Origin of the sequence: Tranquillimonas alkanivorans, from assembly GCF_900115595.1 — a bacterium.
In the GTDB taxonomy this organism is placed as follows: domain Bacteria; phylum Pseudomonadota; class Alphaproteobacteria; order Rhodobacterales; family Rhodobacteraceae; genus Tranquillimonas; species Tranquillimonas alkanivorans.
In genome coordinates this window covers 1-54,863 of the sequence record NZ_FOXA01000015.1, presented here as the reverse complement: position 1 = coordinate 54,863, position 54,863 = coordinate 1, and the positions used below count along the sequence as shown (strand labels likewise).

General features: G+C 65.0%; 62 protein-coding genes (1 of these 62 running past the window's edge). 13 read left to right on the top strand and 49 right to left on the bottom strand.

The window, feature by feature from the left end:
- The 5 genes in view from BM162_RS16200 to BM162_RS16185 are tightly spaced (each overlapping or abutting the next) and all read left to right on the top strand, a layout consistent with a single transcriptional unit that may run on beyond the window.
- On the top strand, positions 1-1,041 hold the end of the coding sequence (locus tag BM162_RS16200) for a DEAD/DEAH box helicase (RefSeq protein ID WP_093424265.1). 4,038 nt of this gene lie to the left of the window's left edge; the window shows 1,041 of its 5,079 coding nt (coding positions 4,039-5,079); its start codon lies off the left edge, out of view; the stop codon is at positions 1,039-1,041.
- Positions 1,038-3,803 carry a DEAD/DEAH box helicase gene (locus BM162_RS16195; RefSeq protein WP_093424262.1) on the top strand — a complete coding sequence of 922 codons (2,766 nt, stop codon included), beginning with the start codon at positions 1,038-1,040 and terminating at the stop codon, positions 3,801-3,803. Before BM162_RS16200 ends, BM162_RS16195 begins: the two co-directional genes overlap by 4 nt.
- Positions 3,803-5,959: a DNA methyltransferase gene (locus BM162_RS23135; protein ID WP_218153109.1), complete on the top strand. Its 2,157-nt coding sequence runs from the start codon at positions 3,803-3,805 to the stop codon at positions 5,957-5,959. The genes BM162_RS16195 and BM162_RS23135 overlap by 1 nt, the downstream gene beginning before the upstream one ends.
- Positions 5,952-7,787: a DNA methyltransferase family protein gene (locus BM162_RS23130; RefSeq protein WP_218153108.1), complete on the top strand. Its 1,836-nt coding sequence runs from the start codon at positions 5,952-5,954 to the stop codon at positions 7,785-7,787. The genes BM162_RS23135 and BM162_RS23130 overlap by 8 nt, the downstream gene beginning before the upstream one ends.
- Positions 7,784-8,602 (top strand): HNH endonuclease, encoded by an 819-nt coding sequence (locus tag BM162_RS16185; RefSeq protein ID WP_245759300.1) that lies wholly within the window; start codon positions 7,784-7,786, stop codon positions 8,600-8,602. Before BM162_RS23130 ends, BM162_RS16185 begins: the two co-directional genes overlap by 4 nt.
- Before the next feature lie 28 nt (positions 8,603-8,630).
- On the opposite strand, the gene BM162_RS16180 is transcribed toward BM162_RS16185, so the two are convergent.
- From BM162_RS16180 to BM162_RS16145, 9 genes are all read right to left on the bottom strand, one after another.
- On the bottom strand, positions 8,631-8,819 hold the full coding sequence (locus BM162_RS16180; RefSeq protein ID WP_093424260.1) for a hypothetical protein: 189 nt from the start codon (positions 8,817-8,819) through the stop codon (positions 8,631-8,633).
- Positions 8,800-9,099: a hypothetical protein gene (locus tag BM162_RS22445; RefSeq protein WP_143096179.1), complete on the bottom strand. Its 300-nt coding sequence runs from the start codon at positions 9,097-9,099 to the stop codon at positions 8,800-8,802. Before BM162_RS22445 ends, BM162_RS16180 begins: the two co-directional genes overlap by 20 nt.
- Before the next feature lie 372 nt (positions 9,100-9,471).
- Positions 9,472-10,317: a hypothetical protein gene (locus BM162_RS16175; RefSeq protein ID WP_143096178.1), complete on the bottom strand. Its 846-nt coding sequence runs from the start codon at positions 10,315-10,317 to the stop codon at positions 9,472-9,474.
- A 164-nt stretch (positions 10,318-10,481) separates the two neighbouring features.
- A complete protein-coding gene (locus tag BM162_RS16170) occupies positions 10,482-11,348 on the bottom strand; it encodes a hypothetical protein (protein WP_143096177.1) in 867 nt (288 codons plus the stop codon).
- Between the two features lie 340 nt (positions 11,349-11,688).
- Positions 11,689-13,035, bottom strand: a complete 1,347-nt coding sequence (locus tag BM162_RS16165; RefSeq protein WP_093424252.1) for a dihydrolipoyl dehydrogenase family protein — start codon at positions 13,033-13,035, stop codon at positions 11,689-11,691.
- Positions 13,036-13,046: 11 nt separating this feature from the next.
- Positions 13,047-14,462 carry a mercury(II) reductase gene (gene merA / locus BM162_RS16160; protein WP_093424250.1) on the bottom strand — a complete coding sequence of 472 codons (1,416 nt, stop codon included), beginning with the start codon at positions 14,460-14,462 and terminating at the stop codon, positions 13,047-13,049.
- Positions 14,463-14,474: 12 nt separating this feature from the next.
- The gene (gene merF, locus BM162_RS16155; protein WP_093424247.1) at positions 14,475-14,705 is read right to left on the bottom strand and encodes a mercury resistance system transport protein MerF; all 231 of its coding nucleotides are present in this window, start codon (positions 14,703-14,705) and stop codon (positions 14,475-14,477) included.
- Complete coding sequence (locus BM162_RS16150) at positions 14,702-14,998, bottom strand: heavy-metal-associated domain-containing protein (protein ID WP_093424244.1); 297 nt, start codon at positions 14,996-14,998, stop codon at positions 14,702-14,704. Before BM162_RS16150 ends, merF begins: the two co-directional genes overlap by 4 nt.
- 13 nt (positions 14,999-15,011) lie before the next feature.
- Positions 15,012-15,410, bottom strand: a complete 399-nt coding sequence (locus BM162_RS16145) for a mercuric transporter MerT family protein (RefSeq protein ID WP_093424242.1) — start codon at positions 15,408-15,410, stop codon at positions 15,012-15,014.
- 74 nt (positions 15,411-15,484) lie between these two features.
- Between BM162_RS16145 and BM162_RS16140 the strand changes: the two genes are divergently transcribed.
- A complete protein-coding gene (locus BM162_RS16140) occupies positions 15,485-15,916 on the top strand; it encodes a MerR family transcriptional regulator (protein ID WP_093424239.1) in 432 nt (143 codons plus the stop codon).
- A 38-nt stretch (positions 15,917-15,954) separates the two neighbouring features.
- On the opposite strand, the gene BM162_RS16135 is transcribed toward BM162_RS16140, so the two are convergent.
- Positions 15,955-18,321, bottom strand: coding sequence for a hypothetical protein (locus tag BM162_RS16135; RefSeq protein ID WP_093424237.1), 2,367 nt, complete (start codon positions 18,319-18,321; stop codon positions 15,955-15,957).
- Positions 18,322-18,618: 297 nt separating this feature from the next.
- Positions 18,619-19,728 (bottom strand): hypothetical protein, encoded by a 1,110-nt coding sequence (locus tag BM162_RS16130; protein ID WP_093424234.1) that lies wholly within the window; start codon positions 19,726-19,728, stop codon positions 18,619-18,621.
- 208 nt (positions 19,729-19,936) lie between these two features.
- Between BM162_RS16130 and BM162_RS16125 the strand changes: the two genes are divergently transcribed.
- Positions 19,937-20,881, top strand: coding sequence for a DnaB-like helicase C-terminal domain-containing protein (locus BM162_RS16125; protein ID WP_177215203.1), 945 nt, complete (start codon positions 19,937-19,939; stop codon positions 20,879-20,881).
- 56 nt (positions 20,882-20,937) lie between these two features.
- On the opposite strand, the gene BM162_RS16120 is transcribed toward BM162_RS16125, so the two are convergent.
- The 4 genes from BM162_RS16120 to BM162_RS22890 form a co-directional block, all read right to left on the bottom strand.
- The gene (locus tag BM162_RS16120) at positions 20,938-21,207 is read right to left on the bottom strand and encodes a hypothetical protein (RefSeq protein ID WP_093424229.1); all 270 of its coding nucleotides are present in this window, start codon (positions 21,205-21,207) and stop codon (positions 20,938-20,940) included.
- Positions 21,208-21,310: 103 nt separating this feature from the next.
- Positions 21,311-21,655 (bottom strand): hypothetical protein, encoded by a 345-nt coding sequence (locus BM162_RS16115; RefSeq protein ID WP_093424226.1) that lies wholly within the window; start codon positions 21,653-21,655, stop codon positions 21,311-21,313.
- A 168-nt stretch (positions 21,656-21,823) separates the two neighbouring features.
- The gene (locus BM162_RS16110) at positions 21,824-22,717 is read right to left on the bottom strand and encodes a DUF723 domain-containing protein (RefSeq protein ID WP_093424224.1); all 894 of its coding nucleotides are present in this window, start codon (positions 22,715-22,717) and stop codon (positions 21,824-21,826) included.
- 118 nt (positions 22,718-22,835) lie between these two features.
- Positions 22,836-22,997, bottom strand: a complete 162-nt coding sequence (locus BM162_RS22890) for a hypothetical protein (protein WP_177215202.1) — start codon at positions 22,995-22,997, stop codon at positions 22,836-22,838.
- A 76-nt stretch (positions 22,998-23,073) separates the two neighbouring features.
- On the opposite strand from BM162_RS22890, the gene BM162_RS16105 reads away from it, so the two are divergent.
- On the top strand, positions 23,074-23,502 hold the full coding sequence (locus tag BM162_RS16105) for a hypothetical protein (RefSeq protein WP_143096175.1): 429 nt from the start codon (positions 23,074-23,076) through the stop codon (positions 23,500-23,502).
- A 2-nt stretch (positions 23,503-23,504) separates the two neighbouring features.
- Here BM162_RS16105 and BM162_RS16100 read toward each other — a convergent pair whose 3' ends face one another.
- The 10 genes from BM162_RS16100 to BM162_RS16060 all read right to left on the bottom strand — a co-directional run bounded on the left by BM162_RS16100 (position 23,505) and on the right by BM162_RS16060 (position 30,539).
- A complete protein-coding gene (locus BM162_RS16100; protein WP_093424218.1) occupies positions 23,505-23,972 on the bottom strand; it encodes a PDDEXK family nuclease in 468 nt (155 codons plus the stop codon).
- A gap of 818 nt (positions 23,973-24,790) precedes the next feature.
- The gene (locus BM162_RS16095) at positions 24,791-25,381 is read right to left on the bottom strand and encodes a hypothetical protein (protein WP_093424216.1); all 591 of its coding nucleotides are present in this window, start codon (positions 25,379-25,381) and stop codon (positions 24,791-24,793) included.
- A 110-nt stretch (positions 25,382-25,491) separates the two neighbouring features.
- Positions 25,492-25,842, bottom strand: coding sequence for a hypothetical protein (locus BM162_RS16090; protein ID WP_093424213.1), 351 nt, complete (start codon positions 25,840-25,842; stop codon positions 25,492-25,494).
- A 108-nt stretch (positions 25,843-25,950) separates the two neighbouring features.
- Positions 25,951-27,015: a transposase gene (locus BM162_RS16085; protein ID WP_093424210.1), complete on the bottom strand. Its 1,065-nt coding sequence runs from the start codon at positions 27,013-27,015 to the stop codon at positions 25,951-25,953.
- Positions 27,016-27,141: 126 nt separating this feature from the next.
- Positions 27,142-27,534, bottom strand: a complete 393-nt coding sequence (locus tag BM162_RS16080) for a hypothetical protein (protein ID WP_093424207.1) — start codon at positions 27,532-27,534, stop codon at positions 27,142-27,144.
- An 82-nt stretch (positions 27,535-27,616) separates the two neighbouring features.
- On the bottom strand, positions 27,617-27,793 hold the full coding sequence (locus BM162_RS22885) for a hypothetical protein (protein ID WP_177215201.1): 177 nt from the start codon (positions 27,791-27,793) through the stop codon (positions 27,617-27,619).
- A 62-nt stretch (positions 27,794-27,855) separates the two neighbouring features.
- Positions 27,856-28,248, bottom strand: coding sequence for a hypothetical protein (locus BM162_RS22880; RefSeq protein WP_093424204.1), 393 nt, complete (start codon positions 28,246-28,248; stop codon positions 27,856-27,858).
- A 67-nt stretch (positions 28,249-28,315) separates the two neighbouring features.
- Positions 28,316-28,894: a hypothetical protein gene (locus BM162_RS16070; RefSeq protein ID WP_093424202.1), complete on the bottom strand. Its 579-nt coding sequence runs from the start codon at positions 28,892-28,894 to the stop codon at positions 28,316-28,318.
- 400 nt (positions 28,895-29,294) lie between these two features.
- Positions 29,295-29,525: a hypothetical protein gene (locus BM162_RS16065; RefSeq protein ID WP_093424199.1), complete on the bottom strand. Its 231-nt coding sequence runs from the start codon at positions 29,523-29,525 to the stop codon at positions 29,295-29,297.
- Between the two features lie 69 nt (positions 29,526-29,594).
- Positions 29,595-30,539 (bottom strand): ArdC family protein, encoded by a 945-nt coding sequence (locus tag BM162_RS16060; protein WP_177215200.1) that lies wholly within the window; start codon positions 30,537-30,539, stop codon positions 29,595-29,597.
- Between the two features lie 409 nt (positions 30,540-30,948).
- On the opposite strand from BM162_RS16060, the gene BM162_RS16055 reads away from it, so the two are divergent.
- Positions 30,949-32,664, top strand: a complete 1,716-nt coding sequence (locus BM162_RS16055) for a competence protein CoiA family protein (protein WP_093424193.1) — start codon at positions 30,949-30,951, stop codon at positions 32,662-32,664.
- Positions 32,665-33,586: 922 nt separating this feature from the next.
- Here the strand turns inward: BM162_RS16055 and BM162_RS16045 are convergent.
- The 10 genes from BM162_RS16045 to BM162_RS16005 form a co-directional block, all read right to left on the bottom strand.
- Entirely contained in the window at positions 33,587-34,063 is a 477-nt protein-coding gene (locus BM162_RS16045; protein ID WP_093424188.1) for a hypothetical protein, read from the bottom strand.
- Between the two features lie 114 nt (positions 34,064-34,177).
- Complete coding sequence (locus BM162_RS16040) at positions 34,178-34,456, bottom strand: hypothetical protein (RefSeq protein WP_093424185.1); 279 nt, start codon at positions 34,454-34,456, stop codon at positions 34,178-34,180.
- Between the two features lie 136 nt (positions 34,457-34,592).
- Positions 34,593-34,751 carry a hypothetical protein gene (locus tag BM162_RS22875; protein ID WP_177215198.1) on the bottom strand — a complete coding sequence of 53 codons (159 nt, stop codon included), beginning with the start codon at positions 34,749-34,751 and terminating at the stop codon, positions 34,593-34,595.
- A 109-nt stretch (positions 34,752-34,860) separates the two neighbouring features.
- Positions 34,861-35,205, bottom strand: coding sequence for a hypothetical protein (locus BM162_RS16035; protein WP_093424183.1), 345 nt, complete (start codon positions 35,203-35,205; stop codon positions 34,861-34,863).
- 70 nt (positions 35,206-35,275) lie between these two features.
- Entirely contained in the window at positions 35,276-35,467 is a 192-nt protein-coding gene (locus BM162_RS16030) for a hypothetical protein (RefSeq protein WP_093424180.1), read from the bottom strand.
- A 73-nt stretch (positions 35,468-35,540) separates the two neighbouring features.
- Complete coding sequence (locus tag BM162_RS16025) at positions 35,541-35,723, bottom strand: hypothetical protein (RefSeq protein ID WP_093424177.1); 183 nt, start codon at positions 35,721-35,723, stop codon at positions 35,541-35,543.
- 131 nt (positions 35,724-35,854) lie between these two features.
- Positions 35,855-36,886 (bottom strand): hypothetical protein, encoded by a 1,032-nt coding sequence (locus tag BM162_RS16020; protein ID WP_093424174.1) that lies wholly within the window; start codon positions 36,884-36,886, stop codon positions 35,855-35,857.
- 192 nt (positions 36,887-37,078) lie between these two features.
- Positions 37,079-37,930: a hypothetical protein gene (locus BM162_RS16015; RefSeq protein ID WP_218153107.1), complete on the bottom strand. Its 852-nt coding sequence runs from the start codon at positions 37,928-37,930 to the stop codon at positions 37,079-37,081.
- A 265-nt stretch (positions 37,931-38,195) separates the two neighbouring features.
- Positions 38,196-38,777, bottom strand: a complete 582-nt coding sequence (locus BM162_RS16010) for a hypothetical protein (RefSeq protein WP_093424169.1) — start codon at positions 38,775-38,777, stop codon at positions 38,196-38,198.
- 80 nt (positions 38,778-38,857) lie between these two features.
- On the bottom strand, positions 38,858-39,544 hold the full coding sequence (locus BM162_RS16005; RefSeq protein ID WP_143096173.1) for a hypothetical protein: 687 nt from the start codon (positions 39,542-39,544) through the stop codon (positions 38,858-38,860).
- Here BM162_RS16005 and BM162_RS16000 point away from each other — a divergent pair.
- Positions 39,543-40,175: a prepilin peptidase gene (locus tag BM162_RS16000; RefSeq protein WP_177215197.1), complete on the top strand. Its 633-nt coding sequence runs from the start codon at positions 39,543-39,545 to the stop codon at positions 40,173-40,175. The genes BM162_RS16005 and BM162_RS16000 overlap by 2 nt on opposite strands.
- Before the next feature lie 24 nt (positions 40,176-40,199).
- On the opposite strand, the gene BM162_RS15995 is transcribed toward BM162_RS16000, so the two are convergent.
- The 13 genes from BM162_RS15995 to BM162_RS15935 all read right to left on the bottom strand — a co-directional run bounded on the left by BM162_RS15995 (position 40,200) and on the right by BM162_RS15935 (position 49,491).
- A complete protein-coding gene (locus BM162_RS15995) occupies positions 40,200-40,469 on the bottom strand; it encodes a hypothetical protein (protein ID WP_093424162.1) in 270 nt (89 codons plus the stop codon).
- Between the two features lie 131 nt (positions 40,470-40,600).
- Positions 40,601-41,044: a hypothetical protein gene (locus tag BM162_RS15990; RefSeq protein WP_093424160.1), complete on the bottom strand. Its 444-nt coding sequence runs from the start codon at positions 41,042-41,044 to the stop codon at positions 40,601-40,603.
- Between the two features lie 187 nt (positions 41,045-41,231).
- Positions 41,232-41,747 carry a hypothetical protein gene (locus tag BM162_RS15985; protein ID WP_093424157.1) on the bottom strand — a complete coding sequence of 172 codons (516 nt, stop codon included), beginning with the start codon at positions 41,745-41,747 and terminating at the stop codon, positions 41,232-41,234.
- 130 nt (positions 41,748-41,877) lie between these two features.
- Positions 41,878-42,210, bottom strand: coding sequence for a hypothetical protein (locus BM162_RS15980; protein ID WP_093424154.1), 333 nt, complete (start codon positions 42,208-42,210; stop codon positions 41,878-41,880).
- Between the two features lie 130 nt (positions 42,211-42,340).
- Positions 42,341-44,581 (bottom strand): S8 family peptidase, encoded by a 2,241-nt coding sequence (locus BM162_RS15975; protein ID WP_177215196.1) that lies wholly within the window; start codon positions 44,579-44,581, stop codon positions 42,341-42,343.
- A gap of 26 nt (positions 44,582-44,607) precedes the next feature.
- On the bottom strand, positions 44,608-45,123 hold the full coding sequence (locus BM162_RS15970; protein WP_177215195.1) for a thermonuclease family protein: 516 nt from the start codon (positions 45,121-45,123) through the stop codon (positions 44,608-44,610).
- 108 nt (positions 45,124-45,231) lie between these two features.
- Positions 45,232-45,456: a hypothetical protein gene (locus BM162_RS15965; RefSeq protein WP_093424145.1), complete on the bottom strand. Its 225-nt coding sequence runs from the start codon at positions 45,454-45,456 to the stop codon at positions 45,232-45,234.
- A gap of 168 nt (positions 45,457-45,624) precedes the next feature.
- On the bottom strand, positions 45,625-46,044 hold the full coding sequence (locus tag BM162_RS15960) for a hypothetical protein (RefSeq protein ID WP_093424143.1): 420 nt from the start codon (positions 46,042-46,044) through the stop codon (positions 45,625-45,627).
- Positions 46,045-46,059: 15 nt separating this feature from the next.
- Positions 46,060-46,377, bottom strand: a complete 318-nt coding sequence (locus BM162_RS15955; RefSeq protein ID WP_093424140.1) for a hypothetical protein — start codon at positions 46,375-46,377, stop codon at positions 46,060-46,062.
- A gap of 93 nt (positions 46,378-46,470) precedes the next feature.
- Complete coding sequence (locus tag BM162_RS15950) at positions 46,471-47,196, bottom strand: hypothetical protein (RefSeq protein ID WP_093424136.1); 726 nt, start codon at positions 47,194-47,196, stop codon at positions 46,471-46,473.
- A gap of 110 nt (positions 47,197-47,306) precedes the next feature.
- Positions 47,307-47,861: a YcbK family protein gene (locus BM162_RS15945; RefSeq protein WP_177215194.1), complete on the bottom strand. Its 555-nt coding sequence runs from the start codon at positions 47,859-47,861 to the stop codon at positions 47,307-47,309.
- Between the two features lie 157 nt (positions 47,862-48,018).
- A complete protein-coding gene (locus BM162_RS15940) occupies positions 48,019-48,534 on the bottom strand; it encodes a cell wall hydrolase (RefSeq protein ID WP_093424134.1) in 516 nt (171 codons plus the stop codon).
- 132 nt (positions 48,535-48,666) lie between these two features.
- Positions 48,667-49,491, bottom strand: coding sequence for a sigma-70 family RNA polymerase sigma factor (locus BM162_RS15935; RefSeq protein ID WP_093424131.1), 825 nt, complete (start codon positions 49,489-49,491; stop codon positions 48,667-48,669).
- Positions 49,492-49,637: 146 nt separating this feature from the next.
- Here BM162_RS15935 and BM162_RS15930 point away from each other — a divergent pair, with 146 nt between their 5' ends.
- Complete coding sequence (locus tag BM162_RS15930; protein ID WP_093424129.1) at positions 49,638-50,174, top strand: hypothetical protein; 537 nt, start codon at positions 49,638-49,640, stop codon at positions 50,172-50,174.
- Between the two features lie 29 nt (positions 50,175-50,203).
- On the opposite strand, the gene BM162_RS15925 is transcribed toward BM162_RS15930, so the two are convergent.
- Positions 50,204-50,635: a hypothetical protein gene (locus BM162_RS15925; protein WP_093424126.1), complete on the bottom strand. Its 432-nt coding sequence runs from the start codon at positions 50,633-50,635 to the stop codon at positions 50,204-50,206.
- A gap of 212 nt (positions 50,636-50,847) precedes the next feature.
- Here BM162_RS15925 and BM162_RS15920 point away from each other — a divergent pair, with 212 nt between their 5' ends.
- Positions 50,848-53,625, top strand: coding sequence for a DEAD/DEAH box helicase (locus tag BM162_RS15920; protein WP_093424124.1), 2,778 nt, complete (start codon positions 50,848-50,850; stop codon positions 53,623-53,625).
- 692 nt (positions 53,626-54,317) lie between these two features.
- Positions 54,318-54,632, top strand: coding sequence for a hypothetical protein (locus BM162_RS15915; protein WP_177215193.1), 315 nt, complete (start codon positions 54,318-54,320; stop codon positions 54,630-54,632).
- Positions 54,633-54,863: the final 231 nt, after the last annotated feature.

Here is a 54,863-nt window from a genome sequence, read left to right as displayed (position 1 = left end):
GCGGAACGGATTTCCGCCAATGACGAGGAACGCCAGCGCCAGGGCTTCGATATTCAGACGGCTTTCTCGTTCCAGGGCGAACCACACAGGGTTCGGTTGCGCGATGGTGAAGGGAAAGACCTGGCAGCGATCTCCTACGGACCGCGCACCCGTATTGCCAGGGTCAACAAGGGACTGCGGCGACGTCGAGACAAGGACCTCTATGGTTTCAAGATCGGAACCCATAGTGGCCGCTGGCGCGGTTCGGCAGGCGGTGATGATACCGACCCGGATTCACGCCCAAGCGCCGAGCCCGAGCAGACGGTCCTGCCGATGGTGGAGGACCGCAAGAATGCCATGCTTCTGGTTCCCTCGCGTCACCTGGAAGTCGAGGACGTCGCCACCTTGCAGAGCGCCCTTGCCCGCGGCCTCGAGCGGGTGTTCCGTCTTGAGGAAGGTGAAATTGCCGTCGATCCCGTTCCGGATCGGGATGCGCGCAACGGGCTTCTATTCTACGAGGCGTCCGAAGGTGGCGCGGGTGTGCTGTCGCGGATCTCGCGCCAGGAGGACCTGCAAGCGGTGGTCCGCGCCGCTCTCGAGATCATGCACCTGGAAGAGACTGAAGGCGCATGGCGTGACCGCGACGACGCCCCCTGCGTCGAGGGCTGCTATCGCTGCATCCTCACCTATTTCAACCAGCCTGATCATGAGTTGATCGACCGCAGGCGAAGCGAGGTCCGGCGTTTCTTGGCTGACCTTCTATCGGCCAAGGTCGAGGTGGTCGCGCGTATTGGCAAGACGAGTCCAGTTCGCACACCGGCCTCGGAAGGGCCGTGGGCAGACGCGGCGCGCAGGTGGGGAATCGTACCGCCGGACGTGGACCCCATTGCGCGGAGCGGCAAGGTCGCGCAGGCCTCGTGGAGCAAGTTCTACACCGCTGTGACCGAGGACGCAGGCCTTTCCACCGAGCTGTCGAACGAAGGTTACATTATCCTCGAAGCGACAGCGCCGCCCGATGAGATGCCGGAAGAACTCTCGCATGTCGACAAGGTGACTTCATGACTTCGGCTACCCGCGCCCTGACAAGCCCAGGCAGCCTGATCCGTGCACGTGGCAGGGAATGGGTCGTCCTGCCCGGATCGGGACCCGACCGCCTGCGCCTGCGACCGCTATCGGGCATGGAGAGCGATACCACGGTAGTTCTACCGGCACTCGAGCCGGTTCCGCCCGAGCCGGCAATCTTCAAGGCGCCGGACGCATCGCGTATGGGCACTTCCTCGGAAGCGCGCCTGCTGTCGGACGCGTTGCGCCTCAGCCTTCGCCGCGGCGCGGGCCCGTTCCGCTCCTCCGGCCGGATCGCGTTCGAGCCGCGATCCTATCAGCTGGTCCCGTTGATCATGGCGCTGCGCCTCGACCCGATCCGGCTGCTGATCGCCGACGATGTGGGCATCGGTAAGACCATCGAGGCCGGCCTAATCCTCCGGGAGATGTGGGACCGAGGCGAGGCAACGCGAGCCTGCGTGCTGTGTCCGCCGCACCTGGTCGAGCAATGGGTCGATGAACTGCGTGAAAAATTCGACCTGCATGCGACCGCCGTGACCGCCACCACCGCGCCACGTCTCGAACGCGGGCTCGCATTGGACGAGAGTCCTTTCGACGCCCATCCGGTGACCGTTGTCAGTTTGGACTACATCAAGGCTGACCGCCGCCGGGCTGACTTCGCGAGATCCTGCCCGAACTTCGTCATCGTGGACGAGGCGCATGCCTGTGTCGGCGGCGGACGCGGCACAACCCAGAGGCAGGTCCTGTTGAACGGCCTGGCAAAGGACCCGGACCGTCACATGGTTCTCCTCACCGCGACGCCGCATTCCGGTGACGCGGAAGCCTTCGACGACATTCTGGCGTTGCTTCGCCCGGATTTCTCCCACGGCGCCTTGTCCCGAGCTCGGGAAGAGCTCGCACAGCATTTCGTCCAGAGGCGACGCATCGATGTCCGGGAAGAAGGCTGGGAAGTTCCCGGCGCGAAGCGGACCTTTCCCAAGCATGATGTCGGAGAGAGGGCGTTTCAGTTGACGCCCTCACACCTGGCGTTCCACGAGGCCGTCTTGGCGTGGTGCACCGAGCGCGCCGCGAAATCCGGACATGATGCGCGCCGGCGGCGGCTGGCGATCTGGGCTACTCTGGCCCTGATGCGATGTGTCGGTTCCTCGCCAGCCGCTGCGATTGCCACGCTGGAAGCCAGACGCGGCCCGACCGACGATTCCGATCTGGAAGCCGCGATCTTTGACGAGGACGAGGGCCAGCTGACGGATGACGATCTCGAACCGGGGACAGCGGCAGAGGACATGTCTGGCCTCGACGACCTTCTGCGGATGGCCCGAGACCTCGAAGCCAGACCCCAAGAGGATGCCAAGCTGTCACTCCTCAAGCGCGAACTGGCGGAGCTCTGTTCTCAGGGCCATCAGCCTGTCGTGTTCTGCCGCTACATTGCCACCGCCGAGGCAGTGGCCGCCGCGCTCAGGAACGATAAGCCCTTCAAGGACCGGACGATCGAGGTCGTCACCGGCCGGCTTCCAGGCACTGAGCGGAGGGTCCGCGTCGAAGGCATGGCGGACGCGGAGCGTCGAATTCTCGTAGCAACCGATTGCCTGTCAGAGGGTATCAACCTCCAGACCCTATTCGACGCTGTCGTGCACTACGATCTGTCCTGGAATCCGACGCGGCACCAACAGCGCGAAGGACGGGTCGATCGGTTCGGGCAGCCGGCCGATCAGGTGCGCTCCTTGACGATCTATGGCAGCAACTCGGCCATCGACGGGGCCGTTCTCGACGTCATCCTGAGAAAGGCGGCGGCCATCCGGAAAGCCACGAATGTCTCGGTCAGCATGCTGGACGATCGAGGGACGGTGTCCGAGGCGCTGATGCATGCACTGGTATTGAAGTCCGGCGCAGCCTCGGGTCGTCAGGGCGACCTGTTTCGCGACCTCGATCCAGCGGCCGATCTCGAACGACTCTGGCGCGATGCGGAGGCGAACGAAAAGGCATCCCGGGCACGCTTTGCGCAAAGACGCCTGAAACCTGAAGAAGTGATACCGGAATGGCAGCGCGTGCGCGACCTGTTGGGCGATACCGAGGATGTTCGGCGGTTCGTACGCCGTGCCTTGGACCGGGTCGGCATCACGTTCGACGGAAAATCCGTCCCGGTCGATGCGCTACCCGACATGGTGCGCGAAGCTCTCTCCTCGCGGGGCATCCAGGGGCGAACCCGAGTTTCGTTCGACCCGGTCGCCCAGCCAGGAGTCGAGGTGTTGCATCGCACGCATCCCATAGTCGCAACGCTGTCCGACGCCCTTTCCGAAGGAGCCCTGGAGGACGCCCCGGACGCTCTATCGCGATCCGGCGCCTGGATTAGCCGAGCTGCCACCGTGATGCGAACGCTGGCACTTCTCAGGGTCCGCCACCGCATCCGACGCGCTTCGGCCGCATCAGATGATTTCCTACTGGCCGAAGAGATTGTGCCGGTTCTGTGGAAAGGTACGGCCACGAGCCACGCCGCCATCGGCCTCGATGCGCTGAGGGTGCTCGACGAGGAGGTCGGCGCGACCTTGCCCGAGCCGGTGCGGAGGACCCAGGTGCTGCGCGCCCGTGCCCGTATCGAAGACTCTGACGCCCTCACCGCAATCGCCCAGTCTCGCGCCGAGACGCTGACGGCGGATCACGACCGTCTGCGTGTTGCCTCGTCCACGCGGGGTCGCACGATTGTCGAGCCGGTGCTGCCGCCGGACCTCATAGCCCTCCACGTAATCCTGCCGGAGGCCAGCTGATGCGCCATGAGACGATGCACCGCCCCGTCGAGATTGGCGTCGGCCTGATCCTGGAAGGAGGGCTGATCCCGTCAGATATGATCGCGAAGATCGCCCGCGGACAGGCCACCGAACAGGCGGCGACGGACTATGGCGTGCCGAAGGGACTTACCCTCAACGACGAAATCGAGCGGGCTTTTCGCATGGCCCGCGCGGCCAATGATGAGCCGCCGGCCGACGCCACCGCCCAGGTCCGTGCGATACTTCGGGCATTCGGATTCGACGACTTGAAGACCGGGCCCCTGATGGTCGGCGAACGCCACTTTCCGGTCGACCTGTTGACAGCGGATGGCCGTGTCCCGGTGGTCATCGCGCCGGAAGGGGGGCTCGACCGCGCGCGGCATGAAGGCGGCCCGGCCGGGCGGTTCCGCTCGCCCGCGCTGCTCCTGCAGGATGCGCTCAACGCCTCTGATGACGCACTCTGGGGGCTCGTCACCGACGGCAAGCGTATTCGTCTGATGCGCGACTCCGTACGCCTCGGCCGTCCGGCGCTCCTCGAGGCAGACCTTGGCGCGATCCTCGATACCGACGACCTCGGCGCCTTTGCCGGTCTCTGGCGGCTGATCCACCGAACCCGCTTCGGCCGCGGCGAGGCCGTGGAAGGCCCCCTGGAACGCTGGAGCAAAGCAGCCGCCGAGCAGGGTGTTGCCGCCCGTGAACGGCTGCGTGACGGAGTTGAAGCGGCGCTGCGAGCCCTCGGTGCTGGTGCGCTGGCGGACCCCGCCACACGTGCCCGGATTGAGACCGAGGAAAACCCGGCGGAGGCGCTCCATGCCGAAGCCCTACGCGTCGTCTACCGGCTGATCTTCGTCCTCACCACCGAAGATCGCGACCTCCTGCACGCTCCCGAAGCCACAGACGAGGCGCGAGAGACCTACGCCGAGGGCTACGCCATCTCACGCCTCGCCCTGCGCGCCCGTAGGCGGGCCAGTCGCGATAGGCACCACGACGCGTGGGAAGGCGTGAAGGTGCTCTTTCGCGCGCTCCAGAAAGGTGAGCCGCTCCTGGGCCTGCCCGCCCTCGGCGGCCTGTTCCGCGACGGACTGACTCCGATCCTCGACGCGGCCACGCTGCCCAACCGCCATTTCCTCGACGCGCTCTACCACTTGGCCTGGATACGCGACGGCCATGTACTGGCGCGGATCAACTGGCGCGACATGCAGACCGAGGAACTTGGCTCAGTCTATGAGTCCCTCCTCGAACTCGTGCCCCGCCTGGCCGAAAACCACACGCTCCTCGACTATGCGGGCGGCGCGGAGACTCGCGGCAACCAGCGCAAGACTACCGGCTCCTACTACACGCCCGACAGCCTGGTGCAGGCGCTGCTCGACAGCGCACTCGATCCGGTGATCGCCGACCGCCGGCGCGGCATCGGCACTCCGAACGGCGAGACCGGGGCCGAGGGCATCCTGACCATGACAATTTGCGACCCGGCCTGCGGATCGGGGCACTTCCTGCTCGCCGCCGCCCGCCGCATGGCCGATGCGGTGGCGCGGACGCGCGCCGAGGCTGAGGGCGAGACATTCGACCCCGCTGCCTTCCGCCATGCGCTGCGCGAGGTCGTGGCGCGCTGCATCTTCGGGGTGGACCGCAACGATTTCGCCGTCGAACTCGCCCGTGTTGCGCTCTGGATCGAAAGCGTGGAGCCCGGGCGGCCCCTGGGCTTTCTCGACGCCAACATCCGCCATGGCGATGCTCTGCTGGGTCTGTCGGACCTAACCATGCTGACCGAGGGAATCCCCGATGCGGCCTACAAGGCACTGACCGGGGACGACAAGGGCATCGGCTCGGACCTGCGCAAGCGCAACAAGGCAGAACGCGAGGGGCAGGGCGATCTGGGTCTCGACGGTCCAGGTGGGCTCCCGCCCGCGCTGGTGGCCTTCGACGAGCGGCTCCATGGCGCAAGCCAGGACACGCTGGAGGAGGTCGAGCGCCTGCGGGCGAGCTTCGAGGCACGCGGTGCCGACGCCGAGCGGCTACGGCTGCGGCGGGCGGCAGACGCCTGGGTGGCGGCGTTCCTGCTGCCGAAGAAGCCGAATGTGCAAGTGCCAACCACGGCGAATATCGGTCGCATCCTGGCCCGCGAAGGCGACCCGGTGCTGGTGCAGGGTGACTGACACCGCGGCCGAGGCGCATGTGCTGCACTGGCCGATCGCCTTCCCGGCGATCTGGGCGCGCGGCGGCTTCGACGTTATGCTGGGCAATCCGCCATGGGAGCGGATCAAGCTACAGGAACAGGAATTCTTCGCATTCCGTGCGCCCGATATCGCCGAGGCCCCGAACGCCGCGGCGCGGGGCCGGATGATCAAGGCGCTGGCAGAGGCGGAGCCGGGCACACCCGAGCAGCAGCTTCACGCCGCATTCTGGCAGGCCAAGCGGACGGCCGAGGCGGCGAGCGAATTCGCCCGCGCCGAAGGCGGGCGCTATCCTCTGACCGGGCGGGGCGACGTGAACACCTATGCGCTCTTCGCCGAGCATTTTGCGCGGTCGGTGAACCCGTACGGCCGGGCCGGGGTGATCGTGCCGACAGGTATTGCCACTGACGCGACCACGGCACCGTTCTTCGGATGGCTGGTCGAGGAGCGGCGGCTGGTGCGGCTCTTAGATTTCGAGAATTCGGCGCCAATCTTTCCTGGCGTTCACCGCAGCTTCAAGTTCGCCCTCCTGACCCTCGGGAGTAATGTCGACGAGACGCGCTTTGCCTTCTACCTCACCGACCCGTCGCAACTGGCGCACCGCGAACGTTCATTCGTCCTGACGCCAGAGCAGATCGCTCGCATCAACCCGAATACAAAGACCGCACCGGTCTTCCGCTCACGCCGAGACGCCGAGTTGACGGCAAAGATCTACGACGCCGCGCCGGTGCTGATTAACGAAACTCGGGCAGACGGAAACCCGTGGGACATGAGCTTCTATACGAGAATTTGGCACATGGCAGAGGACTCGGAATGGTTCCGAACCGCCGCTCAGCTGGAGGAGGAGGGCTGGCGACGCGACGGCACCGACTGGACCCGCCCGCGCACCCACAGCCCTCGGCCGGACTCAGCGAGGCCAGCGCAGTCTGCGATGGATCTCGACGGCAGCGACGCCCGCTCCCTGCCGCTCGCCCATGCCGAGGAGCGGATGGTGCCGCTCTACGAGGCGAAGATGATCCACCAGATGGATCACCGCTGGGCAACCTACGAGGCGGACGGTTCCAGGTCCCGTGACGTTTCAGGCGATGAAAAAGCAGACCCCAGCTTTGAACCGACGGCACGATACTGGGTGCCGGATGCAGAGGTCGAGCAGAGACTTCGGTCGAAGGGATGGAATAGATCATGGCTCCTTGGGTGGCGAAAGATCACCCGAGCTACTGACGAACGGACACTCATCTCAACGATTTTTCCCAAAGGGGCGGCCGGAGACTCGCTTCCGTTGGCGCTTTCACAATCGGAGCCTTCACTCGTGGCGGGCCTTGTAGGAAGCATGAGCAGCATCCCTCTTGACTACATTGAGAGGCAAAAAATTGGCGGAACGAACCTGACCTTCCAGTTCCTGTTCCAACTCCCCGTCCTTCCTCCTACCTTTTACTCCCCCGTGCGCCTTGCCTTTGTCACCCCTCGCGTTCTCGAACTAACCTACACCTCCCACGCGCTGGCGCCCTTCGCTCGCGATCTGGGCCATGACGGCCCGCCCTTCGCCTGGGATGAGAACCGCCGCGCGCTGCTCCGCGCTGAGCTCGACGCCTTCTACGCCCGCGCCTACGGTCTGTCCCGGGACGAGCTGCGCTATATCCTTGACCCGGCGAGCGTCATGGGCGCCGACTACCCCTCGGAAACCTTCCGAGTGCTGAAGCAGAAGGAAGAGCGGCTCCACGGCGAATACCGCACCGAGCGGCTGGTACTGGAGGCCTGGGATCGGCTCTCGGCCGACTGGAGGGCCATAGGCCTGGGCGAGGACGCGTGAGCTTCGACCTCGCCCCCTCCGGCCCGGCACGGCTGATCCTGCAAAAGGCAGGCTACGACGGCGGCTGGACGCTCCAACCCGAGGGCACGATCCCCGCCGCGCTCGACGATCCGCCCTGGATGACCCTCCGCTCGCAGAACGCTCCCGGACAGATCGCCCTCGCCATCGCGCCGCCCGGCTATGCCCTGCGCACCATCCCCCGCGTCCTGCGCCGTCTGGCCGAGGAGGGACTGGGCGCCCCCGAGGCCGACCATCTGCGGTTCGAGACCCTTGCCGAGCTGCGCACAGCCTGCCTGCGCGCCTGGCACCTCTTCCGCGCCCTGCCGGACGCTCCCGAGGCCACCTTCAAGGCCGAGCTGAAACGGGAAGGCCAGTCTTGGTCCGGCCCCGCCTCGCAGGACCTCGATCCGACCCGCGCCACCACCCGCGAGGCCCAGGTTCGCCTCCGCGTCGGCCAGAACACCTTCCGCGCCGCCCTCAACGACTATTGGGGTGGCCGCTGCCCACTGACCGGCATCACGGACCGCGCCCTGCTGCGCGCCAGCCACATCGTCCCCTGGGCCGAGTGCAAGAGCGACGGCCAGCGCCTCGACGTCTTCAACGGCCTGCTGCTGGCCGCCCACTGGGACGCCGCCTTCGACGCCTTCCTCGTCGGCTTCGATGCCGAAGGCCGGGCCGTCGCATCCCCCAATTTGTCGAAGGCCGGCGCGAGGGCCCTCGCCCTGACCACCGCACCGATCCTCGCCCTTGCCCAGGATCATGCCGCGCCGCTGGCCTGGCACCGCGAACGAGTCCTCGCGGGGCATCAGAGTTGACCGGAACCCCATCCGAAGGGCGGAGTGGCTACTCGGCCGCCGGCGGCTTTTGCTCAAGCGTCTCTTTCATCAGTGCGAGCATCTGGGAACGGAAATTCTGTTCCTTCTCAAGGTCAGCGACCCGTGCCTTCCACGCGTCTTTCTCGGCATTGGCCTGCGCCAGTTGCTCCTCGCCTTCGAGCTTGGCATTGCCGAGGTCAGCGATCTCCGCTGCCATGTGATCGATCTTCGACAGCAGGTCGCGGATCTGCGCGCTGATGGCCGAGATCGATGTCCTGAGCCGCAACCTTCTGTCCGGCCTTCTTCCGAAGGCCTTCAAGCTCCTCGCCGAGGTAGAGTAGCACCGCGGTCTCGACCATTGCGCCGATCTCCTTCACCGCAGCCCGACTTTCGCCAGGCAGTGCCGCGATCAACCGCTGTTGACGTTGCCGTTTCCGGTCCTCGACGAGCCGCTGCACCTCCCTGTCGAGGCATTGCGCGTTGATGCTGTCGGGCATGCCGAGCCAAGCGCACTATATGCGCCGTAAGGGCGCCCCTCGGGGTAGCCGATGATCCTCATCTGGCGGCCGTAGTCGGAGGCTTGCCTGATGGTTACCTCGACCGTGCGCAAGGCGCCTTCGTCACGGTTTTCTTTCAGTTGCACGGAGACTTCGCCCCGGGCGAGGTCGGCCTGCATCGTCGTGCTATGTTCTCTCTGCCAGGTATCTGAGTTGCCTGGTGCCTGCAGTGTCATGTCGCTCATCCGAACACCCTTTCTATGCGAAAAGCCTCCGGGCCGGGGGATGGGCCGGCCCGCATCGCTGCGGGGCCGGTCCGTTCCTCGGTGCGAAAGACAGACAGACAGCCTGCCTGTCTGATGTGAGGCGGCCTCAGGCCAACTCGAGGAAGCGGTCCTCGAGGCCCTTGTTCACCTGGGAGAGGTGAAGGCGCTTGTGGGCACTCAAGTGCTTGAGTTCGGCGGCACTCGCCTCCGTCAGGAGTTGGAACGCGTCCCGGGCGTAGATGTCCAGGTCATCACTCCCTCCGGCCAGGCAGCTCCGGGGGTTCAAGTCCTCGGGGTAATGCATCGTGCGCTTGGTGCGACTGCCGCGCTCCGCGGAGATGACACCGATGATGGCAGCATCTTCCCGTGCGATGCGGGTCGTCGAGAACAGGACGGCCCCGGCGGGCAGAGCGTCGAACAGCTTCTTGCGCTTCCGATTGGCCGCGTCCCGTATGCGCTTCCTCTCCTCGTCCTTGCGGCAATGGAGGGCCCGGGAGGCCAAGTTCGCGAAGGCGAACGCCGTGAGGCCCTGGAGCCTGTCGTCGAGTTCGAAGAAGTACGGGACCTCGCTGACCATCTGCGCCTTCAGTCCCGTGCCGACATCGATTGCTGTCGTATCGGGGAGTTCGCCCCAAGGGATCACGCTGTCGATCTCGGCGAGCGTCCGCACGAAGAGCTGGGCGTCGGAGAGCATCTGCTCGCTGGCGGATCCGCCCGGCCTGTAGTCCCGGTAGGCTCCTTTGATGGAGCCCTCGACCTGTGGGTGGATCGTCACCCAGAGGGCTCCGGACCAGTTGCCCATCCCGCCGATCGAGAGCGAGAGCACTTGCAGCTCCCCGTCCGTCCGGTCCGTCTCCAGCGTGACTACCGCTTCGCCCGAGTAGAGCGTGGTCTTCGAGACCACGGAGTCAAGGAATTGCCAGCCGACCATCTTGCCGTCGGTCCGTGTCATCGTGTCATTCATCGGAAGAGCCCTTTCTGTCCGGATTGCCATCCGGGCCGGGGGATGGATCGGCCCGCATTTCTGCGGGGCCGGTCCCTCCACCGGTGCGAAAGACAGACAGGGAGAGCCGGCGGCTCGGAGGGCGGATGCCGCCCGAGCCGCACGGTGCCTCGTCAGGCAAGCTCTGCGAACGCCTCCGCCAACCCCTCGTTGCTCTTGAGGAGCGACAGGCGCTTGTGGGCGCTCAGGTGCTCCAGCTCGCCCGCATTGCCCTCCAGCAGCAGGCGGAACGCGTTCCGGGCGTGGATATCGAGATCCTGAACTTCGCCCGCCCGATAATGACGCGGGTTCAGGTCCTGCGGAAATCGGAGCGTGCGCTTGGTTCGGCCGCCGCGCTCCTCACTGATCACGCCGATGAGGGGCTCGGAGTGAAGGTGGTACTGGGTCGAGAACAGCACGGTTCCCGTGGGGAGCGCGTCGAAGAGCTTCTTGCGGGCCTTGTTGATCACGCCCTCCGCGTCGGCCTTCCTCTCCATGCGCTTTTTCCAGTCAAGCTTGTAGGCGAACTGGGCGAAGGCGATCGCGAAGAAGTCGAACACCCGGGGGTCCAGCTCCGCCGTCTCCGGGATCACCTCCTCGACAAGCGCCATCCGGTCGGGAAGCGTTGCCTGGACGCCGCCGAGCGGCACCTCGTGCCAGGGGATGAGGTGAACCGTGCTCTGCAGGATCGCGATGGCGCGGAGCGCGTCCTTGGCCTGATCCGCGGTGCGCGAGCGCGGGTGACCGATCACCGACCATTCGCCCCGGCGGTCGTGGCCCGCGATCGGCTTGCACCAGCAGGAGGCCGTCAGTTCGCCGGTGGGCAGGTCGACCTTGACCTCGATCTTCTTGAGGATGCCGTCGCTGCGGCGCTCGGTGATCTCGAGCGTCCCGCGGATCTCGTGGGTCTCGTAGGTGCGCGTGATGACGCTGTCGGTGCTCTCGACCCACTGCTTGGGGGAGACGGCGTCGGTGACTCGGGGAGTGGTCGTGTCGGTCATGATGTACCTCGTGAACCTGGCGTGAATGAATGCGCCGAAGGGTGGATCGGCCCGCATCAAGGCGGGGCCGATCTGCTCTTCGGGGCAGGGGGCCGACCGGGCTGAATGAGGATCGGGAATCTTCCGGCTGCGGGCTTCTCCCAACCGGGCGCGCCCATATCTCCCGGGTATCAGGCGCTCAGGCACGCTCGACCTGACCACCTCGCAAAAGGCCCCGGAGTTGGCGCTTGGCTCATTCCGGGTTTTGGGACACGGCGCCGGGAAACGGTTAGTTTCCCGGCTCTGAACATTCTTATCGCGCCTTTCTGCGCCGATCTCTACGGGCGAAGACGGGCAGGGCTCAGAAAAGCGATCCGATGTCGGATGCCCCCGTCGGGTAGGCTGCCGGCATAGTCTTCACCTGTGCTGCCGTCAGCCCGAGCTTGATCGCCAGTGAGAAGATATTGATCAGCTCGGCGTAATCGGGTCCGAACATGTGCGCGCCCAGGATCTTGCCGTCCTTGGCGGTGATTACTTTCACGCCTGCATGGCTTTCGCCAAGACGCTTTTGCGAGAACCAGCCAGAGGTATCGGTGAAACGCACCTCGACGTCACCCCTCGCGCGCGCTTCCTCTTCAAGCATGCCGACCCGCGCCAGTTCTGGGATGGTGAAGACCACACTCGGCACGCCAGTGTAATCGGGCTCTGTCCGCTTTTCCGTGAGCATGTTCGACACGGCGATCTTGCCTTCGAACACCGCCACCGGGGTCAGCGGCTTGCCGGGCGAGGCGGCGGCGTCGCCGGCCGCGAAGATGCGCGGACTTGACGGCGATTGAAGCCAGGGCGTGACCTTCACGCCGCCTTGCTCGGTCTCAATGCCCGCGGCACCGAGCTCGAGATGGTCGATCGAGGGCACCCGCCCCGCGCCGTGCACAACGAGATCGGCCTCGACGGTGTGGCTCTTGTCCGCCGTCCGATAGACCACGCGGTGCGCCCCATCCGCATCCTCGACCCGCTCGATCGCGGCCTCGTCGATGATCTCGATCCCGGCGGCGCGGCTACGGTCCAGCAGCATGTCGACAAGGTCCGGATCGAACATCTTCAGCTGCCGTGTGCGGCGGTCGAGGATCGTCACCTGTGCCCCGGCGCGTGCCGCGATATGCGCGAACTCGAAGGAGATGTAGCCGCCGCCGACGAAGGTGATCCGTTGGGGCAGCTCGGCGAGGTTCAGGAAGTCGGTGCTGTCGATCAGCTTCTCGGCGCCGGGGAACTCCAGAAGCCGCGGCTTCGCCCCAGTGGCGATCAGCGCATGGCGGAAGGCAATCTCGCCCTGACCCTCGATTTCGATCCGGTCCTCGGCGGTGAAGCGGGCCCGGCCGTGCAACGGTCGCACCCCGGCCTCTTTCAGCCCAGCCTCCATGCTCTCGGGCACGGGGTCGGTGAAGCTCTCCTTGTGCTTCATGAGCTCCGGCCAGTTGATCCGGGGCTCCCCTGTGATGCCTTTGCCGGACAGTCGCCTTGCGGCCTCGATCGCCTCGGCTCCGGCGCGAAGCATCTTCTTGGGATCGCACCCCCTAAGCGCGCAGGTGCCGCCATAAGGGAGTTCGTCGACTATGGCGACGGACCAGCCGGCCTTGCTGCATTTCTTCGCGGCGGTGATCCCGGCCATGCCGGCACCGATGACGATCAGGTCGAGCGTGGCGGTCATGAGGTCTCCTTTCAACCGGCGCAGCAGCTGAGAGCAGCCACGTCTTTCTCGAAGGTTTGCGCGGCGAGCTTCAGCCCTTCGACGGTGGTGAGGTAGGGCATGATGGTGTCGCCCAGCTCCTCGTAGGTGAGCCCCGCCTTGAGCGCCATCGCCGCGGTCTGGATGCTGTCGGCGCCCTCGGGGGCGAGGTTCTGAGCGCCCAGCAGTCGCTTGCTGCCTGCCTCGGCCACCAGCTTGATCAGCCCACGCGTATCGCGGGCCGCCAGCGCGCGCGGCACGGCGTCGAGCGGCAGGACCGAGGTGACGACCTCGTGCCCCGCAGCGCGGGCCTGCGCCTCGCTCAGGCCCACGCCCGCCACCTGCGGGTCGGAGAATACCACCCAAGGCATCGTCCCGTTGTCATAGGTGCGCGTCTCACCGGCCACCGCGTTCCGGGCGGCGATCTTGGCGCCATAGGCCGCCATGTAAACGAACTGGTCGCGCCCGGTCACATCGCCCGCGGCCCAGACCTTTGGGTTGGCGGTGCGCATCTGCGCGTTGACGACGATCCCGCCTCGCGCGTCAGTTTCGATCCCGGCGGCACCGAGGTTCAGCCCGTCGCTGTTCGGCACTCGGCCGGTGGCGAGCAGCAGCCGCTCGGCGCCGAAATCTTCTCCGTCCAAGGCGGTCAGGCGCACGGAATCAACATTGCGTGCCACGCTCTCGTAGCCTGAGACGCGCGCAAGGCGGATGCCCTCCTCAGCAAGGTAGCTCTCCAGCGCCTCGGAGATCTCCGGCTCGGCCTCCGGAAGCACGCCCCTGCGGCTGACCAGCGTCACCGCGACGCCGGCACGGGCGAAGAGCTGGGCCAACTCCACGCCGATGTAGCCCGCGCCGAGGACCAGCAGAGAGGCAGGCAGCGCGGTCATCTCCAGCGCCGAAGTGCTGTCGAGGGCGTCGACCGCCTCGATACCGGGGATTGCCGGCACATGCGGCCGGGAGCCGGTCGCGATGATGAACTTCATCGCCGGAAAGGCTGAGCCGTTCACGGTCAGCCGGCCCTCGTCGTCGAACCGGGCGCAGCCCTCGATGTAGTCAACGTTGTCGTGCCGTGGCAGCACATCGGCGTATTTTGCCGCGCGCAGCTCATCCACCAGCGCCTGCTTCTGTGCCACCGTCCCGGCCCAGTCGGTAACGCGGGCCTCGCCCTCGATCCCGTCGAACCGGTTGGCCGTGCGCGCATGGTGCAGGCCTTCCACCGCGCGGATCAGCGCCTTGGAGGGAACGCAGCCCACGTTGACGCAGGTGCCACCAATGGTTCCGTCACCGATCAGGGCGACCCGGGCCCCGGCCTCGGCAGCGGTGATGGCGGCCGAGAATCCGGCTGAGCCGGCGCCGATCACGGCAAGGTCGTAGGCGCCACCCTTGGGAGTGCAGCAATCTCTCATGTCAGTCTCTCTTCAGCTGGTGCGTTGGCGCCGCCAGAGCGCATAGAGGGTGATGCCGATGAACACCGCGAGCGCTGGCAGCAGCACGATGTCCAGCCAGCCCAGCAGGGCGGAGAGCCCGACGGCGGCCAGCAGGATCACCAAGATTGGGGTGAAACAGCACAGCGCCACGACGACGGTGCCGATCAGCCCGTATTTCAAGAGGCGGTCATTCTTTCTGGAGCGGGTTTCGCGTTCGCTCACGACCCGCTCCCGTCGGCCAGTGTCGCACCGTATCCGACGCCGGTGACGGTCGCGATCAGCGCTTCGGGATCGGTGACGGAATCGTCGTAGTGCAGAACATAGGTGCCATCTTCGGCGTCGCCTTCGACGAACTCGGCGATCTCAACCGTGTCCACCCGCTTGAGCGCGGTCGCGACGATGTAGCTGCACGAGGGGCAGGTCAGCCCCGTGACGTGAAGCCGGGTCTGCGCGTCCCCGGCGAGGACTGTGGCGGGAGCGAGAAGCAGGATCGCAGCAAGCAGGATGCGTTTCATAGGGAACTCCGTGTCAGAACGTCAGGACCAGAGGAGCGGCATAGGGAAAGGCCAAAGCCAGGAGCACCACAACCAGCGCCCCCCAGAGCAGCCCTCGCATCAGCCCGCGATCCACCGGACGAGCGCAGGTGCCGTCTCCGCAATCTTCAGAGGACGCCGGACGGTAAGCTTTCCAGAAGCCGAAGCCGAGCGCGGCGGCCGCGAGGGAGAAGGTCACCCACTTGTAGGCGTAGAGCGCGGTGAGCTGCCCGATGAAGACGCCGGTGACGCCAAGGCTCACCAGAACAAGAGGCAGGATGCAGCAGGAAGTCATTGCCAGCGCGCCGAGCACTCCGGCGCCGGTCGCGGCCCATCCCGTCCTGTCGGGCCTTTCATCAGTCTGTCGCTCGGTCTCGATCGTCTCCGACGTCATCGCCTCATTTCCGTTGTCACTCATCGAGCGGCAACGTAGGGTCTGTAGTAGCTACAGGATCAAGGAGAAATCCGTTGCCAGACGATCACGCCAACGCGAGCGACCTGAAGCGCTCCGATCTCGCCCGCCTGACCGGCTGCAATCTCGAGACGGTCCGCTACTACGAGAGCGTCGGCCTGATGCCCAATCCGCCGCGCACCTCTTCGGGCCATCGCCGCTACGGTGCGGGGCACGTGGAGCGGCTCAGCTTCGTGATGCGGGCCCGGGATCTCGGCTTCACCATGGAAGAAACCCGCGGTCTCCTGGACCTGGTTGATCGCGGAAGCCACACCTGCGCCAACGTCGAGCGGATGGGGCGCCATCATCTTGATGTGGTTCGCGCCAAGATCCGCGACCTTCAGGCGATCGAGGCCGTCCTCGACAAGACCATTGCGTGCTGCACCGGCTCCGATACGTCTGAGTGCCCGCTGATCGACATCCTTCAGCAAGGGCATGCGGCGTCGTAAACGGGCTGGAGTCCGCGCCGCATCGGGCAATCTCGCAGCTATCGGGTCTCGAACTTCTTCCAAAGCGGCGTGCCGTGATACAGCCAGGGCCGGTAAAGGACGCGCCTCGGATCAGGCGCCCTCCGCGCTCGACCACTCGCCTCCACCGGGTGTGCGCCCAGCCGCATTGCCGGCGTCAGCATCACCGGCGATGTCGTCGCGCGCTTGGGCACCTCGATCGTCTCATCGCTCCCGGGAACGCGAATCGCGGACATTCCCTCTTCGACCGGCGCCTCGCTGCCGGCGCTCGCGCCGGGGCCCTTGTATTGCCGCGGCTCGAACCAGTTGTAGTGGACCCTGTAGATGTTGAGGAATGCCATCAGCACAGCAGGATTGAAGACAGCCCCGTTGATGTAGGCCGGTCCGTTTCGTGACCCCTTACCTCCAGCTCGTTTCGTTGGACTCGTTCGATGACGTAAGGAGGCCATGAAGGTCGAAACGGGCTGCACAGTGGCTCTCAGCGCTCGTCGCGCCAGCGCGGCTCGCAGGTCAGGATCGCTGATCTCTTGATCGAAAGCGAGCTTTTTGAGAGGGCGGCGATATTTCTTCCGTAGAAGGGGAAATCCGACGACCTTCCGCGTTTCGCCGAAATACTCAGCCGGTGATCGTATCCAGATTTGCGGGAACTGGCGCGACTGGAAGTTCGCGATCGAATATGGGATCTTCACTCCGTTTCGCGCTTCTGTGTATGCCGTCGAAATCCGTTCGGCACAGAACTGCTCCAAAAGGTCCCGGTCCGGGATTTCCTCGCCGAGAACGGCGCGGACCTTCTCTTTGTAACGCTCCAGGGCCTCTCTGAACCGCGCCATTCGCTCCTTGCTTTTCGGCGCGGAGACCTCCTTGTCGAAAGAGACGACGAACCATTCGAACATGTCGTCGTCGATCATTTCCCTGAAGACGTGCGGCACGACACGGACCATCGTCGCTTCCTGTTCACCGACAAGGGTGACCTTGCCCTTTGGCAGCATGTCCCGCAGGCAGGCGAGGTGCGCGGCCTTCGTATAGGTCGGCTTCACCACACTACCATTGAAGCTGCCTCGGAAGTCCCGGTCCGTGTCGTGAAACCCGAAATATCCCTGCCGGATCTGGTCCAACTGAAAGCGTTTATCTTCGGCTTCGTTGAGCTTGTCCTGAACCTCCGGAGGAAGTGCGATGCCGGCATCAACTCTCTTTTCGTAGGCATTATTCACGCGCTCGGAAAACACCCGCCAACGGCCCTCGGCGCTGGCAAAGAGCATGGCCTCGTCCAGCCGTCCACTGGGCCGCTGGAAGTGCATTTTTGGAACCGTGAAGCTGATGCCCGACTTCTGGTTGTAGGTCTGTCGGAGGTTGGTTGGCTGACCTGTGTCGTCGATATAGTGCTCCTCGATGAACTCAACGGGATCGACGTTCGCATCAAAGTTCGCGTCGATCCGGAAAACATATCCGCTTCGGATATCCGCGGAGACGGAAAACTGGAGCGGCGTGAGACGTCGATCGAGGCGGCTTTCCCAGTTGACAGAGATCGTCACGTCATCGTGGGCGATCCTTGTATGGCTGAAACGGTCCGACGCACCCTCTTTTTGTTTCCACTCCCTCAGCTTCGCTTGCTCAAAAGCCAGCAGCGTCTTCTCCAACCAGAAGATTCGACTGTAGAGCCGGCTGACGCCGATCTGTTTTCCGGTGTCGGGGTCAGCCAGCACACGGCGCATGGTTGTGATGCTGTCCCCGTTGACGATGCATCTCAGGATGCGGACGTTGTCGCGCAGTTGCTTCTGCGCTTGGTGATCCAGCGATACCGAGATCCGCGCGCCACGTTTACCTTTGCAGGGGCGGTGGATGATCCGGAACCCCGCGGGCTTCGCTTTTCGGCGATTGCCACCAGCCGCCAGTTTCCCGTGGGTGCCGTTGAAGATGAACTCGTCGGGGTTCGCGAGATACCGCGCGCCGCATGCGCCGCATACCGGACCCATGAGACCGCCGCCTGCGAAGAGCAGTCGATAATACTCTTCCAGGAAGTGCTCGTTCGACAGGATCGAGAAGCTGATGTCGCAGACGCCGTTTCCGCGCTGATGACCGCACTCCATGGATCGGCCGTCATCCCAGCCGACTGGATCACCGTCGTATTCGAAAACCTCCGAAATACGGGGATGATGATCGTCGCTCGACATGGTGTAGGAGCCGAGCCCGGTCGTCAGGGCCGGAATGCTCGCCGCGGCCGCCTGCTTGCGCTGTGCAGCGTTCTTTCCTTTGAACACCGGGATCGTGAAGTCCGGCGCAACACCGAAGTTGCCGCAGTCTGGGTCGCCGCATGTATTGAGGTTGAAATCTGCCAACACGGCAGGATAAACTTCTGATAGGTTCAGCTGTTGAAGCTTCTTGACCATACGATCTCCGATCTGTCGGTGTTGATCTGTCAAGAAGGCCTCCGGGACCGAAAGGGATATTGGCCGTTTTTCCCGGCGACGAAATCCCAGAACGATTTTTCTGCTTACTGTTGCGTCGGGACAAAAGTCCCGCGGGTCGTGTAAACGGCCCTGAAGAATATGCTATTAAAATCAGACGGCTACCGAGGGTTTTTCTCGATAGCCGTTGCAGTTGTGTCCCAGATCCCGGAACGAGCCAGTTGGCGCTCCGGGGCCTTGTCTTTTTCCTCCTGGCCGATGCTCCGAACCGGTGGCGGCTCAGAGCTCCGGAACGGCGTCGCTTTCGGAGGGCGTGAGCAGCTTCAGCGTCTTGTCGATGATCCGCTCGCGGGGGTTGGCCTCGCTGTCCCAGTCCGCCTGCCAGGCGGCAACGGGATCGACCACCAGCATCAGGTAGTTGTAGACCTCGCCGGTCTGCCGGTCGCCGTGTCCGCGGACGATGATCTGGGCGCCGCAGGCGGGCGCGATCTGCTCCTGGGCCATGCCGCCGAAGCCGAGGAAATACACGGGGCGCGGGTATGTCGTGCCTGCGCACAACTCGCTCGGGTTGCCCTCAGCGGCGATCGCGTTGCCCTGGCGGTCACGCAGCCAGACATCGCTCTCCTGACCGAACATCGGGCCGTATTTCTGCTCCAGGGCGCTGCGCAGGGTGGTCAGCGAGAAGGTCTTGCCGCGGTCCATTTCGGAGCGCCGGCGAACCGCCACGACCTCCGAGCCAGGGCCGGCGGGGCCGGCCTCGAGCAGAAGGACGATATCGTCGGCCACGCCATCCCGATCGCGCTCGAACTTGATGGAGGGGATCTCGCCCGCTTGAATGCGCTCGGCAGTGAAGCCGTGCTTGCCGATCAGCATCTTCTCCGCCTGCGTCAGCGTCATGCCGGGGTGCACGCCGAGAACATCGTAGCTCTGCGGCCAGAAGATGTCTGTTTCGCCCTGCAGGGGAGGGCGGCTGTCCGCCCGCAGTGTCATCTCGATGCGCTCGCCGCCCGCGGGTGCGATCACGAGTGCGCCGCGCTCGCCGTCAAGCCGGGCGAAATGCAGGTCCATCTCGGGGCAGTCAGCCGAGCTGGAGGCGGGGTTGCGGCGGACGGGGCCGTCGATGCGCTCACCGGAAGCGACGTACTGGCACTCGTCCCTCTCGGCGCGCATCCAGCCACTCGAGATCAGGTCAAGCTGAACGCGACCCTCGGAGACGAAGAGATCGGCGGAGATATAGTCGATACCCCATCCTTGCTGCGCATCCCGGCTCAGCCTGCCGGTCCACTGCCCGTCGATTTCGGTGGGCTGGGGCTCAGCCTGGGCGGCGACGGTCGCGAGAGCGAGCGCCGTCACTGCCGAGGAGAGGAGGCGAAGAGCTGTGGTCTTCATGATGGGGATCCTTTCTCGATGCGGGCGTGCGGCCCGTTACATCGAGGATATGCACCCGCCCCGGTGTGCTTCGAAACGCAGCCGGTCCTCTTTCTCAGGCTGTCTGGCTGTCAGACTGGCTGGCCGCCGACCGCCCGATCTGGTTACCTACCACCCTTTTCTGAGCGGGCCCGCGGCCCCGAAAGCAGACCAATCGGCAGGGTATTCCATGACCAAGTTCATCACGACGGGCCTCAAGGGTCTCGACAGGAAAATCGGAGGTCTTGCGACAGGAGACTTGATCGTCCTCGGGGCTCGGCCGGGCATGGGCAAGACGGCTCTCGCCGCGCACTTTGCTGCCATTGCAGCGAGCGCCCAAGCGGATGGAACGGCCAAGGAAGAGCGGGACAGGCGGCTCGTCGGAGGACGCGTCACCTATTTCTCCCTCGCGGTCGGCGCGGCATTGCTGGAGGAGATGACCGCCGCGAGCCAGAGTGGGGTGTTCTCGTCTGGATGCGACCTGTCCAAGGTGCACGAGAGCGACAGGGCGCGCGTTGTCGCGTGGAACGAGCGGCGGACGGCCCTGCCGCTCTTCTTCGACGACGCGCCCCGAATGAACGTGGATCATATCGCCAGCCGGTGCCGGACGCTGAAAGAGACCGAGGGCCTCGATCTGGTGATCGTCGACTACTTGCAACTGCTGCCTCCCCTGCGGGAGAGGGAGAGGCGATCCGTGGAGATCGGCGATGTGACGCGCGAGTTGAAGGCGCTCGCGCGCGAACTCGACATCGCAATGGTGGCTCTCTCGACCGTCACGCGCGCCTCGGAACTCCTCGAGGATCCCCGGCCAAAGATGTGGGACCTGCGCGACAGCGGTGCCATCGAAGAGGATGCCGATACCGTACTGCTGCTTTATCGCGATGAGGTCCACGTCGAGCGCCAGAGACCGTTCGCGCATCGCGAACCCACAACCAAGAGCGAGTGGCGCGTGGTGGCGGAATGGCAGAACCACATGGAAAGAATCCACGGGAAAGCCGAGATCCTGATCGCCAAGTGCCGGCGCAAGTTCGTCGGGACCGTTGATAGCCTCTACCAGGGGCACCTGCCGCGGTTCCAGGATGCTCCGAAACCCGGCAGCGTGCCGCAGCATTTGTCGGTCTCTGGGGTCGACTAAGTCTCGTCCGCCTTCTGCTTGAGGGCGCGGTAGAGGGCTTGCTTCGAGGGACGCCTTCAGCCGCCCCGGTAGATAACATGGCGCGGCTCAATCTTGCTGACGGGGAAACCTTCCGGGGCCGTATCCAGCAGCTTCCAGAAGCCTTCGAGCAAGTGGGCCTCGCGCTCACCGAACACGCAGTCGGAGCCGATCCAGCGCCTCGCTGCGGCCATCCTGTCCGGCTCGGGCAGGGTGACCTTGGCCACCGTCAGCAGCGACAGCTCCGATGGGATGGTCTTGTAGGACGACTTGCCGTTCGGTCCTGTGACTTCGGTCTTGAGTGTCATCGTTGTTCTCCGCCGTTCGGCTCTTCTTCTTGAACATGCGCCCGCTGGCATCGCCATCGCAGCGGGCGCGGATGTGGGTGAAAGTGACTTTCACTGGTCCTGGTCAGGCCGCGGCGAGGGCGCTGTTGCTGGCCGAGAGGGTGACATCGACCCCATCGGCGGCGAGCTCCGCGATTTGCTCGAGGAGGTAGGCGTAGGCCACGCTGGTCTTCGCCGCGCGCCAGGACGGATCGAGCAGGACCTTGACCGAAGTGCCGGCGGGAACGACCGAGAGATGCGTATCCAGGGCCACGATCAGAGCCGCGAAGACCCTTTCGCCTTCGGTCATGCTGGCGGTTTCCGGGACATCCGGAGGCAGGATCGCCGTGTAGACGGCCGGCTTGCGACCATCGATATGGATCTCGACCTCGATCGCGAATTCGTAAAGCGGGGTAAGGGTGATCAGCATGGCAAGTCTCCCTACACGCGGAGAAGATCATTCGCGTACAGCACGAAGATCGTCTCGTAATGTGTTGTTTTCACTGTGGTTCTCTGTGGCCGGGCCACTCGTCAGAGGGATGGCCCGGCTACGGAGGACACAAGGGAGAGCGCCGACGGTTCGCAGCGGGCGGCCGCGTCAGTCGTCCGGCTTCTCGCGCCGGGGATCGCGCGGCTTCTCGATCAGCCCCTCGGCGTGGCACTTCGGGCAGCCGTAGCCCAGGACGACCTGCTGCGGCATGCGCTGGAAGGCGCCGTGGGTCTGGCAGGTGAAGGCGATCTTGACCTGGCTGCCCTCATAGTCGGCCTCGTCGAAACTGTAGCGGTCTCCGAAAAGCTCGCCCAATTTCCGCGACAGGCGCGCCGCGTTGGTCTTGCGCCGGGCGTGCTTGCGGTCGAGCTTCGCCTGCTCTTTGCAGGCGGCGCAGCCCGTGCTGTTGAGGTGATTGGCGGGCGTGGCTTCGAACGGGCCGTGGAGCGCGCAGTCGAGCGAGACCTTGGCGTTCTGACCCTTGAAGGTCGCGCGGGAAACGCCAAACCGATCCCCCCACTTGCTGATCGACATCTCGCGGAACCGGCGCGTTGCCCGTTCCAGCTTTGCTTCCTGAACGCGGGTGTAGCCGCAGGTCGGACAGCCGTCGCCCTGGAGATGGAGGGCCGGCCTCTGGATGAATTCGGTATTGCAGACGCGGCAGTGCATCGCGAGCGGGGTCATGCCGTGCCGGTAGGTGCCCAGGTAACTGTACTGGTCGCCGTGGACGGCACGGGCCTTCGCGATGAAGGCGTCCTGGCCTGTCAGGGGGTAGGGCACGGCATCATCTGCCGCACAGTCCGGGCAACCGATGCCGCGCAGGTGGCTGATGGAGCGGACCGGGAAGGGGCCGTGCTCGGGGCAGGTGACGGTGATCTCGGGCTCGAGCGCCTCGACGCTGTCATACGTGTAGCGGTACTGGTGCATCGCCGCCGCGCGCTTGAGATAGTGGTCGAGCTGTTCCTTGTCAGTCTTGCGCCGCTTGTTCGCCCGTCTTGGCATTCGCCGTCTCCTCGTCGCGATATGAACTCGCGCAGGAAATAGGACCGGGAGACAAGGGCCGGAAAAGCACCGGAGTCGGCGCAGGCGAGATCGCGCGCCGGCTCCGTTCTCGGTGAGTTCAGAAGGCCCGGACGAGCGGCATCTTGAGGCGCGGGAAGGGGACCCCCAGCTCGGCCGCGCGGGCGTGGTCGCCCTCGGCCATGGCCTCGTCGATCTCGCGGCGCGCCTGATCCGCCGCGTGCGCTTTTCCGGTGATGTCGATATGCTTGTCGTACGCCACTGCTCTGCTCCGTGTTGAGTGTGCTATTAGGGAAATCGACGCCGGGGAGAGAAAATGCAAATCGCGGCAGGGCAGGATGCTTCTCGGCACGTTGCGCCGCGCGGCCTCTGCGGGGTGTGATAAAGGGACGAACATGGTGAGCAACCCGGAGGCACGCCTCCGTCTCGAAAACGAGGCACTGCGACGCCGGTATCTCGCGACCGTGGCGACGGTGACCAGCGAAGCTCTGTCGCGCTGGTGCAGCGAAGGCAGGATCTTCGCCGTGGAAGTCGAGGGCGAGGCGCGCGCGCCGGCTTTCCAGTTCGCCGGTGGCGCGCCCAGGCCGGAGATCGCGCAGGTGCTCTCGGCACTACCCCGGGATCAGAGGAATGGCTGGCCGGCCGCTTTCTGGTTCGCCTCGCCCAGCGGCTTTCTCGGCTGTGCTCCGCAGCAGGCCCTCGATGATCCCTCGCGCGTCGGCGAGGTGGTCAGGCTCGCGGGACAGGTCGGGCGCGCGATCGGCTGAGGTCAAGCCGCCAGGCTTTGCAAAGCCGCGGCGCGCACCTTGGCCCGGGCAATCGCGCGACGCACGCGCCGGCGGACGCGGGGCATGTCGCCGTGGATGTCGCATTCCCAGATCCGCAGGATGGTATAGCCGCATTTGCGCAGGTAGGCGTCCTGCGACCGATCCAGGTGGATCCTCCGTTGCTGCCGCTCATCCGGCTCAGGGAAGCGCTCCGGGTGCCCGTGCCAGTAATCGCCGTCGAACTGGATGACCAGCGGTAGCTCGTCGAGGCAGGCGTCGACGCAGAACTTGGAGAAGAGGAGTTTCTGAGGGGTGTAGGGCTCGCCGATCCGGTCGAGCATCTCGTAGCCGAGGACCTCGATGCTGGTGGGTGCGCCATCTTGCTGCTTCTGGACCATCCACAGCAGCTGCTCGGTCCAAGCGGGGTCGGCATTGCGACACTCGAGCGAGCAGTATTTGATGTTATTCAATTTCGATCTTGATGGCGACCATTGAAAGGTCGTGCCGCAAGTTTTGCATTCGTGACTGGTCTTGTTTCTCGATTGCCAGGAATTCTGGCACGCGGTGGAGCAGAAGCGGCTGCGGGCACGACCGAGAAACGGCTCGCCGCAGGTCTCGCATTCGATATCCCGATGGCCCCGGCCTTGAGCATTTGCCTCTTTCCGTCGGAATTCGCCCGAACAGGATCTGGAGCAGAATTTGTGGTGACGCCCAGATCGGACAAACTTTTCGCCGCAATTCTGGCAGGTCTTGGGACGCCTGCTGGCAATGCCTTTGCATGTCGTGCTGCAGAAATTGCCGGTGGCAGAGAGCCTACTCGGCGCGACATGGACGGTCTTCTCGCAAGTAGCACAGGCAACCTTTGGCAAACCCGAACCCCTTCGATGAGCCGGGGTCCACAAGGATTGCGGAGTGCGCTTTTCGCCGAATAATCAGCGGGTTGCGTTCCCGGTTCGTTCGAAGGAGGAAATACCCGCGCCAGAAGAGGCCCAGAAAAGCGGGAGACCGCGGCTCAGAAAAAGCCGCAGGAAATAGGAGGAGATTTTGTTGGAAAAAAATCGCAGGTATGGCGCCACACGGGAGATAGGGCCCGAAGACAACCTTCGCTGCGTCTTTCGTGAAAAAAGTTCAGCAGCAGCGTTGCGCGAGGATGCCGGCACGCGCGAGCGCGCCCGAAAGACAGAGAGAAAGAGAGGGGCGAGATAGCGGTCGGGTGGGGTTTTACCCTCCACCGCCGTCAGGATCTCTTAGGGCGCCCTTGAAGTCGCAATGCGCCGCGGCGCCCGGGTCAGGATGCTTCGGCTTCTGCTGCCTGGCGCGCAGCCTCGCGCCGGAGCCTGGCATGATTGGACTCGCTCTGGCGTCTGTGGGACTCCTCGACCCGCTCGTAGACCTGCCAGTCCTCGGTTACGTCCATCACCCGTTCCTTCGCGAGCGCCTTCCCGCGGGCGCCGCTCGGCTCGTCCGAGGCGCCGAACCATTCAGGGATGCCCTCCGCCAGCTCCTCGTCGCTCTCGAGCAGGTACGGGCGCTCTCCGTAGCGCCGCCTGAGTTCCGCTTGCGTGTAGAGGGTGTAGAAGTCCGCCTGGAGGCGGCGGGCGAGGTAATAAAGACCCGGGTCCTCCGGGTCCTCGAGATCGCTGAGGAGGAACCAGGCATTGCTGTCCTCCTCCGACCGGTCGCAAAGGTCCACGCCGCCCTTCACGCCGGAGGGCGCGAACCACATCCTCAGGCGGACCTTCTCCCCGGTAGCGTCGAGATATTTCTTGCGTTCGTCAGCAGGCATCTCCCTGACCGTCGAGACCAGGACGTGGGTGCTGTACATGGCCCACCCGATCAAGGCTTCCGATATGTCGGGGCGTTCAATCACCTTGCGCATCGTCGCACTCCCTGGGCTACGCATTCTCGTGCTGCCGCCGCGACCTGAGCGTGTTCGCCGAGGGGTCGCCTTCAGGCAGGCAGACTGTCTGTCTGCCTGAAGGCTGGACGTCAACCGACCTCGAGGAGGCCGCGCACCCTGATCGCGTTTTCGAGGGGATGATTGATCTCCTGCGGCGCGATCTGGCTCCGCCTGAAGATCACGGAGAAGCCGCCCTTGTAGATGTTGCGGGCATCTCCGGGCTGGGCCGCCTCGAGGCGGGCCGCGAGGCCCGGCGTGTTGCCCAGGATGGACACCACGACCTCCCGGCTCCGGTCGTCCTGGAGCATCTCCTCGGTCACGTCGAGGCGAAGCGTGTCCTCCTGGAGGATAGCCGCATTGGGGAGCCCGATGCTGGCGGAGGTGCGGGTGAAGTCGAAGACGCCCGGCGTCACGGTGATATCAATCGTGGGACGTGTCATGGTCTCTCCTTGGTCTCTGTCAGAGGTAAGCTTTGTCTGGTGCCGCGCGGTCGGTGGTCTTTCGCCGGCACGTCGAACGGCGCGTGCCGGGAGGACAGGGCGCTCTCCCTATGCGGAGAGCAGTGCCGCCATTTCCGCTGCGGTGACCTGGACCTCGATGACCATCCCGTCGGGGCGGGTCATCTTCATCGTACGCAGGGCGGGCGCCGTCTCGGTCGGCGCGGCCTGGTCCGGTACGGGATGCGGCGCAGGGGTCTCTGTGCGGGTGAGGGCGCCGGTTTGGCGGGAAGCCTTGTCTGCCGCCCTGTCGGCAGCCTTGACCGCGACGCGCCACTGGTAGACCGCGCCGGCCGTCGTGCCTTGCTCCTCGGCGAGTTCCTTGACCGTCAGGTCGCCGGCATCCACGCGGGCGAGCATGGCTCGCTTGTCGTTGAGCGTCCAACGGCGCCGGTCCGCGCCGCCCTGCTTGCCGGCGAAGCCGAGCTCCTTGCGCCATTGCGTGATCGTGTCCGGCGTCACGCGGGCGATCTCGGCGGCCCGGGCGTTGGTCAGACCTTCCTCTTTCTGTCTTTCGAGAAGGGCGATCCGTTCGCCGCGGGAGAGCTCCGACGGGGCGTTGCGCCTGCGGTCGTATCCCAGATCTCGACGCCATCCGGAGATCACCGAGATGTCGGTGCCGGCGATCCTCGCGAGATCCTCGTCGGTCAGGTGTTCCTCGGCCATGCGCGTCATCAGCGCCTGCTTCTCCTCCCGAGACCACTGCGCCGGCGGCTTGTCTCGGGGCAGTCCGCGGTCGGTCGCGACCTTCATCGGGCGGCTCTCAGCCGCACGCATCTCGCGCGACTTGGCCAGAACCGGGTCCTCGTCGGCCTCGAGCTCGTCGAGCCCCTCGATCAGGGACGGCTGCTTCGGCCCGACGACGGCCAGGCGCCGCTGGTCGAGCTTGTTCGCCGTGCGGCCCTTCTCGCGCTCGATTTGCTTGCGCCAGTTCGCGACGGTGGTCCCCGAAACGCCGGCGAGCTTGGCCAGTTCGGCCTGGGTCAGGCGGTGCTGGTAGCCATAGCGAAAGAGCGCCAGTTTGTCGGCGACGGAAACGGGGCTCTGCGCGCCCTGGCGGGAGTGCTTGATCGGGAATACGGGCGGCAGGGTCGGCTGAGCGGCGGGGTTGGCCATCGGTTTCATCCTCGGGGTCAAGTGTCTGGGGAAAAGAAACTTGGCTCGAGTTTCCGAGCCGGTAGCATTTTTCGAAAACCGAGGCCGGAACGCGGCCTCAGCGGGTCTCAGGCGAGGCGGCTTGCCTCAATCGAACAGGCGACGGATGCGGGCCTGCTCCTTGAAAGCGACGCGCAGCGCGCCCGAGCCGGCCACGACATCGACCTCGCGGGCGATCGTCTCGAGGGCCAGGGCGGTGCGCACGCGCTCGACCAGCGCCCGCGGCAGGTAGCCCACCAGGAAGTCCAGGTCGCCGGCCTGGAGCCGCACCTCGACAGCGCGCGGGTCGCGCGCGGAAAGCGGGGCGCAGCGGAGGCGGAGCATGCCGCCGTAGGCGAGGCGGGCGCGCACATCGCGCGCGGAGTCCTCGGACAGGCCCACGACCTTCACCGATTGTCCGGGCGTCGGCAGGTCTCGTTTTTCGAGGACACGGACGGGTGCGTCGTAGTGGGTCCTGTCGTGCGCGAAGGAAGCGTTCATCTTGTTCTCCAGGTTCGAGCGGCGCCGCCGAGTGCGCCGGGTTCGTGTTATGAAAGGAGATTGTCGTTCAGGCGGAGATTGCCTAACCGCGCGCATCCCGGCGCAGGGCGCGCACGGTGCGCAGGATGTGTTCGCGCTCGTCCGGGTCGCTCTCGGCGGCGGCCTCGGCCTCGAGGCGCCGGGCATCGTGGAGCATCTGCTCCCGCTCGAGTTCGTCCGGCGTATCGGCGCCGACCTGCGCCTGGTTCATCTCGGGCATCAGCGCCTCCTCTGGAGATGTGAAGGGGGGGGAGGCGGGCCCGCGTGAGGCCCGCCCATCAATCAGTGGGCGTAGACGCCGTTGGTGAAGAAGCGCGGGCTGATCTGGCAGGTCTCGAGTTCGGTCTCGAGGTCGTCGCGCGTGCGCCCAGCCAGGGCGCCGTCGGCCTCGAGGAAGTCGAAGTAGGTCTCGATCGCGACGAAGGGGGAGAAGGGACCCTCGAGGTAGAGGTAACCCACCACCATGGCCTCGCCGTGCTCGTTCAGCTCGCGCCCGTGCTCGTCGAAGACGCGCCAGTCGTCGCGCTCGAAGAGGTCGTAGGGGCGCAGGTCGCCCAGGTTCTCGATCAGTTCACCCTGTTCATCGAAGGTGAAGCGCTTGCCGCCGGTGGCCTCGATATAGCCGGGAGCCTCGTCGGACTTGCCGGCTGCGGCATGTGCTTGTTCGAACTTCATGGTTTCGGTCCTTTCTGGAGCAGGTGGGGGAGGCGTTCGGGCGGGGTGGCCCGCCCGGTCGCCGGTCTTAGTCGGCGAAGTAGAGATCGCCGTTTTCGGTGAAGAGCTGACCGGAGTTGCGGATGATCTTGGCGCAACCCTCGTCGTCGAGGTCGTAGACCTGCTCGGGGGTCATGCCGTTCTCTGCCGCGATCTCTTCGGCGAAGCCCTCGAAGTAGGCGCGGATGGCCTGCCGGCGGCTCCCGTCGAGTTCGTCGAAGGCAAAGCCGCCGATCACGCAGGGCTCGAAACCATCTACCATCGCCGCGTGCCGTTTCAGGGCAGTGCGCTCGTCGTCGGACATACCGGTGTGGTCGGTGATGATGTTGTCGTCGTGGCCGTCGACGATCGTTCCGAAGTGCGAAGACGCATCCCAGATGTCGAGGACGGTGAAGGGTCGCTCGGGCATGAGCCAGCTCACATTGATGTAGCTGACGCCCTCGGCCTGGAGCTTCTCTTTCACATCGCTGCGCAAAGAGCCGTCGTTGTCATCCTCGTCGCGCTCGTAGTCGAAGCACTCGCCGTCGAACTCGGCGTCAAGCGCCTCCTCGAGCCACTTCGCAATGGATTTATGAAGGGGACCGCTGATCTTGAGGTAGGAGAGCATGCTGGACCTTTCGGGTAAGGGAGAAAGAAAGAGAGACAGGGGGCTGATCGACCGAAGCAGGCCCAAACCAACAAACGCCGGTCCGGCCGATCAGCGGGCAGGGTGCGGAGCCTGCCTGAACTGTGTGTGGTGCATTCGGGCCCCGGGTGCCGGCCCTCATCGAAGAGGGGGGCGGCGCACGGTGGCCGAAGGCGGAGGACCCCGGGGGAGATCGAGCCATCCGCCGTCAGGCAGTCTGTCTGTCTGCCTGTCTGTCTTTCGCGGGAGGGCGGGCTGCGCGAGGCGGCTCAGGCTGCCTCATTCCTCCTCCGCGTCGCCTCCGTATTCACGAAGGATGAAGCGCTCGTCGCTCCATTTGATCGCCGGCCAGTAATCGACCATCGGAAGGTGGGCGACTGCGTCACGCGGCGCGGGCCTCGCGTTCACGGCATGCGCGTTCGAAGGCGTCGATCTCGGCTTCGCATCCCGGGTTATCCAGGAGGAAGCGCCACCGGGCGTAGACGCGGCATGCTTCGTCAACGCGCTGCATTGTCTCCTTGCGTGCCCTGTTCCTGAGCCAGCCGCTGAGCAAGAGCCACATGCAGCGCAAGTCCAGCGCGAAAGCCTTGAGGAGTATCCGTAAGCGCTTCATGGCGCGTCCCTTTCATATCTGTTGGAGAGGGCAGGTGGGGCGCCGCCGGCCGGCGCCCCGATCCGAGCCTCACGCAGCCGCCAGGGCTTCCGAGGTCGTTTCGTTGGTCTTCGCACCCGCCCTGGCGGTGCGCTCGAGGTAGCGCGCGGCGCTGACTGCCGCCTTCGCGGCCTCGCGGATGTGCGAGACATCGTTGTCGAGAGCCTTCGCCCAGTCGGCCACATAGGCGCGGTTGTCCTCGCGCAGCTCCGCAGCCAATCCGAAGTTCAGGCCGAGCACCGCGGCGCCGATCTCGGCGACGAGCTCTTCCTTGGCGTAATCGGCGCGGCCGCCGATCTTGTCGGCGAAGCGGGCCTCGCGCTTCTCGGCGCCGCTCCAGTGCACCAGCTCGTGCAGCAGGGTCGAGTAGTAGCCCTGGGTCGCGGTCGAGCTCTTGGTAGCCCGGAACAGCTCGCGCGGCGGCATGGTGATCTCGTCGGTCTTGAGGCTGTAGAAGGCCTGCTGCCCGGCGGTGTTCACGATGGCGCCGGTGGCGGCGACGAATTCGTCGATTTCGGCGAATTCCTCCGTCTCGTCGACAAAAGCCTCGATCTCGCCCTCGGGCATCTCGACGCCTTTCAACTCGGCGATGTTGAACACCGGGATGTTCTTGAAGAACACGCGCTTGTCCTCGGTGCCGTCTTCCTTGAGGCGCTCAACCACAACGGGAACAGAAATGATCTCCGAGCGCGCGCCGGCGAACGAGATGTTGTTCTTCTTGCAGTAGCCCCGCGGCAGCCAATAACCGGTGGAGAAGCCGCGGACCATCTGCGCGAGCATCAGGTTGAAGGCGTTCATGCCCGTGTAGGGGCGGCCGGTGGCAAAGTTGCGCGGGCGGTCGGACAGGCGCGTCCAGGGCATCTCGAATTCTTCGGTGCCTTCGGCAACTGCAACTTCGAGGGAGGCGACGATCTTGTCGGCGATCTCCTCGAGCATGTCGCGGGAGGGCTTCTTGGAGCGCGTATTCTTGGCCATGACGGAGTCCTTTCTCGAGATGTGATGATGATTTCTCTCGAGGGCGTTCGCTGTGCGCTTCCGCCCTGCGTCTAAGCAGGGGGCGGAAGTGCTCAGCGAACGGCTTTTGCGATCGGCCGAATTAGGGAGAAGCGCGCCGCGCCGAGAATTCGGGAATGGGCCCACCGTCGATTTAGGGAATCGCAATGCTGCGCATATTTGCCTCACGTAACGATTCAGAAAATGGCGCCGGTCACTTCTGCAGAGAAAGAATTTCACGGCGCCGTGCCGAGACAGCGCACGCGTTTGTCGGCCGAAGGAGTGATGGATGCAGCCAGGCGCCTCGCAAATCGAGACACCAGTGGAGACTTCCCCCGAATTGACCTCGGGTGGCAGGCTCGCCCGCATCGCCGTCCCTTCGGATCCTGAAATGCTGGCAGCCCTGCCGGCCGCCGTCGGCATTCGCGGCCGCGATGCCGTCGTGCGCCGCGCGGTTCGCGCCGCCTACGAGGGACTGGATCAGAAGGCCGCCGTCGGCATTCCCGACGCGGCCCGGCTCATCCGCGCCGAAGAGTTGGTGAACATGTCGCGGCACGAGCTCCACGAGCTCCGTGCCGCCGACAACCTCCGGTGCGCCTGTTGCGGCGGCATCGTCCGCGCTCGCGTTCCCAACCACTCGGAGACCACGAGCGTGTCGACGATCGTCGGCGACGAGGTGGTCACGATCCAGCTCAGCCTGCCGTGGTTCCAGCATGCCGGTGGTCTCGCCGGGCATTGCCCGTGGTCGAATGGCAAAGCCGAGTCCCTGTCGGAGGACGAGATCAAGGCGCGCATCTACCAGGGGCGGCAGGAGAGCGAACTTCACGTGTATCTCAAGGCCCGGGTGGAAAGCATTCTGAGGCAAGATCCGGATTTCGGCACGCCACTCATCGAGCAGCGCGTGCAGGTCGGGCGGGATTACCGCCAGGCCGACATCCTCGTGTCGCATCGCTCCGGCCGGCAGTTCGCGGTCGAGATCCAGGTCTCTCCGCCGCTGGTCAGCGACATCCGCAACCGCTCGAACTACTATGCCGACCGCGGCGTGCAGGTCCTCTGGATCACTCCCGAGGCGACATCCGAGCGGCTTCGGGCGGGCTTCCGCGACATCGCGCAAATCCATGCCGGCATGCTGTTCATCGCGACCGAGAGCGCACTCGAGGCCAGCGAGGCGCAGGGCCGTTTCCTGTTCGACGCCTACGACGTGACCGAGACCGCGCCCGTTTTCGAGGCGCGCTGCAGCGTGGATGACCTCAACTACCCGCCTCGCGCCGCGCCCTACCTCTACGATGCGACCCGCGAGCGAGTGAGGGCGGCCGCCGAACGAGAGGCGGCCGTCATCGCTGAAGAGCTTGGCATCGAGCCGGGCACGGCCGTGAACCTGCTCGACCCCGGGGTAGGGGGTCCCCTCGAGGATCTGATGACCCGCGGTCGATGGACCACGGAAATCGCGCGGCGCGACTCCGCCATGGCGTGCAGCTTGCTGGAGACGCCGGATGCCGCGCTGGTCTCCCGGACGGCGCTCCTTGCGCTCTTCGAGGCACTCTCGCGCCATGGCGCCCGCCCGCGCTCGGCGCGCATCTGGCGCCGCGTGGAGGTTCTCCTGAGAGGGATCGCGCGCGATCCTGACCAGGCGCGGCTAAGGCCGCTGGTCATCGGTATCGCCTTCAACACGGTCCTTACGCACCGCCTCAAGGCAGAGGTGCTCGACGAGCTGCGAGTCCATGGCCGCAACCTCAAGGAAGGCCCGTCGGAGTTCGTGCGCGAGACCGCATACCGGCTGTTTCCGGCGGTCCTGCGGGACTTTCCGAGGGAAATGCTTGGACGGCGCGCGGCGCTGTTCGACTGGGAACGCGTGCCGGGACGCACAGAACCTTGGGAGCGCGCCTCCGGGAAGTGGGGGCTTGCGACCGGACCCGAGAATCGTCCGGTCGCGCCCTCTATCACCTCGGCCTATTCGAGAACCGAACCCGAGGCGCCTTCAGTCCTGGCGAATGGTGAGCAGGCCGCCGGCTGCATCACCCAGTTCGCCCTCGACCGCAAAGATCGAAGCGAAGGTGCCTGCGTCATTGCCGTAGAGCGCGCCTTGGAACTCGCCTGCGGAAGATAGCCCGGAAACCAACGCGCCATCGGATGGAGATTCTCCTCCATTCATCCGCGCCTCGTCGGTGAGACGCAGCGATCCCGAGGCACCGCCATCGGAGCCGAGCGATCCTGAGCCCGAGATCACGACACGGTCGGTGATGTCGTGCGGCCGCGCCGCCATGAGCATCTCACCATTGATGGCAATCGCCGACGTTTCGAAGTCGACCGCAACCTCCGCCGTTCCCTGGTAGAAGCCGGAGAGCCCGGCATCGAGCGTGCCGTCGCCGTCGCGGTCGATACCGTCCTTACGGTCGATGAAGGCCCGGGCAATCCCGGCGTACCGGGCACTTCCCTGCTGTGCCGCCGTGCCGGATGACCCTGTGGGGTCGCCGAGGATCGCGGCTGTTCCTTCCCCGCCCTCACCGGTGACCAGCAGTGCCGCCGCAAGCCGCTGACTGCTCACCGCCGGAATATAAACGATCGTTTGCGGACCCAAGCCATGTTGCCCGCCGGTTTTCACCAGCTGAGCTGCTTCTCTCCCGAGCATGAACTCTGCTGCGAGGTCGGTTTCTCCGGAAGTTATGAACTCACCCCCGACAGATACTTCCGCGCCGTCCTCAGACAGCATGAGGGTCACCGGGCCCTGATCAGTCGTCCGGTTGGAGGAGGTGAACTCGGCCGTATGGGCGACGCCCGACGCCAGCTCGAGCTTCCCGGCGGCCGCCGAGAAGTCGTGGCTCATCGTCGGGGGTGTCTCAAGCGGCGTGGAGAGCGTTGTGTCGCATGCAGACAGGCTGAGGGCTGCCAGACTAATCGCGATCGCAGTGCATTTTTTCATCGTCGTCATCCTTCTCTGTTTCTTGCGACGCCTGCGGGACTGCAGGCGTGATGTCTTTGTTTGCGAACCCCCAGCCTGAGGCCGGGCGGCCCGGCCGGGGGAGGCGGCATTACATGCCGATCGTGAGTCCGAAGGAGACGATGGCGTCGGCCATCTTGCCGTCCGACGGCATCACCTGGATGAACATGTTCTTGTAGCGCCCCTGGACGCCGCCCATCGGGACGACATCTCCGGCGTGAACGCCGAAGGTGCGGCCGTCTTCGGGGTAGTGCGCGAGGCCGCCGAAGAGACCGACCTCGAGTTCCTCGGCAAGGCTCCAGTTCTGGCCGACCACGAGAGCCGTCGAGGCCTTCGAGTAGCTGTTCTGGTAGGCGCCGACGGTGAACTCCAGGTCAAGCGCGGTGCGGTCCTCCCAGGTCAGGAAGACGCCGGGGTTGACCTCCTGGAACTCCATACCGGCGTTGACGTGCTTGGAGCCGAGCAGGAGCGAAAGCCGATCCGGGGCAAAATCCGCCGCGGCAGCGCTGGCAGCCAGGCCGATCAGGGCGATGAGGGAAAGAGCGAAAGTGCGCAGGGCGTTTTTCATGGGAAGGTCCTTTCAAGGGGGAGATGTGGTCCTAATTCCGGCGCCGCTTGGCTCCGGTCTTCTCGCAAAGCGTGGAAGACCGAGGCCGAGGGGCGGCAGGAAGTGGGAGAGGGATTAGGTTGCGCGGGCGGGTTCGATGACCCGGCCATCGATCATCAGGTAGACAACCCGGAAGGGGTCCTGTTCGCGTTCGGCGCGTGTCCAGATGTTCGCACCGATACCGTATTCCTCGATCGCCTCGATGAATGCGGGATCGGAAATCTGCAGGGTTTGCCGGAAGTCGGAAGGGCCAGCCACGGTGACGTGAATGGCGGTTTCGACAGGCCGGTCGATCTTTTCGACGATCCCGAACCGCTTGACGATGCGGGGCTGCCGCCTTTCGGATTGGGGCATTGGTATTCTCCTATGGGTCGGGGAATGGCAGCAGCGACCGCACGGACATCTGCGTGCTGACCGTCCGGCTGTCTGCCTGGCTGATTTCGGGAATGAAGAGGGCGAGCCTTCCTCCAGAGCCTCCGCACGCGGCGGATCAGGACGAAAGCTCGCGCTTGAGCGATGCCTTCGCCTTTTTCCGGTCGTACCGCTTCTTGCTGCGAATGACCTTTGGGCGGGTATCGACCGCGACGGCCTGTCCCGGGTTCCCGGCGCGCACGCGAAGCGCGCGGGCATGTTCATTCCGGTCTTTCATCTGGAGCCTCCATTTCTCTGGTAATGAGATCGTGCCATCGGCCCGTGAGCCGCACTCGAAGAGGCGCACGGGCACGCATGGTGCGATCGATATCTGGAATTGCAGGCGCTCAGATGAGCGAGCGCATCCGCATCAAGGCCAGAAAGAAAAAGCTCCAGCCGATAGCAGCGAGGAAGGCTGTCGACGAGATTCCCCCGGAGCTGAAGGTCACGGAAGCTTCGATCATCACCCAGCCGACGACGCTCATCAGGAGCCAGGTCTTGGCTTTCACCCGGAAGAAACGCATCAGTGCGAATTCGAAGGTGAGAAGGAGAAGAGCGGCCGGAACACCCGGGCTGAACGCCTCACCGCCGAGAAGTCCGCCGATCAGGTCCGCATATGCCCAGCCGAGCAGCGCCGCAGCGGAACACAGGGTGAATTTCCCTATAGCTTTCCGCCGCACACCGCGAGGCATGGCAATCTCCGTCTTGGAATGATCCGGAAGGGTTCAGGCGCGGGGCATATTCCCCCACGCGCCGAGGCCTTTAGAACATCTTCCGGAAATACATGTACGAGAGCGATGCGAAAGCGACCATTCCGAACCCGAAGAAGCTGATCGCGTGGAATTCGAACGCGCCGAGCAGGGCAGCGATATGGAAGCAGGCGCCGGCGACGATCATGCCGATCATGAGCACCCGGAGTACGGCCTTGATCTTGTTGATGGTGGAGAGGGTCATTTTCTATCCTTCCCAGGGGGCATTTCGAAAAAATACGCGCCGGGACCGGTTGACCGAAATCCCGGCCCGCGGGTCACAGCTGGCGCAAGCGCATGTAGGCCAGCACGGCGGCAGCGAAGGCCATGAAGGAGAACATCTGGATGGCGACGGCGGCACCGAGCAGGTAGATGGCGATCAGATAGGCCTGGCAGCCGACCAGCGTGGTGAGCGTGAAACTCCGGATACCGCTCCGGAGGGCAATTCGAGCTTGGGTCATGGGAAACCTTTCTGGCTGATCCGAGGTGGTTCTCGGTGAAAGAGCGCGATCCGGCTTCTTCCCGGCCCGCACCTGGGCGGGGCCGGGGAGGAGGCGGGTCGCAAGGGGCATCACGCAAGATGGAAGGGAGATCAGGCGGCTGCCGCGGCCGACCGCCTTTCCCTTTCCGCCTCGATCTCGCGCTGGCGTCCCTGCAGTTTCAGGCGCGCATGGGCGGAGAAATGCTGCCGGTCGAGTGTCTGGACGGTATCGGCATCGAGTTTCCGGGCGCCCTTGAGGTCGCTTTGCTGGACGCGGCTGTTTGTTGGCCTGAGCTGCTCATCGAGAAACAATCCGCGAAGCACCGTCTTGCCTCGGGGTGTGCGGCGATAGGTGGCGGAGACAACCTGCGTAGGCGGTTCGCCCTTGTAGTTGAACGCCTGCCTCAGAACGAGGAGATCGCCTTCCACGATCTCCTTGCGCGCCTCTCGTTCGGCACGCTGAGAAGCCCGCGCGCTGTCTATGCGGCGAGCGACACCCGCGCGCATCTGCTCGAACTCCTGCCGCAGATCGGCCTCGGCCTCAGGGCCCCATTCGTAGATCGCAGCCTTGATGAATTCCTCGAAGGCCGGGACGGCCCGGTCAAGTTTGCGGCCGCGCTTGGCAAGCATCGAGAATCCGAAGCTGGCCTCGTTCTTCCAGGCCTCGAAGACATGGCACGAGGATCCGCCCTGTTCGTCCTCCATCTCAAGGGTGGTGCCGCCCAGTGTGTGGTGTGCCTTCACCTCGCGGTTGATGGCAAAGCGTTCGAGGCGATCTCGTTCGGCGCGAGCGCGCTCGACATTGGCCGGCGTCGCGAGAGGCGAGGTGCCGAGGGCTGCAAGACCCTCCAGGGCCGCGAGAAGCCGATCGGCATAGCGCGTGGTCCCAACCTCCTCGCTGATGGGCAGAACCTGTCCTCGCGCACTGAGATTGGGCAATCCGCTCGGCATTCGGTAGAAGTGCTCGTGCGCGTCGAAGAACACCTCGTTGCCGCGCACACTGAGGGTGTGGATGACGAAGCGATCCCCGTGGACGGCGAGTTGAAGTGCTTCGGCGGTATCGACAGCGAGGCAAGGCGTGTCGATCTTGTGACCGAATGCGGGGGCCAGAAGGCCTGCGAAGAAATCCAGTTGACGTGCCACCGGCTCGCTCCTTTTCCTGGGATGATCGAGGGTCCGCCGGGTGCGTCCCGGCCTTCATCAAAGAAGGACGGGACGGGACCGGTGGGCCGGCCGCACGAGGCCGCGGCGAGGGCCGCAGGCAGTCAGGCAGGCAGACAGGAGGGCTGCCGGTCTTCAGGTGGATGCGAGGGGAGGACTGTCCGGCAGCGCCGGTCAGATGCGGGCGACGGCCCGGGCTTCGAGGTCGTCGAGAAGCGACCAGAGCGACTGGGGCCAGATCACACCTGCCTCCGTGAGCTGCTGCATGCGGTCACGCAGATAACGGACGCTGATCGGTCCAGAGCCACGCATCTCCACATGGAAGCTCGTCATCTTGTCGATGAGCGTCTCGGTCGTCTCTCTCATCCGGCGCCACTTCGGCCCCGCCCGAATGGCGGATACGAGGACGGCGAGGGTGAACAGCAGGTAGATCACGCCGCCGGCGAGGCCCGCCGCGATCAGCCACGCCGCCGGCAGGTTCGGCACGAGCGCATAGAGGCCGACGAGCCCAACCAGGTAGAGAGCGAGGACCCCGGCCGCCTTGGCTGATACCTTCAGCCATCCCACCAGAAGACTTGCTCTTTGCACCTGCAGACGGCTCCGGCCGGGAAACGGGTTGGGCCTGACCTGCTCCTCCACGTAGGCGGTGATTTCCATGTCAGAGAGGGCCTGCACCAGCAGGCGGTCTACCTGGAGGTCACGGTACGGGCTGTCGAGGTATCGACCGACGGCGTATTCGAGGCCATCTCGATCGACCTGCAGTTCGCCGTGTTTCTTTACCTCTGAGAGAAACCAGCGCGGCTCGCCACGAAAGCGCATCGAGAACGCGCGCCTGGCCTCGGCCACCTCCAGCTCAGCCCCGCGCCTTTGCGCCGCCGACACAGCCTGGAAGAAGGCCCCGGTGATGTCGCTTGCGATGCCATGCGCCTCGTCAAGTATCTCGAGGGCCTCGCAGCTATCGGGATCGAGCCCCTCCTTGCGGACTCGCTCCAACCCGAGATCGAGCAAGATGCGGTTGACCAGCATGTGGTCGGAGTTCTTCTCGATCTCCTGGCAGTTCCGGGGCGCCTCGGCCCCGAGGTAGATCGAGTTCTCGAGGTAGGCCTGCCGCAGGTCTTCCCATGGGCTGAGACCAAGCCTTTGCCGGCGCTCATCCCGGATTTCCTCGTAGCTTCGCACCTGCGCACCTTTTCACCCGATTACCGCGGCGAGCTTCAACCGCGAGATGACCTGCGGTCAAGGCGAAGTCCGCAAACAGGGCACTTGATCCTCGCAGCGGTGCGGACGCGCGTCAGCCGCTCTCCGGGATCTCGGGAAGATTGTCGGTCCAGGATGCAACGCACTTCCGCACCAGCAGGGATACCGCGACATAGGCGTCCCTGGTGCTCTCACCCTTCGCGATGTCGAGTGCGAGCGCGGTGAAGGCCAGGGCGTGTGCGCATGCCTCCATCTGCTCCTCGGCGGTAAGGCCGGTGGATCGGGCGATATCCGCCACGACCCCGTCGCAGGCAAGGGCGCCTTCGGCAACCGCGCGCAGGCGGAGCGTGGGCTCTGTCTCATCGGCGGTCGCGGCCGGCACGCCGCCGCGGAGCTTCGCCAGCTCCTCCCGCGTGACCGTGAGGTGCGTGCCGTCGCGGGACGTCTCTTCGATCCGGTCGAGCGCGCAGGCGAGGAAGCTCGGGCCGACATAGCCATCGCAACGCCGGAGGCGCCGTTCGATGAGCATCCCCGCGAGAGACATTGTCTCCATGTAGTCGTCGATCCGCTCGACGCCGTGGGCGGACAGGCTCTGCCGCATTCCCAGCGAGAACTCGCGAGCGACCGCAAAGGCCATGTCGCGCAGGTCCGGCTCGTCCCGTGCGGGCTTCGTCATGTCGGGTCCATCCGTCTTGGGGCAGGGCGCTACGGCCCGCGTTTGTGGCAGGCTACACGATGACGCGGGCAGATGCTCCCCTATGCCGCTCCCGCGGTCACCAGCTCCCCCATCTCGCTCGCAGGATCCGTGACGCCGGCCGCGCGAAGCAGTTCTCTCGTATCCTCGTCGTGGCCGCCCCAGTGGATCCCGCCGATCATGTAGCGACGCGCGAACAGCCCGTGGGCGCCCGCCTGGGCGCATAGCCAGCGCTCTGCCGTCGCCATGTGGTCAAGGAGATCGCCCATCGCGCGCAGCCGGGCGTGAAAGCTTGTCGGCCGCGCCATCGCGATGGCGATCGTCTCCTCACCCGCGGGGCGCGCGCCGTGGGTGAGGTCCTCGAGGGCCGGCTCGTTCAACAGCAGAAGCGCGTTCGGACGAAGCCCGATGGAGGAGCGCCCGTCGAAAGGATCACCGATGTGGCCGACCTGGTCGCGGACCATCGCATCCGCGGCAAGAACGGACTGCGCGTCCCTGAACTCGTGCGAGGGAAGAAGCAGCTGGCTTCGCGAGGAGCGAAACTGCATGCCCTGTAGGAGACAGACCTCCGCATCGGCATCGATGTCGTCCTCGATGACCCCACGGGGAATGACGAAGAGAGAACTGGAGGCATTGGGTGTCGCGCTCGATACCCACTCTCGGCTCTCTGCTGACATCAGAGGGGGGTCGACGAAGTAGAGACCACCTGCCGCCCAGCGGTCAGCCCTGGAGATGGATGCGGTGTGCATGAGCGCGCCTCCTGGTTGTCTATACCAGGAGATATGGCCGAAAACCCCGCGACCACACCGGATCGGCGGTTTCCGGGCCGACGCGCGCGCGACGATTTCCTTGGAAGAGATGCCACTCTTCGGATGGGAAACCGTGCTGATATCAGAGATCCTGCTCGTGCTCGTCAGTCTGGCTGTCAGCCTGACTGTCGCGTATGAGGACATCCGCCACTGCGAGATCGATGCGCGGACCGTGATCGGGTTGTCGTGCCTTCTCGTTCTCCTGGGAGTTGGCTTCGGCCTGCCCCAGGCGAGCGCGATCGAGCAAATGGCCGGCGCTGCGGTGGGAGTCGCACTTGGCGCGTTCGGGCGCCTCTACAGCAGGTGGCGCTTCGGTGCCGCGGCTTTTGGCGGCGCGGATGTGGCGCTGATGATCGGGTTCGGCGCGGCTCTCGGCTGGATGGCCGTCGCGCCATGGATACTCGCGGCATGCGTGCTCGCCGCCGCGAGCTACGCGCTGCCAGCAGGCTGGCCGCTGGCAGCAAGGCGGATGGAGGTGGATGGGGAGGTCCTTCGGGTTCTCCCGTTCTGCCCTGCGCTCCTCGCCGCCGGCTGGACCACCTGGTTCCTGCTTAGGGTCGGCGTGGTCTGAACCGACGCCTCCTCCCGACGGCCCTCACGCCTCTTGAAGCTCGCGGAAGCTTTGTCCGCGGGCATCCCAGACGCCACCCTCATCGACCACTTCTCGCGCGGCTCGACTCTTGGAGGTCTCGGCGACGCTCCACATCGCGTCGAGGAGCTCTGCGAGCTGCGCGCTGGTCAGGGTATCCCGGGCGCTGGCGGGGATGGCTTGCAGCATCGCGGAGGCGCTTTGCGGGAACGCGCCCACTTTCGCCTGCTTGAGTGCCCGGCTGACCTTGATCTGGTGATTGGTCACGGTCTTCATCGTATGCCTCCAGTGGCTTGACAGAAGGGTACCCGGCAAGCAATTGCGCCGGAAGGATCGGAACGCGTCCGAAATGCTGATGTCGTGGGATACCGGGCCCCGCCCGGCCTCCAGGCGGGTCTCTGATGCGCTCACCTGTGTTCGTCGTCAGCGCTGTAGGCACCCACTCGCAGCAGGTGTTCGTGGTGCTCGCGGGTGGCGGAGTCGAGAACACCGAGGATGTCGGCCGGCGTGATCTTCACATCGGTTTCGTTGCCTTCCGGGTCCGTGGCAAAGACAACCACGCGACGACCGAAGGACGTCCGCAGTCGCGCGAGGTCGATCGGCACGACACGCGCCTCGAGGTCCTTGGTGGCACCGTCTGCATCCGCGTAGAAAACATGTCCTTCGATCTCGACGGGAACGGCACAGATGCGCTGCACGGGGTTGTCGGGAGTGGAGAGGGCGCGGGCGATGGTCTCCGGCTCGGCGGAGATGTCCTGCTCGGTCACGGCGAGCATCGGGATCTGCACATCGCTCTCGGAGGCATGGCGGGCGTTCAGGTGAGCGGCTGCATCGAAGATGTAGGCTTTCATGGCGTTCTCTCTTTCAGATCCAGGGTAGCAGGTAGATGTGTCCGGAACCAATTTCGCGGGCGCATGGCGGTACTTGCCGGCGCAAAGGAATACGCGGGGCGCGCCGATCCGAGGGCGGCGCAGACATGCGTCACGGGCGGAGCCGGGTGACCGGCCGCTCGATCGGCGGCCGGCCCCTGATATTCCCTTACCCAGCGTCGGGGTGCGGCGCGCGGCCGAGAGCCCCGAGGAAGTGTTCGTCGTCGGGCAGATCGTCGAGCTCGAAGAGTGCCAGGATCGACACCGGGTTGGCGGACTGCTCGCAGCCCATTTCGCGCGCCAGATCGTGGAAGCGGCCGCACCCGGAGTGATCCTTGCCGTGCACTTCGAGGCGATTGCGATCCAAGTCGACCACATAGGCCCACTCACAAGCCCCCTGGGTACCGAAGTCCATGTGGTCTTCCAGGTCGCACCCTCCGGCGCGCTCGATGATGGGCAGGATGAGGGCGCCGATCTGTCCGCTCATCTGCGGGCTCTGCGATTGCCGGCCGCCATCGACGAAGCGACAGTTGAGGGCCGAGGCGCAGAGGAGGGAAAGGCTGGCGCCGCGCAGGTAATCGAGGACTTCGAGACCGGCGTATTCCGGCTGGCCGTCGTAGCGGCTGAATTGCGCGACGCGATGCGAGCCGCCGGCGATGACGGCGATGAGATTGTTGGTGCCCATGTGCTGAACCCTGCCTTGGAAGAAGATGAACCAGGATGCTCAAGGCATCCTCGGGGTCACGCCCGGCTGGCCCGCCTCGCATCCTGCGAGAGGCGGGACAGGCGGGTGGGGCGTCGCAGGCACCCTCGCATCACGCCACGAGGTCGAAGGCCGTGGCGTCCAAGTCGACGCTAAACGCGAGGTCCTCCGTGTGCTGAAAGAAATTCGCAGCCCAGATCAGAAAGTTCGCGTCGTTGCTGTCGAGAATGACCTTCAGCGGACGCCCCAGGCGCTCACGCTCCGATGATGCTCGGCGCCTGAGCGTGGTGAGAACGGCGAAGTACCGCTCCTCCAGGCTCTTTGGCTCTTCCGGAAAGGGGTTTAGGATCGGGACCCAGTCGGTGCCCATCATCATGAAATCGCGGGCGGGGCCATCCGGGGGGAAGGTTACGCTCACGTGCAGTTCTCGTACGGCGGTGTTCATGTCGCTCTTGTCCTTGGGCCCAGGAAGGGCCAGCCGCGGTTATGCCAAGAATATGGGTTGCTCGCGGCATCGAGCGGCATTGAGCGGCATGCGGAGGCAGTATTCTGCTCTCCGCGATGCTCCGCAGTCCTTAGAACTCCAGCGTGTAGCCGGCACGGGCCGCCAGGTCCGAATATCGATCGGTCCCCGGACGCCAGATTGCGCCGAGCGCGAGGCGACCGCCCGCCAGCTTGCTGCTGTAGCCTACCTGGATGTCGGCGCTCCGAGCGACGCTGTCGAGTTCCACGGTCTGTCGTGCACGATAGACCGCGTTGCTGCGCTCGCCATTCTCGGCGGCTGCCATTGCGACCGGCCGATCGAGCAAGATGCGGCCGGAGGTCATGGCGAGGGGTGCCGAGGCACCGATACTGAAGCGGTCGCTCCGGTTGAAGACACCGCTTCGGGACACCCCGACGGCAAAGGCGCTGGAGCCGATGTCAGTGCCCTCGGCAAGTACGCCGCGCGAGGCGAAGCTCGATGTTCCGAGGGAGGCGGAGGCGGTCAGCGACGTGGCATCGCTCAAGGCAAGAGCACCTGAAAGCCGGCCGTAGCGGGTCTGCGTCGAAAGATCATCACCGAAACCACCCGTGATGGCGGTGCCGAGCAGGTGGCCGGTCTCGAAGAGGTGTCCGACTTCGAGGGAAACGCCATGTTTTGCGGATCCCGTGGCGATCTCGACCGAGGCAAGGCTTCCGGCCTGCGGGTCCAGCATCGTCGAGAGCTTGAGATCTGCGCCGCCGAGGGCCGTATCGTAGCTCAGGCGAGGTGCATCCAGAAGTCCCGCATAGGCAGCATCGAAGGCGCTTGCGTTGGCGAAAATCGCCGATGCCGGGTTGCTCGTGAACTGCTCCAGGTCATCCTCGGCTTGACCGAGACCGCTGGACGCAACGGTAACCATATGGCCGAGATCGACGGAGTAGCCGCGGTCGTAGCTGTCGGAGACCATCATCATCTGGCCGGAGAGGGCCTGGGTGAGAGACGATGCCGCGACGGCGTCCGCGACGATGTAGGAGTCCGAGAGTGCTGCCTCACCGGGGGTCCGGTCATGGCCGGTCTTGATCGCGAGCTGACCTTGCGGAGCGACCGCGTTCTCCAGGTCGAGAAGTCCGTGCCCGTAGACCGCGTCTACGCCGGCTTCTCCGAGATCGCGAGCCGTGTCCTTGAGAATGCCGACGATCTCGGCTCCGGTGAGTTCGGGGAAGTTGCTGGCCAGAACGCTGACGGCACCCGTGACGTGCGGAGCGGCCATGGAGGTGCCGCTCATGTAGGCGTAGCTGTCGGGACCGTAACCGGCCTCGACGGAGACCGGGGCGTAGATCGCGCTTCCGGGGGCCACCAGGCAAAAGTCCCGCGCCAGGCCGCAGCGGTTGCTGTAGTCGGCGATCGCGCCGTCGGGACCGACGGCGGCGACTGCGAGCCAGTGGTCCGCAAGTTCAGGAATATACGCGGCGGCGCCCGCATTCACGCTGGGATGCGCCGCACCGTCGTTTCCTGCCGCGAGCACCGAGACGAGACCGGCGCCCGCACTCTCGCGCAGTGCGTCCAAGAGGTTGGAGCCGTAGTATTCCTCGAGCTGCTGCCCGTTGTCGTACATATCGATGCCACGGCGCTCGCCGTTGGGGCCGACGAAAGACCAGGAGTGATTGATCGCCACCGCGCCGGCGCCGGCCGCCCGGACCTGTGCATCAGCCCATGCTTCGGCGGGGGAGAACAGACTGTAGGGCGCCCCCTCCCAGGCCAATCCCTGGAAGACCATCAGTTCGGCATCGAAGGCGACGCCGTGCATGCCGGTGTCGTCCTTTTCGGCAGCGATGATGCCGGCGACATGGGTGCCGTGCCCATCGTAGTCGGTTACATCTCCATTGGTGTTGAAGTAGCTCCGTGACAGCGCGGCGTTGATGTTTCCGTCGAGCTCGGAGTGATGGATGTCGGCCCCGGTGTCGAAGACAGCCAGGCGCGTACCGGCACCGGTGCCACCGTCGGCGTAGCGATGGGCGGCGCCGATCATCTGCAGGCTGTAGTCACGCTGGTACTCGGAGGTTTCGAAGTCAGCCGGATTGCCGCCAGCCGTGGGCGGCTCGTCGGGGAGAGCGGGCGGGGGAGGGACCGGGTCATCCTCAGCGGATTCCTCCGGCTCTTCGCCGCCGGCGAAGACGAAGGCGGCGACGCCCCCGAGAGCCAGGACACCGAGGAGGGTTCCGGCGGAGCTGCCCGACAGCTCGCCGGGGGCCGCCTGACCGGGGATGGCGATGTCTTTGGCTTCCTGCGCGGCCAGCGCCGATGTGCTGGCAACGGAAAGGGCGAGTACGGACGAAAGAGTGGTTCTGAGCATGAGGGCTCCTTGGTTGCGCAGGGCGGTCATGCGACGCTGGCCCGCAGGCGGTGTTGATCGGGTCGGGCGATCCGGCGGCGCGAGGCCCAGATGCCCGCCTTGCGGCGACGCGCCCGGCGCTCGTGTCGCTTCCAGAAGTCCCGATCCCGGGTTGCGAAGGCGTAGCCGTCCTCGACCATCGCAAGATTGAGGTGGCGCCCTTCGGCGCCGTTCGCGCCGCGGCTCCACAGGTCGCAGAGGATCCGGTCGTAGCAGTCTCGTCCGGACGCCGAGATTTCCACTTCTCCGCCACCGATGAGCTTGATCAGGTGGGCGCGGGCGGCTGGGCCGGCCTCGCCCTGGCTCATCTCAGGCGCGTCGATCCCGAGCAGGCGGTAGCGCTGCCGGCCGACGGCGATGGTGTCCCCGTCGATGACATAAGGATTGCGCACACAGGCTGTCGCGCGTCGGCGTATGACCGGCGGGCCGAAGATCAGCCTCCAGATCGAACGCACGGTGAGGGCGATGCCGCGCAGCGTGAGCCTTACGATCGTGCCGAGCATCAGACCCACGGCCTGAAGCGCGAACCTCAGGAAGAGGAGGCTGATCAATGCTCCGATGACCGTTCCCATGAGTGATGCTCCCTTGGTTTCTCGCCGCGCCGCTTCCGGTCAGTCGGCCTCGAGTTCGCGGATGTAGGCCATCGCGCGCGAGCCCATCTCGTAGGCATGGCCGTCGTTGAGGAGGACTTCCTGTACAGGCTCGTCCTCGCGGCGCAGCGCGCCGAACTCGTTGATGATGTCGGCAATGGCCGCTCGGAATACGCGCGGCGAAAGGCTGTGGCCGCATTCCTCGGGCGTGTAGGTCTGCTCGTTGCTTTGATCCTGGGTCGTCATTGTCGTCGTCCTTTTCTGATGACGGGGTCGTTTGAAGTTTTCAGGCTCGCGGGGCTCGTCGGAGCATCCGCTCTTGCCTTGGAGATCGTGCCGATAGGGGCGCCATCGAAACGCAAAAGGCCGCCTCGCAATCTGCGGGCGGCCTCATGCCGTTTTTATGGGGTCGCTTCAGCGCCGAGTGATCAGGCTCGCGAAAAGGCCGATACCGAAAGCGCTCAGGAACGCGGCGCCCATCATGACCAGGGTCATGCTCTCATTCGCGACAGCAGCACCGAGAGCGAGGGCGATCACCGTGTAGTAGGGAATATTGGATTGGCTGTGGCGAGATCGGGCACCGAAAAGCAGCCCGGCTGCACCTGACAATGCAAGCGCCATCGGCGCGTGCGAGCCGGGCAGCATGGCAAAGACGGGGGAAAGCAGGTAGCCCGCGACGACGAGCAGAAGCCCGATGCTCAGAACAGCGAAGATTTTCCGGGCATTCTGCATGCCGTCTTCAAGTAGGTCGTAGGAGAATCCGACATCGGCCTCGAAACGCTCGCGCTCTTCGGGCCTGTCGAAGTCGTAGTCCTTGAGGTAGACGGTCGCCACGGGCTTTCCTTCCGGTCAGGAGGCGTCGAGCGCAGCCAGGCGCTTGGCGGCCGCGACCGGATCCTTGAGAAGCGCCTTCAGCTTCAGCGAGACGTGCGCGACAAGAATGCCGGTGACGCTGGCTGTCAGTGCGAAGTCGACCATGTTGCCTTCGAGGAAGCGCCAGGCGGCGGCGCCGACACCGAAGATGACGGTCGTAATCAGGACGGCAGACATCCATTCCAGGTCGCGGCTATGGAGGACTTCCAGCTCGCGCGCGTTCGGCTCGCCATCGAAGGTCTCGCTGGGGACTTTCGGCAGGAGGAAACCGGCCGCGGTATAGTTCTTGCTCATCAATCAACCCTTCCGTGCTGAGCATGTGTATCCTTGGGAGGAAATATGCGCAGCGAGACGGCACCGGAAAAAATTGAGTGGGCCTTCCGAGAATCAATTTCCGGCCGTGATAGCCGATCGGAAAAACGCAATCGCCGGCAGGAATACCAGAGGCAAGATCGCGATGCTCAGGCCATAGTAGGCGAAAGGGGCGATCGATGGAGATGCAAGCGCGGCAAGAGCCACTGCGAAGAGCCGCAGGTCGAAGGCCAGGACCAGGAAAACAGCTGCAAAAGCGCAGTGGAGAGATGGCCCGGTGATGTTCGAAACCCCGCGGCGGATGCGAGACCACCCTTGCAGAAGTACGATGCGCTCGAGCATTGCCCCATCGGGCTTCTCTGCTGGCTTCGCCTCGGTCGCGGCCAGACGTCTGATCCAGATATATAGCGCGGCCATGAGGTTGAGAAGCGCGAGGGCCGCAAGAAGAAGGGCGCCGCCCGGGTAGGACGCCACGAGGGCAGGAGAAAGCGCCACGCTGAACACGAACGTCGTGGTGATGCAGATCAGGGCGAGGCCGGGCAGATGAGACGACATCCCCCTGGCTCTCAGGAAGACGGACGTGACATCGTTTCCGGAGCTGAGGCTGGCCAAGGCCGCCACAAGGACACCGAAGAACAGCAGGAGACCGGCGAGAATAGTATCCGTGGCACCGCCCGCGACGTCCGTCGCGACGTAGAGCCAGGCCCCGGCAAGGGCGATGACGGATGAGGGCAGGAGAAGGCGCAGATAATGGCGGAGCACCGCCACGAAAGCCTGCTTCTGAATGCGGATGAAGGACATTCTGCCTCTCTTCTTTCTGTGTGGATCCTCTCGGAAACCAGGCGGGATACGGATCACTCCGCATCCTTCATCTGCGAGAGAAGGACCTTGTGTTCGCGTGCGGGCTTCGATCACGAGCCCCAGTACCGAACCCGAGCTGTATCGACATGAACGAAGCGGTTCATCGTGTACTTGCCCACGCCGCCGGCGCGGAGGCTCTTCGCGGCCGAATGGATCTTGTCGACTGACCTCGAAGAATGCGTGATGTCGCAGGCCCTGCCGTGCAGGTGCTGCGAGTTTTTCGCGCCGCCCACGTCCTCGTTGCTCTGAGGGCTGCGGTAAAGGCTGAGGGCGGTGAACGGCTCGGTGGTGTCCAGGCGTCGCCAGACCTGCCACAGAAGGTCGATCAGGCCCGGGTCCATTGACCGGACGGCTCCGGTCCGCCAGTCCCGGGCGAAGTTGTTGAAGGCCGTCACGGCCTCGGGCACGACCTGGCCGTCGACCATGTAGGTCTCGTCGTAGGTTTCGCCGGTATGCGCGTTCCTCAGGACCAGCCTGCGTTCGCCCTCACCGCCGAGCGTCACGCCGCTGAAGTCGTACTCACCAGCTCCAGCGTCGTACTCGCCGGAAAGTGAGCCGCCCATCATGCCGCCGGCGAAGCTCGACGCCGATGGCGGGCAGAACAACGGCGATGCTCCGGCAACGCCGGGAAACAGTGCTGCGCCGGCGCCGATAAGGAATGATCTTCGTGATTGCGCGGTCGCCATTGAATCTCTTCCGTCAAGGATCCTGTCCCCGGAGGAGATACGCGCGCCTCTCAAGCCCCCAAAATTGCGGGCCGGATCACTCTTTCGCCTTGTAGAAGATGTGCTCGCCGATCCTGCCGACCCGCGACATCTTCGGGGCCCAGTCAGGCGATACGCTGGTGGCATGGTAATGATCGGCGCCCTCGAGTTCCGGCAGTGGACCTATCTTCAGGATCGCCATGGCGACATCGATCGAGCGCTCCCACGCCTGGCGATCTATGATCCGAGGGAAATTCCAACGCGAAGTCAGGAAGCTGAACTGCACGGGGCGCACGACATCGCAGATCGTGTTTCCCCAGCGCTCCGGGTTCTTCACGCGTTCAAGAATCACGCTCCCGACCGCGAGCTGCCCGAACAGGCTTTCCCCGCGCGCTTCGTGGTAAATCGCGATCGCGAGGCAGGATAGGTCTTTCTCCAGGTAGAGATTCCGCGGAACTCTGTTGCGCAGCTCTTCCGCTTCATGCTTCAGGGTTTCATTCGGTGCCTGATTGGCCGAAGCTGAATTCGTGAGTGTCAGGGCCAGTAGAATGACGGCCGAAATTCGGCAGATCATCGCATTGTCTCATCTTTTTCTGAAAAGGAAATCGGACCCCCGGCCGCGACTTCGCAACCAGCCCGCCTCATGAGGTGCCGCGTTACGAAAGGGGATAGGGTGCGCAACGCGAAGGTCGCGCACCCTGGTTGTTCAAACGAGGTCGGAAAGTTCGAGGCCGCGGCGCGACAGCTGGTCCTGAAGCGTCTGCAGGGCCTTCTTCTCGAGCTGTCGGACGCGGGCTTCCGAGCAGCCGAGCTCCTCGGCGATATGCTTGTTGAGAACCGGCTCCTCGCCCATGTGCCGCTTGCGCAGGATGAGCGCCTCGCGGTCCTCCAGGCAGGCGAGGAGTTCGTCGGTGATCGACGCACTCTGGTTTGCGTTCAGATCATCGACGACGACGCCACGGGAGTCTTCCTCGCCCAACTCGTCCTGAAGGTCTTCCAGCGGCGCCGCGGAACTTTCATACTGCCGCAGCAGGCGCAGCCCGTTGCGAACCGTGCCAAGCGACAGGCGGTGGTGTTCTGCCACGACCTCGAGATCAGCGGCGCTGAACTCGATGCTCAGCCCGTAGGCCGCGCGCTCGCGTTGGATTTTCATGAGGGCAATCATCGCCGTGCGCACGCGCGACGATTTGTTCGTCGTCTGCAGGCAGGAGCGCTCCGAGAAGACGGACAGGGCGTTCCAGACATAGGGCCCGACGAAGGTCGCGATAGCAAACCCGCGCGAAGTATCGAACCGGCCGATCCCCTTGAGGAACCCTTCGGTCGCCACCTGGATCAACTCGTCAAGCTCGAAGGTGTGGCTCATTTTCGCATTCATGCGAACCGAAAAGGAGCGGATGAGATGGACATACCGGGTGCAGAGTTCCGCCGCGGCTTCGCCGGCACGGATGTCGTCCTGGTAATCGAGCACCAGCTCGTTATCGCTCAGCTCGGATGCGGCTGGCGTATTGCGGAGGATTTTGGCGGTCGTCATCTGGTAAACTCCTCGGGTGGATGCGCGCTGTCCTTCCGGACGGCTCGCAAGAGCCGCCGTCCGGGAGGACAGCGAGCCTGATTTCGATGGAATGGCCTCCGGTACGATCTCCTTGGGGAGATGAGATCGAAAACGGGAGACCGGATATGAATGCGCTGACAAAAGCCGTTTCAGGGGTGTTTCTGGCGGTTTCGCTGTGCGCGCCAATCGCGGCGCAAGCGACCCAGGCGGAAACGGTGCAAGGGGCCTACACCCAGCTCGGAGAGCGCCTGGATTGGCAGGCTCTTCGGTTGAACCTGGCCGGCACGCCGATCTGTGCCATCCGAACCGAGGCGAAAACTCGATCCGGGGGAGTGACAGCCCGGGGCGAGACGGTGGCGTTCCTGACTCTCGAGACGGGGGATGAAAGACCGGTTTTCAGCTATCTTCCCGGCGCACGCGTTGCAGCCGGGGACACGGGCGCCAGGCTGATCATCGACGGCGAGGTCGAGGTGCACCTGGTGGGTGCCGGAGATGCGCTATACGCACATCCCGATGATGACGCCGCGCTCTACCAGGCCTTCCGTAAAGGCCGGTCCGCGGTAATCGAGGCCACCCTTCCGCGGATCGGGGAGATCCGGGACGAGGTCAGCCTGATGGGTGTCGTGGCGACATCGGCGATCATGTCCCGGGAGGGCTGCTAAAGCCGTCCCGAGCGACCTGTCGCAAGGCATCAGGCCATGAAGCCCTTGTCTTCCTGTTCGGCCGGAGCAGGATCGACGCATAGCAAGGAGAAGCGATCCGTCAGCTGATACTCGATGTGGTCGAGATATCTGCAGGCGGCAGCCCGAAGCATCGGGTTTGCCTGGGTCAGCGCGAATTGCCTGTCGAAACTGGCCTGATTTCCGGAGTTGCGCTGTACGTGCAGCGCGGCGCCGGCGAAGCCGGAATATCCAGCGATCATCAGTGCAATGCCGAACATCAGCGGACGCGAGATGCGGGTATTGCGATAGATCAGAAGGGCAGCGCCTGTGATGACGAGAGCAGCGAGAACGAATGGAAAGCCCGCCTGGACAGTCGCTTCCATTTCCTGGGCCTGCACGACGGCATCGTTCAGTTCAATGATGTCGTCGGCAATGCGCTTGGTGATGTAGAAGTCGTTCACTGCTGTATCCTCGCTGATTTTCGAAATCCGCCGGTCCCTCAGGATATTGCCTCCAATGGGATCCAGGCGAAGCGGGCCTCGGGCTGGCGTTCGCAAGAACACGCCAGCCCGGGGCCGGCTTCGGTGCGCCGACCGGTCAACGGGCCGGAGCAGGATGCGGGGCGGGGCGCCATTTCCTCTTCAGGTCGTTTCGATCGCAGGATGGCGCGACGATGTCGAAGCATGAACAGATTTTCCCGGATCTCGATCCGGCTTTGCGCATCAGCAGCAAAGAACAGCTCGCTGCGGCCGAGATCCTCATGGGGTCTCCGCTTTGGGAGCAGGCCACCGACTACCAGAAGCGCGTCTCCGTGGACGGGCTTTCTCATCTCATGCGCGGCAGAGATATCCGGATCGACGCGTCGCCGTCGGCGGGCAAGACCCGCATCGCGATGATGCTCGCCGAGGCCATTCCGCAGGCGCTTCCTGGCGGAAACGGGGAGCGCGGCACGGGCCGGGTCATCTCCGCCTCTCACACCCGCGCCATCCACAACCAGACGATCGCCGATTACCAGGCCCGCAGCATCTTCGGTCAGCCAGGCGAGTTCGTCTCTCACCGCGACACTCGCCCGGGGCAGGGCGCCGTCCTCACGATGGTCGGGCACCTGCTGTCCCGCGGCGACAACCGCACGCAAAACAACATGCGGGCGATGGGCCGGGCGATCATGGACCAGGAGGTCAAGGCCGTGATCGTCGACGAAGCGCACCACTTTCGCGAAGACGAGAACGCGGGCTATTCCGAGCTGCTGGCCCTGACACGCGCCGTCAATTCTGCGCGCGCCCAGAAGGACCGCCATCCGGAATTCAAAGCCCCGATGGTCTTCCTGTCGGCGACCTTCGGCCGCGACGACCGTGCCAAACTGCACCCTCGTATCGAGGAGGCGGTTCCGCTCTTCATCAGCCCCTCCGAGACGCTCGGCAAGACCGCGCTCCCGGTCCGCACAAAGGTCAGCGACTTCGTCTACAAGGACGGCGGCCGCGCCGAAGGGCAGGCGCACGATCTCGCGTTCAAGCGCTTTGGCAGGACCCCGAAGGAGGCCGCCGAGGCAATCCAGGACCATCGCCTCGAGGCCTCGATCACGAAGTCCATCCGCGCCGCCCGAGAGCGCCCCGAGAACGCCGGCTGGCTCGACGCCGCGATCGACACGGGCGAGAAAGATTCGCCGACCGAGAACCCTCAGATGCTCGTGTTCTTCGACGAGCTCGACGAGATCGAGAAGTATCGTTCCACCTTCGAGGCCCGCTACCCCGGACAGGTCGGGGTCATTGGCCGCAAGACCAGCCGGCAAGACGAGGAGAAGGTCCTGGACGGGCTGCGGGAGGGTCGCCTGCGGGCGGTGCTGAACTGCAAGCGCGTCGACGAGGGCGCCAGCGTGGAAGGGCTCGATGTCGTCATCAACGCCCGCGCGCTCCTCTCACGCCGGGAGTTGATCCAGATGGCCGGACGCGCAGCCCGGGCGGACCATCGCCGGGGCAAGGCCGAGGGCCTGTTCGTCGATGCTGGTGCGGCCACCTTCGTGCGCGGCACGGTTGAGGCGCAGATGGCGATCCTCGATGCGAAGGCCGGACTGAAGCAGCGCGACAGGATCCCCGCGGCCAGCGCGATCGACGCCCTGTCATCTGCGACGATCATGCGCGACGCCGGCGACCCGAACCGTCAGAAGACCCGCCGGGTCATCACGATTGCCGACACGCAATACGCCCTGACGCGTCACGACGAGAAAGGGGAGGCCAGCTACAATGTCGAGACTCTTCACCCGGTCTCGAAGGCGGCGCAGGCCCTCCACTACCGCGACGGCGGCAAGGTAAGCCCGCGCTGGCCGGCCGATGCGCTTGCCGACCACTTGTTCGAAGTCATCTCCGACCGCGAGTCGGACTTCGCTCGCAACGGCGGACCGTTCGGCAAGGAGACGGTTGCTGCAAGTAAGCGCTTCGCCGAGGCCTTCCCGCAGGCACTCAAGCGCCGCGAGCAAACCTTTCGCAGGCGCCGCGAGCTCGACCCGGCCTCCCGCCGGGTCAGGGCATTGCAACGCGTCCCGGTCAAGATGCCGAAGGGGCATCCGGCGGAGCGTATGCGCCTCGGGGATCTCGTGGCGGACGGCAGCCTCAAGGCGACCGGCGCCGCACAGAAGGTCGCCGAGAGCATTGGGTCGAAATTCGCGACGCTGTCGGCCAAGGATCCGCGCGCCGCACTCGTCATGGCAGAGGCCGCTCACCGCGCGATGTTCGAAACGCTGCCGCCCTCGGCGATTCCGGCCAAGCTGCGCGAAAAGGTTCGCAAGGTCGACGTGGCCCGGGAATCGAGCCTGGGGCTGCAGGAGAACTGGCTGAGCGCAGCATCCGAGGCCGCGACGGCGATCCGCGGCAATCGCGCCGTGCGGATGACGGCCGGCGCAGAGCATCTCGTGTCCGCCTTGGCCAAGGCCGGGCCGACAATTCGCAAAACGATCCGGCTGGCGCAGCAAGACATCCGGAAGCAGGGCGGGAAGCCAGATCCGGCTGTGCCCACGGCTGCGGTCCGGCCCCCGCCGCAAGAGAAGCCGTCGGCGACCGTTTCTGAGGCGGCGCGAAGCGTCCGCCAGCGCCGCGAGGACATCGCCGGCATGAACATCCCCGCCCGAAAGCGGGCGGTCTACGAGCGCGCCTGCGAGATCAGGCGGCGCCACGCGATCTGCAACGCGGCCATCGAGCGCAAGCAGAAGCAGATGTACGGCGGGGCGGATGACGACAGCCGCCAGTCCTCGCGGCAGGCCTGGGCGCGACTGAACAGGGCCCGGGTCAGGATGGAGAAGCAGTACGAGACGATCCGCCGGGAAGATGCCACGCGTTTGCATGGCCCGTCTCAGGATGGCTGTCCTCCAGCCGCTCCGAAAGAGGGGTTCCCGGATTACGATCAGGTCCGCGCCCGGATGAAGAGGACCCGCTCTTCCGTGAAGGTCATGCAGCGCTGACGCCTGCCCCTGTAAGCTGACTCATAGACACCGCTCGGCACCGCGTCCCACCGCCAGAGCACATCACCCCTTCGGACAACCTTTCCAAGGACAAGGAGGAGAGAGCCCTCGGCAGAGAGAAGAGCCGAAGGCCGAGCAGACCCTACGGCCGAGGCCCCGGGGAAGGGGGCGCCCGCCTCACTTCCAAGCTGCCAGGTGTCGCCCGCGCAGCGCTTTCAGAAGAAGGGGAAAGGGGAGGAGAGAGCCAGTAACCCCAAGCCCCGGGTCAAGGCGGGGTCCGGGGCGCAGCCCCGGCCTGGCCGGAGGGCTGTGAGAGGAGAGAGACCAGTCGCCTCAGGGGCCTGACCGACCGACTGACTGCCTGCCTGCGGAACGAGCCTGCGTCACCGGAAGACAGCGGTGCCTGCAGAAGCACCAGGGCCTTTCTCTCCGGAGGGGCTACCGCCTGTGGCGTAGCTTCTCCGGAGGAAGTCCGTCAATCTCGGCTCCAGCCGGGTCCAGGCCTGTGGCCTGAGAACCCGGCTGTGCCGGGCTCGGCCGTGCCGCATAGCCGGCTCTGCCGCCTGTTGTCTCAAATTCCCTCTCTCCCTCCCTCCCTTCTTCCTTCCCCTCCCTTGCGTCAGTTTCCTGTCGTTGCGGGGTGGACGTATTTCCTCAGGACCAAGGCACAGATGCGTCAATCAGGGGGTCACATGTCTGCCACACGAAGCTTCATGGCGTCTATCGCGAGGAAGTCCAAATCCCGGGCGTTCATCGAAGGGCTTCTTCAAAACGACCCTGGCCGCTCGAAGGGGCAGACGATGAGTACCGTCGGCGATTTCGCGAAGCGCGGTGGAGAGATGCGCCTCACCTGCGACGCCTGCTCGCGGGACGAGACACTGACGGCGGCAGAGCTGCTTGACCGCTACGGCGCCGATGCGGATCTCAAGGATGTGAAGGTCAAGTGCGAAGCTGGCCGTAAGAAGGGATGCGCCTCACTGGCTATCCCCATCCTGCCCAGAAGCTGAAGTCCTGAAGAGCCCGGTCGGGCGGCACTTGTCGCCCGTCAGCTCGCCGCGTCCTGCTCTGCAAGCAGTCGCTCGAACAGTTGCGATCCCGTCTTCCTGGCGCGCTGCCTGCAAGAGTAACGCGCGAAAGTTGGTGATGCCCTGAGGGGCGGCATATCATGGCGGTGTTCAGACGCCGTCAATTCTCAGCCGAGAAAGGGATATGCCACATGTCAGAAGATACCATCACCC

Bases quoted from the DNA above. Each gene is read 5' to 3' on its own strand.
- BM162_RS16195 (WP_093424262.1), top strand. From the start codon at position 1,038: ATGACTTCGGCTACCCGCGCCCTGACAAGCCCAGGCAGCCTGATCCGT.
- BM162_RS23135 (WP_218153109.1), top strand. From the start codon at position 3,803: ATGCGCCATGAGACGATGCACCGCCCCGTCGAGATTGGCGTCGGCCTG.
- BM162_RS16180 (WP_093424260.1), bottom strand. From the start codon at position 8,819: ATGGCAGCGGAGATCGCTGACCTCGGCAATGCCAAGCTCGAAGGCGAG.
- BM162_RS22445 (WP_143096179.1), bottom strand. From the start codon at position 9,099: ATGCCCGACAGCATCAACGCGCAATGCCTCGACAGGGAGGTGCAGCGG.
- BM162_RS16175 (WP_143096178.1), bottom strand. From the start codon at position 10,317: ATGACACGGACCGACGGCAAGATGGTCGGCTGGCAATTCCTTGACTCC.
- BM162_RS16170 (WP_143096177.1), bottom strand. From the start codon at position 11,348: ATGACCGACACGACCACTCCCCGAGTCACCGACGCCGTCTCCCCCAAG.
- BM162_RS16165 (WP_093424252.1), bottom strand. From the start codon at position 13,035: ATGACCGCCACGCTCGACCTGATCGTCATCGGTGCCGGCATGGCCGGG.
- merA (WP_093424250.1), bottom strand. From the start codon at position 14,462: ATGAGAGATTGCTGCACTCCCAAGGGTGGCGCCTACGACCTTGCCGTG.
- BM162_RS16150 (WP_093424244.1), bottom strand. From the start codon at position 14,998: ATGAAACGCATCCTGCTTGCTGCGATCCTGCTTCTCGCTCCCGCCACA.
- BM162_RS16145 (WP_093424242.1), bottom strand. From the start codon at position 15,410: ATGACGTCGGAGACGATCGAGACCGAGCGACAGACTGATGAAAGGCCC.
- BM162_RS16135 (WP_093424237.1), bottom strand. From the start codon at position 18,321: ATGGTCAAGAAGCTTCAACAGCTGAACCTATCAGAAGTTTATCCTGCC.
- BM162_RS16130 (WP_093424234.1), bottom strand. From the start codon at position 19,728: ATGAAGACCACAGCTCTTCGCCTCCTCTCCTCGGCAGTGACGGCGCTC.
- BM162_RS16125 (WP_177215203.1), top strand. From the start codon at position 19,937: ATGACCAAGTTCATCACGACGGGCCTCAAGGGTCTCGACAGGAAAATC.
- BM162_RS16120 (WP_093424229.1), bottom strand. From the start codon at position 21,207: ATGACACTCAAGACCGAAGTCACAGGACCGAACGGCAAGTCGTCCTAC.
- BM162_RS16115 (WP_093424226.1), bottom strand. From the start codon at position 21,655: ATGCTGATCACCCTTACCCCGCTTTACGAATTCGCGATCGAGGTCGAG.
- BM162_RS16110 (WP_093424224.1), bottom strand. From the start codon at position 22,717: ATGCCAAGACGGGCGAACAAGCGGCGCAAGACTGACAAGGAACAGCTC.
- BM162_RS16105 (WP_143096175.1), top strand. From the start codon at position 23,074: ATGCTTCTCGGCACGTTGCGCCGCGCGGCCTCTGCGGGGTGTGATAAA.
- BM162_RS16095 (WP_093424216.1), bottom strand. From the start codon at position 25,381: ATGCGCAAGGTGATTGAACGCCCCGACATATCGGAAGCCTTGATCGGG.
- BM162_RS16090 (WP_093424213.1), bottom strand. From the start codon at position 25,842: ATGACACGTCCCACGATTGATATCACCGTGACGCCGGGCGTCTTCGAC.
- BM162_RS16085 (WP_093424210.1), bottom strand. From the start codon at position 27,015: ATGGCCAACCCCGCCGCTCAGCCGACCCTGCCGCCCGTATTCCCGATC.
- BM162_RS16080 (WP_093424207.1), bottom strand. From the start codon at position 27,534: ATGAACGCTTCCTTCGCGCACGACAGGACCCACTACGACGCACCCGTC.
- BM162_RS22885 (WP_177215201.1), bottom strand. From the start codon at position 27,793: ATGCCCGAGATGAACCAGGCGCAGGTCGGCGCCGATACGCCGGACGAA.
- BM162_RS22880 (WP_093424204.1), bottom strand. From the start codon at position 28,248: ATGAAGTTCGAACAAGCACATGCCGCAGCCGGCAAGTCCGACGAGGCT.
- BM162_RS16070 (WP_093424202.1), bottom strand. From the start codon at position 28,894: ATGCTCTCCTACCTCAAGATCAGCGGTCCCCTTCATAAATCCATTGCG.
- BM162_RS16065 (WP_093424199.1), bottom strand. From the start codon at position 29,525: ATGAAGCGCTTACGGATACTCCTCAAGGCTTTCGCGCTGGACTTGCGC.
- BM162_RS16060 (WP_177215200.1), bottom strand. From the start codon at position 30,539: ATGGCCAAGAATACGCGCTCCAAGAAGCCCTCCCGCGACATGCTCGAG.
- BM162_RS16055 (WP_093424193.1), top strand. From the start codon at position 30,949: ATGCTGGCAGCCCTGCCGGCCGCCGTCGGCATTCGCGGCCGCGATGCC.
- BM162_RS16045 (WP_093424188.1), bottom strand. From the start codon at position 34,063: ATGAAAAACGCCCTGCGCACTTTCGCTCTTTCCCTCATCGCCCTGATC.
- BM162_RS16040 (WP_093424185.1), bottom strand. From the start codon at position 34,456: ATGCCCCAATCCGAAAGGCGGCAGCCCCGCATCGTCAAGCGGTTCGGG.
- BM162_RS22875 (WP_177215198.1), bottom strand. From the start codon at position 34,751: ATGAAAGACCGGAATGAACATGCCCGCGCGCTTCGCGTGCGCGCCGGG.
- BM162_RS16035 (WP_093424183.1), bottom strand. From the start codon at position 35,205: ATGCCTCGCGGTGTGCGGCGGAAAGCTATAGGGAAATTCACCCTGTGT.
- BM162_RS16030 (WP_093424180.1), bottom strand. From the start codon at position 35,467: ATGACCCTCTCCACCATCAACAAGATCAAGGCCGTACTCCGGGTGCTC.
- BM162_RS16025 (WP_093424177.1), bottom strand. From the start codon at position 35,723: ATGACCCAAGCTCGAATTGCCCTCCGGAGCGGTATCCGGAGTTTCACG.
- BM162_RS16015 (WP_218153107.1), bottom strand. From the start codon at position 37,930: ATGCTGGTCAACCGCATCTTGCTCGATCTCGGGTTGGAGCGAGTCCGC.
- BM162_RS16010 (WP_093424169.1), bottom strand. From the start codon at position 38,777: ATGACGAAGCCCGCACGGGACGAGCCGGACCTGCGCGACATGGCCTTT.
- BM162_RS16000 (WP_177215197.1), top strand. From the start codon at position 39,543: ATGAGCGCGCCTCCTGGTTGTCTATACCAGGAGATATGGCCGAAAACC.
- BM162_RS16005 (WP_143096173.1), bottom strand. From the start codon at position 39,544: ATGCACACCGCATCCATCTCCAGGGCTGACCGCTGGGCGGCAGGTGGT.
- BM162_RS15995 (WP_093424162.1), bottom strand. From the start codon at position 40,469: ATGAAGACCGTGACCAATCACCAGATCAAGGTCAGCCGGGCACTCAAG.
- BM162_RS15990 (WP_093424160.1), bottom strand. From the start codon at position 41,044: ATGAAAGCCTACATCTTCGATGCAGCCGCTCACCTGAACGCCCGCCAT.
- BM162_RS15985 (WP_093424157.1), bottom strand. From the start codon at position 41,747: ATGGGCACCAACAATCTCATCGCCGTCATCGCCGGCGGCTCGCATCGC.
- BM162_RS15980 (WP_093424154.1), bottom strand. From the start codon at position 42,210: ATGAACACCGCCGTACGAGAACTGCACGTGAGCGTAACCTTCCCCCCG.
- BM162_RS15975 (WP_177215196.1), bottom strand. From the start codon at position 44,581: ATGCTCAGAACCACTCTTTCGTCCGTACTCGCCCTTTCCGTTGCCAGC.
- BM162_RS15970 (WP_177215195.1), bottom strand. From the start codon at position 45,123: ATGCTCGGCACGATCGTAAGGCTCACGCTGCGCGGCATCGCCCTCACC.
- BM162_RS15965 (WP_093424145.1), bottom strand. From the start codon at position 45,456: ATGACGACCCAGGATCAAAGCAACGAGCAGACCTACACGCCCGAGGAA.
- BM162_RS15955 (WP_093424140.1), bottom strand. From the start codon at position 46,377: ATGAGCAAGAACTATACCGCGGCCGGTTTCCTCCTGCCGAAAGTCCCC.
- BM162_RS15950 (WP_093424136.1), bottom strand. From the start codon at position 47,196: ATGTCCTTCATCCGCATTCAGAAGCAGGCTTTCGTGGCGGTGCTCCGC.
- BM162_RS15940 (WP_093424134.1), bottom strand. From the start codon at position 48,534: ATGATCTGCCGAATTTCGGCCGTCATTCTACTGGCCCTGACACTCACG.
- BM162_RS15935 (WP_093424131.1), bottom strand. From the start codon at position 49,491: ATGACGACCGCCAAAATCCTCCGCAATACGCCAGCCGCATCCGAGCTG.
- BM162_RS15930 (WP_093424129.1), top strand. From the start codon at position 49,638: ATGAATGCGCTGACAAAAGCCGTTTCAGGGGTGTTTCTGGCGGTTTCG.
- BM162_RS15920 (WP_093424124.1), top strand. From the start codon at position 50,848: ATGTCGAAGCATGAACAGATTTTCCCGGATCTCGATCCGGCTTTGCGC.
- BM162_RS15915 (WP_177215193.1), top strand. From the start codon at position 54,318: ATGTCTGCCACACGAAGCTTCATGGCGTCTATCGCGAGGAAGTCCAAA.